The sequence below is a fragment of the Salinicola sp. JS01 genome (assembly GCF_030284585.1).
Taxonomy (GTDB): domain Bacteria; phylum Pseudomonadota; class Gammaproteobacteria; order Pseudomonadales; family Halomonadaceae; genus Salinicola.
In genome coordinates this window covers 2,693,624-2,750,744 of record NZ_CP127244.1, presented here as the reverse complement: position 1 = coordinate 2,750,744, position 57,121 = coordinate 2,693,624, and the positions used below count along the sequence as shown (strand labels likewise).

Here is a 57,121-nt window from a genome sequence, read left to right as displayed (position 1 = left end):
ACGGTGATGGTCACCGCGGCGCCGGACATATTGATCGTCGCGCCCAGCGGGATCGACACCGAGTAGGTGTCGGCGTGCAGGTCGAGGCGCTTGCACAGCTCCATGTTGACCGGGATGTTGGCAGCGCTGCTGCGGGTGAAGAAGGCGGTGATGGCACTGCCGCGCAGGCAGGTGAAGACCAGCGGATAGGGGTTCTGGCGGGTATACAGGAACACGATCAGCGGGTTGGTCACCAGCGCCACGAACAGCATGCAGCCGATGATCAGCCCGAGCAGATGGGCGTAGTCCGCCAGCGCGCTCATGCCGGTGGTGGCGAAGGTGTTGGCGACCAGCCCGAAGATGCCCAGCGGAGCCAGCCGGATCACCCAGCGCACCAGTCCAGAGACGGCATCGGAGAGATCGGCGAGGCCGCGCCGGGTGGTGTCGTTGGCGCGCCGCAGCAGCAGGCCCAGACCTACCGCCCAGGCCAGGATGCCGATGAAGTTGGCGTTGGTGAGCGCTGCCACGGGGTTGTCCATCGCGCTCAGCAGCAGATTGCGCAGAATCTCGGCGATCCCCGAGGGCGGGGTACCGTCGGCCTGGGGGGCGTCGATGATCAGCGTGGTCGGGAACAGGAAGCTCGCGCTCACCGCCACCAGCGCCGCCACCAGGGTGCCGATCAGATAGAGCGCCAGCACGCCGCGAATCTGGGTCGGCTGGCCGCGCTCGTGGCTGGCGATGGCGGCCATCACCAGCACGAACACCAGAATCGGCGCGATCGCCTTGAGCGCGCTGATGAATATCTGGCCCAGGATCTCGAACGACTGTGCCAGTGCCGGCGCCAGTTGGGCGACCAGCAGGCCGAGGAGGATACCGATGACGATCTGGGGAATCAGACCCAGCCGCAGGAACGACGGGGCGGAAGAGCGGCGTTGCGAATTGACGGACATGACTCTCTCGTGATGCGAAAGGTAGGGGACGGCACTACCGCTGCCTCGTGAGCCTCTTGGCGGCGCCGGAAAGCCGCGCATTCTATCATTGGCGACCCCCGGGCTTCCCCCCTGGCGATAGCGCGCTCGTTATCCTTTAGTGGAAGGCGGCTGCGGATAGTGGTGGCAGCCGTGGATAGTGGAAGGCTGCCGCGAACAGCGGGACGCCGCGCTCAGCGGCGCCAGAACGCCGGTGTGAACAGCACCAGCACGGTGAAGATCTCCAGGCGCCCGAGCATCATCGCCAGCACCAGAATCCACTTGGCCAGATCGGGGATATCGCCGTAGTCGGTGGAGACCGCACCCAGCCCCGGGCCCAGGTTGTTGAGCGCCGAGCCCACCGCCGACCACGCGGTGACCTGGTCGAGCCCGGTGGCCGAGAGCGCCAGCAGCATCAGCACGAACAGCATCAGATAGACCGAGAAGAAGCCCCACACCGCTTCGGCCACGCCTTCGGAGATGCGCATCTTGCCCACCTTGACCGCGAACACCGCATTGGGGTGGATCAGCCGGTGAATCTCACGGATGCCCTGCTTGAGGATCAGCAGGATACGGATCACCTTCATCCCGCCGCCGGCGGAGCCAGAGCAGGCGCCGACGAAGGCCGCCATGAACAGCATGATCGGCAGTACCCCGGGCCACAGGGTGAAGTCGGCGACGCTGAAGCCGGAGGTGGTGGCCACCGAGACCGCCTCGAACAGCCCGTGACGCAAACCGGTGGCATCGTGGTAGGTGCCGGTGGCGAACAGAGTGACCACGGTGATCAGCACCAGCAGGCCGAGGAAGGAGACGAAGAAGCAGAACTCCGGGTCGCGGATGTACTGCAGCAGGCGCTTTTCGCGCCATACCGCGAAGTGCAGCCCGAAGCTGATCGACGAGACGATCATGAACAGCACGCAGATCAGCTCGATGGTGGCGCTGTCGAAGTAGGCCATGCTGGCGTCGTGGGTGGAGAAGCCACCCACCGCGATGGTCGAGAAGCTGTGGCCGATGGCGTCGAACCAGTCCATGCCGGCGAGCCAGTAGGCCAGCGCGCAGACCACCGTGAGGATCACATAGATGTACCATAGCGCCTTGGCGGTCTCGGTGATCCGCGGGGTCAGCTTGGAGTCCTTCAGCGGCCCGGGAATCTCGGTGCGGTAGAGCTGCATGCCACCGATGCCCAGGGTGGGCAGGATCGCCACCGCCAGCACAACGATCCCCATGCCACCGAGCCACTGCAGCTGCTGGCGGTAGAAGCGGATCGACGCGGGTAGCTGGTCGATGCCGTGGAGCACCGTGGCGCCGGTGGTGGTGAGCCCGGAGAAGGATTCGAACACCGCGTCGGTGAAGCTCATCGCCGGCGCCTCGGAGACCATGAAAGGCACGGTACCGAACAGTCCCAGTACGCCCCAGAACAGCACCGTGATAATGAACCCATCGCGGGTGCGCAACTCACGCCGGGCGCGCCGGTTGGGCCAGTAGAGCAGGGCGCCGGTGACGACCGAGATCGCCATGCCGATGCCGAAGGCGTGCCAGTTGCCGTCGTGGAAGATCCGCGCGATCACCATCGGCGGCACCATGGTCAGGCTGAACAGCATCAGCAGCAGCCCGACGATGCGCAGGGTCACGAACAGATTCATGCGCACACGCTCGCGAACGGCATTGAGATAAACGACATCGGGACGAACAGCATCAGAAGAACGTGAGCCCGACCTGGAACAGCCGTTCGACGTCGCGGATGCGGCGCTTGTCGATCACAAACAGGATCAGGTGATCGCCGCTCTCGATCAGCACGTCATCGTGGGCGATCAACACCTCCTTGCCGCGCACGATGGCACCGATGCTGGTGCCGCTGGGCAGATCGACCTCGCCGATGGTGCGCCCGACCACCCGGGAAGAGCGCTTATCGCCATGGGCGATCGCCTCGATCGCCTCGGCGGCACCGCGACGCAGCGAGTGCACGTTGACGATGTCGCCGCGGCGCACGTGGGTCAGCAGGCTGCCGATGGTGGTCTGCTGCGGCGAGATGGCGATATCGATCTCGCCGCCCTGGACCAGATCCACATAGGCGGCGTTGTTGATCAGCGTCAGCACCTTCTTGGCGCCCAGGCGCTTGGCCAGCATCGAGGACATGATGTTGACCTCGTCGTCGTTGGTCAGCGCGCAGTAGATATCGCAGTCCTCGATGTTCTCCTCGAGCATCAGCCGCTTGCTGGTGGCGCTGCCGTGCAGCACCACGGTGCGGTCGAGCTTCTCGGAGAGCGTGCCGCAGCGGCTCAGATCGTGCTCGATGATCTTGACCTGGTGCTTGTGCTCGAGGGTCTCGGCCAAACGCTCACCGATGTTGCCGCCGCCGGCGATCACCACGCGGCGGAAGTCGCGGTCGACCTTGCGCAGCTCGCCCATCACGGTGCGGATATCCTTGCGCGCGGCGATGAAGAAGACCTCGTCATCGGCCTCGATCACGGTGTCGCCGGAAGGGATGATCGGACGGTCACGGCGGTAGATCGCGGCCACGCGGGTGTCGATATCCGGCATGTGGCGGCGCAGAAAGCCCAGCTCCTGGCCCACCAGCGGCCCGCCGTAATAGGCCTTGACCGCCACCAGTTGAGCCAGGCCACCGGCGAAGTCGAGCACCTGCAGCGCCCCGGGGTACTCGATCAGGCGGCGGATATGGTCGGTGACCACCTGCTCCGGGCTGATCAGCACGTCGACCGGAATGGCGTCGTTGGAGAACAGGCTTTTGCGCGTGAGATAAGCGGTCGAACGCACCCGGCCGATCTTGGTCGGTGTGCGGAACAGCGAGTGCGCGACCTGGCACGCGATCATGTTGATCTCGTCGGAGCTGGTCACCGCGATCAGCATGTCGGCGTCTTCGCCGCCGGCCTGACGCAGGATGTTGGGGTAGGACGCGGTGCCCACGACCGTGCGGATATCCAGGCGGTTCTGCAGCTCGCGCAGACGCACTTCACTGATATCCACGACGGTGATGTCGTTCTCTTCGTTGGCCAGATGTTCGGCCAGCGTGCCGCCCACCTGGCCGGCCCCTAGAATGATGATTTTCATGCCAAACCGTCAGGGAAGCACTGAGTAAAAAAGCGCGGGAGAGAAATGCCCGTTCACCATCTGGGGTCGGGCGCGCCTCGATCAGCGCGTAGCATAACGACCCTGGACGGCGAATGACACCACCCCGCACGTGGGCGGTGCGTGACGCCGGGAAGCCAGAGAAAAACAAACACCGGCGCGGGTGGCGACACTGTCGCTGCCCGCGCCGGTCGGGCAACGATCAGTCGAGGGAGATACCCACCTTCACCGTTACCTGCCAGTGGGCGATGCGCTCGTTCTCGATATGCCCGCGGGTCTCAGTGACCTCGAACCAGCGCATGCCGTGCAGCGACTCGCTGGCCTTGGCGATGGCGTTCTGCACCGCGGCTTCGATGCCGTCGGGGGAAGAACCGGTGATCTCGACCTGCTTGTAGACGTGATTGCTCATGCATTGGCTCCTGCTGGAAGTGAAGGTCTTCAGGGTGACGCTCTATTGGCGACGGCTGGCTATCGACCGGCTGCCAGCGATCGGCAACCGATAGCTCTCGATAACCCTAGGCCTCGATCACCGTGATCTCCAGCGCCGCCAGCCGTTCGAGCACGTCGGCGTCGGTGTCGAAGGTGACGGGGCGGGTCAGCGGCCATAGAAAATGGGTACGGAAACCGGCGGCCACGGCGTCCTCGGCGGTCCACAGCACGCACACGTCGCGGGCCAGGCCACAGACATAGACATCGCTCACGCCGCGGTCGCGCAGCCAGCCGGCCAGCCCGGTGGCGGGGCGATGGCCGTCGGGGCCAATGTTGTTGCGAAAGGCGCTGTAGGAGTCGGTGCGCGGATCGGTGCCCTTGCGGATGATCACGTCGCACGGCGACCAGTCGATGGCCGGATGCAGCGCCGCACCCTCGCTGCGCTGGACACAATGGTCCGGCCACAGGGTCTGGCTGTGGCCGTAGAGCTCGATCGCCTCGAACGGCTGGTGCGGCGGATGGCATGAAGCGAAGGAGACGTGGCGCGCGGGGTGCCAATCCTGGGTCGCCACCACATGGCCGAAGGCGTGCTGCGCCAGCAGCCAGGCAATACCCGGGAGAATCGCATCGCCCTCGGCGCAGGCCAGGGCACCGCCCGGCATGAAGTCGGGCTGTACGTCGACGATCACCAGCGCGCTGTTCTCGGCGATACCGTCGAGGGACGCCAAGGCCAGCTGGGTCTGGGTGTGGGGTGTGAACGCGGTCTCGCTCTGGGGCTCGGGTTCGCTGGCGGCCACCGCACAGGTCGTGTCGGTGGTGGTGGCTGACACGCGGGAATCTGACACGCTCTTGGCGGGCACGGGCGGCCTCCCTGATCCGGTATCCACCCTCAGTATCGAAGCGCGCCCGCCAGGGCGCAAGTCGGCGGGGAGATCAGGCTCCCCGCCGCTGCGGTCCACCCGTTACGGCGTCGCCTTCTCCAGCCGGGCGTAGAAGAAGCCGTCGTGGCCGTTCTGCGCGGTCAGGAGCTGGCGGCCTTGACCGGCGGGCTGGCCCCAGGCGAGGTCGTCGGGGGTGGTGGCGCGGGCATCCGGGGTGCGCGCCAGGAAGGCGGCGATCTGCTCGGCGTTCTCGGCCGGCAGCACCGAGCAGGTGGCGTAGAGCAGGGTGCCGCCGGGGGCGAGCTGGCGCCACAGGTTGTCGAGCAGACGCGCCTGCAGCGCGGCGAGGTCGCCGATGTCGCTGGCGCGGCGGGTCAGCTTGATGTCCGGGTGGCGGCGGATCACCCCGGTACCCGAGCAGGGGGCGTCGAGCAGGATGGCATCGAAGCCCGCGCTCGGCGCCGCGGCATCGGTATTCTCCGGGGTCTGGCCCAGCGTCTCGGCGAGCGTGGCGCTGCTGGCATCGAGGGCGCTCAGGCGGGCGTCGAGACCCAGCCGCTCCAGGGTGGCACCGACCCGCGCCAGCCGGCCGGGGTCGATATCGCTGGCGGCGAGGTCGAGGGTGAAACGCTCCAGCAAATGCGCGCTCTTGCCGCCGGGGGCGGCGCAGGCGTCGAACACCCGGGCGCCATCGCGGCCGTCGAGCGCTGGCGCCAGCAGGTCGGCGCAGAGCTGGGCCGATTCGTCCTGCACGCTGACGTCGCCCTCGGCGAAGCCCGGCAGCTGGTGCACGTCCACCGCCGCGGCGAGCTGGATGCCGTCGGCGGCGAACTGGCAGGCGCTGGCCTCGATGCCGGCGGCAGTGAGGCGTTCGAGGTAGGCCTCGCGCGTGCTCCGGCGGCGATTGACGCGCAGGGTCATGGGCCCGGCCTCGTTGTTGGCCGCGCACAGCGTCTGCCAGGCATCGGGCCAGGCCTGGCGCAGCGCCTTGAGCAGCCAGGCGGGGTGCCACAGCGCCACCGGCGGGTCACGGTCGACCTTGGCCTGGAGTGCCACCGATTCGCGCTGGAAGCGGCGCAGGCAGCCGTTGAGCACGCGGGTGGCCCAGGCCTTGCCCAGGCCACGGGCGGCACCGGCGGTCTCGCTGACGGCGGCGTGCGCCGGCACGCGCATGTGCAGGAGCTGGTAGAGACCCAGCAGCAGCAGCGCCTGCACGTCGCTGTCGCGCTTCTTGAACGGCTGGCGCAGCAGCTCCGCGGCCAATGCATCTAGGCGCGGATAAGCGCGGCAGACACCGAAGCAGAGCGCCTTGACGAAGCCGCGGTCGCGCTCGGCCACCGCGTGGGCGGCGATCTCGCCGTCGAGTGAGGCAAGCGAGCCTTCGCCGTTGATCACCGGCACCAGCAGCTTGGCGGCCACGGCCCGTGCACTGATTGCGCTCATGCGTCGGCTCCTGTCGACTCTTCTGACTGGCCCTGGTCTGGCTGGCCCAGGCGCTGCCCTGCGCCGAGCCGTGACGCCTTGGCGTTGAGCAGGTCGCGTGCTGCCAGCGGCTTGCCGCCCGGCAGCTGCAGCCGGGTGACCCGCAGTACCTCGCGCCCCTCGCTGCCGCAGGCGATGCGCAGGGCATCGTCCGCCGGGGCTAGCAGGGTGCCGGGGGGCGTGGCGGTCTGGGCGGTGTCCGTCTCGGCCTCGGCCAGCCACAGGCGTACGCTGTCGCCGTCGAGCCGTGTCCAGGCCACCGGCCACGGGTTGAAGGCGCGCACCCGGCGCGCCAGCGCCGCGGCGGGCTGGCGGAAGTCGAGTTCGGCCTCGGCCTTGGAGAGCTTGCTGGCGTAGGTGACCCCGTCGTCAGGCTGCGGCGTCGGTGTCAGGCCGCTCTCGCTCAGCGCGTCGAGGCCGGCGATCAGGGTTTCTCCACCGAGGGCGGCCAGAGTGTCGTGGAGTGTGCCACCGGTGGTGCTGGCGTCGATCGGCGTGCGCCGCACCAGCAGCATGTCGCCGGTATCCAGGCCGGCATCCATCTGCATCAGGGTGATGCCGCTCTCGCTATCGCCGGCCTCGATGGCGCGCTGGATCGGCGCCGCACCGCGCCAGCGCGGCAGCAGCGAGGCGTGCACGTTGAGACACCCCAGCCGCGGCAGGTCGAGCACCGCCTGCGGCAGCAGCAGACCGTAGGCGACTACCACCATGACATCGGCCGCGAAGTCGGCCAGCGTCTGCTGTGCCTCGGGCGTCTTGAGCGAAGTCGGCTGACACACCGGCAGGGCGTGATCCAGCGCCAGCTGCTTGACCGGGCTCGGCGTCAGCTTGCGCCCGCGACCGGCGGGGCGGTCAGGCTGGGTGTAGACGGCGACGACCTGATGGCGCGAGTCGAGCAGCGCCTGCAGGCTCTCGGCGGCGAAGTCGGGCGTACCGGCGAAGACGATGCGTAGCGCGCGGCCGTCGGTGCTGTGGCTCATGCGGCGGGGTTCCTCTCGAAGCACGAAAGGCCGGCGTCGCGGTGACGGCCGGCCTCGAACGAAGACTGACGTGGGCGAATCCGGATCAGGCGTCCTGATCCTGCTTGTGGCGCTTCTGCATCTTCTTGAGCACACGGTCGCGCTTGAGCGGCGACAGGTAGTCGACGAACAGCACGCCTTCGAGGTGATCGCACTCGTGCTGGATGCAGTGGGCGAGCAGACCGTCGGCGTCGAGCTCGTAGGTCTTGCCGTCACGGTCGGTCGCCTTCAGGTGAACGCGCAGGGCGCGCGGCACTTCGGCGTAGTAGTCGGGGATCGACAGGCAGCCTTCCTGCAGCGGCTGACGCTCGTCATCCAGCGGCGTGTAGCTCGGGTTGATCAGCACCAGCGGCGAGCTGCGGTCGTCGCTGACGTCCATGACGATCACGCGCTGGTGCACGTCGATCTGGGTCGCCGCCAGACCGATGCCCGAGGCGTCGTACATGGTCTCGATCATGTCGTCGACCAGGGCGCGGATCTCGTCGTCGACCTGCGCCACCGGGGCGGCCTTGGTGCGCAGGCGGGGATCGGGATATTCGAGGATGGTTCTGATGGCCATAGCGTTCTGGGTGCCCGTCGGCATGGTTGACGTAATCCTCTATTGTAGAGCCGCGGCGGTGCGTTCTCAAAATCCCGCGACGCGATTGCACTCTGTGAAGGCGCATTCAAGTCCCGTCGGCACGGGCCGATCTACTCCTGACAGGCGCGGCGCCGCCGCGCGACCGATATTCAGCGTCAGGAACAAAGCGATGGCGAACGGCCTGCGGCTCCCACCCACTCGGTTCTTTCGCCGCCTGGCGTCATCCGCACTCGGCTGTGCGCTCTTGATGTTCACGCTGGCCGGGCCGGGTGTGACACCGGCGCTGGCCTACACCCTCAAGCCCGATGCCCCGAGTCGCTACCAGGTGCGCCCTGGCGACACCCTGTGGGGCGTGGCGGCGCGCTTTCTCGAAGATCCCTGGTCCTGGCGCGAGCTTTTGCGGCACAACCCCGGCGTGGCCGGGCCCGAGCAGCTCTACCCCGGCGATGTGCTGGTGCTCGACCCTGGCGCCGGTGGGCCCGCGCTGCGTGTCGAGCGCGGGCGTGGTGAGACGGTCAGGCTCTCGCCCCAGGTGCGACGGGCGCCGGTGCGAGAGGCGCTGCCCAGCCTGCCGCTGGAGCGGGTACGGGTCTTCCTGAAGGCTTACCGGATCGTCGACCCCGCCCTGCTGGATTCGGCGCCGCGGGTGGTGGCGGGGCAGGGTGGGCGCCTGCTCAGCGGTGCCGGGGATCGGCTTTACGCCCAGGGGCGGCTGCCAGCGGTAGGCACGCGGCTGGGCATCTACCGCGCCGGAGACGACTATCGTGCCCCTGCCGACGGCGCTCCCCTGGGGCGTGAGCTGCAGCGCCTGGGCGAGGCACGGGTGGTTGAGCGCCAGCCTGACGTGAGCGAGCTGGAAGTGCTCGATGCCGAGCGCGAGATCCGCGCCGGAGACGTCCTGCTGACGCTGGACGATGGCGGCATCACCACCGAGTTCTTGCCGCGGGCGCCGGCCTCGCCGATCACCGCGACCCTGCTCGCGGTGCCTGGCGGGGTGCGCTTCATCGGCCGTGACGACGTGGTAGCGATCGATCGCGGGCGTGCCGACGGGCTGGCGCCGGGGCACGTGCTGCAGGTGATGCGCCAGGGCGAGCGGGTGCGCGCCGCCGACGGCGATGACATGATCATCCTGCCGCCACACGAGGCGGGCGCGGTGATGGTGTTCCGAGTCTTCGACCATCTCGCCTATGCGCTGGTGATGCGGGCCTCCGAGGCGCTGGCGGTGGGCGATCGGCTGACCACGCCCCAGGCACTTGGCGCCACGCTGGCGCGCGCGGAGGCGCCGTGAGCTCGGCGGGGCCGACACTGCGCGACTGGCTGGCGCTGGCCGCACTGCCTGGGCTCGGCCCCGCGCGGCTGTCGCCGCTGCTGCAGCGCTGGCGCGAGCCCGAGTCGCTAGCCTGGCCCCAGGGCTGGCTGGCGGTACTACCGGCTCGGCTGGCCCAGCCGCTGAGGCTGTGGCTCGATCACCCCACGAATAGCCCGCTCGAGGCTTCGGTCGAGGCGGCGCTGGCATGGCAGGCCGAGAACCCGCGCCACCATTTGCTGCATCCGGGGCATGCTGCTTGGCCCGTGCTGCTCGATCAGCTCCCCGACCCGCCGCTGGTGCTGTGGGCCAAGGGCGATCTGAGCGCATTGGCGACGCCGGCGATCGCCATCGTCGGCACGCGCAAGCCGACCCGAGAGGGGCGCGACAACGCCGCGGCCTTCGCACGCAATCTGATCGCGCGCGGCTTCGGCATAGTCAGCGGCATGGCGCTGGGTATCGATGGCATCGCCCAGCACACCGCGCTGCAGGTCGGCGGCGCTACTGTCGGCGTGCTCGGCTGTGGCGTCGACGTGGTCTATCCGCCGCGCCACGCCGGGTTGTACCGCGATCTGCTGGCGGGGTGTGGGCTGCTGCTGTCGGAGCATCCGGCCGACACCGCCGCGCATCCGCGCTTCTTTCCGCGCCGCAATCGGCTGATCACAGGGTTGTCTCAGGGCGTGCTGGTGGTGGAAGCCGCGGAGAAGAGCGGCTCGCTGGTCAGCGCGCGCCTGGGTCTCGAACAGGGGCGCGAGGTGTTCGCCCTGCCGGGCACGATCCACAACCCCCAGGCCAGCGGCTGCCTGCGGCTGATCCAGCGCGGCGAGGCGGCGCTGGTGCGCAACGTCGACGACATACTCGCCGAACTGGGCCACTGGACACCCACAACGGCTGGCGAGCAGCTGGACACGGCGCCATCCGAGGCCGCCACGCCACCGGTCACGAATCCGGAGGCGTCGGTGGGGCCGCACGCCGGGGTATTGGCGCAATTGAGCGATACCCCGACGCCGATCGACGTACTGGTGGCAGCGTGCGGCGAGTCGGTCGCCACGCTGCAACTGGCGCTGCTCGAACTCGAGCTGGAAGGGCAAGCGGCGCAGACCGCGGGCGGCTGGGTACGCCGCCGCGGTTGAATGTCGGCTAGACAGGATCTGTGCTCGGCCTCCGGACGTGGTTCGTCTCGGAGGTCGAATACGTTGGGTGATTTGCAAACCAATCGCGCGGTTTAGGGCGTCTCCGGGCCGCCCCACTGCTGCAGATGGTTGCGCCGGGCACTGGCTTTCTGCGCGTCGTCCAGGCTCCAGTCATTGTGATAGAGCGCGCCCTCCCAGGCGCCATAAGCGGGGTTGGGCAGCACGATGTAGCGGCTGCCGAAGGCGTCCGGCTGGGCCTCGACGGCAGCGCGCCGGGCCTCGGCGCTGGCACGCTCGAAGCCCGCCGAAAAGTCGCCCAGATTGTCTCCCATCAGCAGGATCACCCAGTGCGACTGCGCCACCCGCTGGCGGCGTGCGGTCTTGTCGCTGCTCTCGATGCGCGGTAGGAAGTGCGCCTCGTCGGCATCTGGGAAGCCGACCTGGCGCAGGTTGCGCAGCGTGGACTGGGTCTCGTCGGCGCGCCTATTGGTGATGTAGAAAACCGCCACCCCGCGCGAGGCGGCGTAGTCGAGAAACGCCTTGGCTCCGGGCATCGCCCGAGCGCTGGCCTTGTCCACCCACTGGTGCCAGGTATCGCTCTGATAGTTCTCGCCGCTGGCGATCAGCCACGCTTCGTAGGGGCTGTTGTCGAGCACCGTTTCGTCGACATCGACCACGATCGCCGGGGGCCGCTGCTGCCCGTCGGCGGCGGCCAGCGCGCGGTCGAGGTTACGCCGCGCGAGATTGAACGCCTGATGGCTCAGCGCGGCGTACTCACCGGAGGTCTGCATCCACAGCGTCGCCATCACCAGCTGATCGGAGAGCGCGGGTGCCGGCGGCTGGCTCGTCTGCTGGGCCGGCTGCTGGGCGCAGGCGCTGAGGCCGCCGGCGCAGACCAGGCCGAGCAGCGCGAGGGATAGAGGCGATCGTTTCATCTTGGGCTCCTGAGACAAGGTGAGAGTCGGGGTGACGCCTGGCACGTTTCGGTACGCTGCCACTCGTTTCACTATGGCCGGCCCACGCCGCGGGCGCCATCTTCGCTGGCCGCAGTCCGATGCCTGGCGCCCAAGGTCTGATCTTGGGTGCGCCTTGCGTCAGGGTGCGACGCTCGGGCGCGGAGGCGAGCCTGAGGCGGCGTGTTACCATCGCCGCAGCTTGAACAAGGCAACTCGAGGAAGCGGAGATGTCAGAGTGGGCCGCCGCGATTGCGGCGCTGAAACAGGGGGGCGTGATCGCCTATCCCACCGAGGGGGTCTGGGGGTTGGGCTGTGACCCGGACGACGCCGATGCGCTGGCGCGAGTGATCGCGCTCAAGGGGCGCGCCAGCGATAAGGGCTTGATTCTGATCGCCGGCAGTCTGGAGCAACTGGAGCCGTGGCTCGCCGGGCTCGACGCCGAGCAGCGCGGGCGCCTGGCGGCGAGCTGGCCCGGCCCCAATACCTGGCTGATCCCCGACAACGGGCGCGCCCAGCCACTGCTGCGCGGCGATCACACCACGTTGGCGGTGCGGGTCAGCGACCACCCGCTGGTGCAGCAACTGTGTGCTGCCTGGGGCGGGCCGCTGGTCTCGACCTCGGCCAACCGTGCCGGCGAGGCACCGGCGATGAGCGCGCAGGCAGTGCGCGAGACCTTCGGCGACGCCGTGGCGGCGATCGTCGATGGCCCGCTGGGAGGACGCGATCGCCCCAGCACGATCCGTGACCTGCTCAGCGACCGCGTACTGCGCCCCTGAGCCGGAGGAGGCTGTCACGCGCTGCGCCCGCCTGACAGCCAGCATGCGACTCTTGTCAGCCGGCGCCCCATTTCCCGTACCGCGTAGAAGGACATCGACCATGGCACATTCGCACCTCGACAGCGTCAAGACCTATCTGCTCTCGCTGCAGGACTCCCTGTGCGACTCGCTCGCGGCACTGGATGGCGCCAAGAGCTTTGCCGAGGACAGCTGGGAGCGCGCCGAAGGCGGCGGGGGCGCAGCCGGGTGATCGAGGAGGGCGCGCTGTTCGAGAAGGGTGGGGTCAACTTCTCCCATGTGTACGGCGCCGAGCTGCCCGCTTCGGCCACCGCCGCTCGCCCCGAGCTGGCCGGGCGCAGCTTCCATGCGGTGGGGGTCTCCTGGGTGCTGCATCCGCGCAACCCGCACATCCCCACCGCCCACGGCAACGTGCGTTTCTTCATCGCTGACAAGCCCGGCGAGGCGCCCGTGTGGTGGTTCGGCGGCGGCTTCGACCTGACCCCCTACTACCCTTACCTCGAAGATGCCCAGCACTGGCACCAGGTAGCGCAGCGCGCCTGCGAGCCATTCGGCGAGTCGGTCTATCCGCGCTTCAAGGCGTGGTGCGACGACTACTTCTTCCTCAAGCACCGCAACGAGACACGCGGCGTCGGTGGGCTCTTCTTCGACGATCTCAACGAGTGGCCGTTCGAGCAGTGCTTCGCCTTCCAGCGCGCGGTCGGCGACAGCTTTCTCGACGCCTATCTGCCGATCGCCGAGCGCCGCCGCGAGACTCCGTTCGGCGAGCGTGAACGCGACTATCAGGCGTTCCGCCGCGGGCGCTACGTCGAGTTCAATCTGGTCTGGGACCGGGGTACCCTGTTCGGGCTGCAGAGCGGTGGGCGTACCGAATCGATCCTGATGTCGATGCCGCCGCTCGCGCGCTGGCAGTACCAGTGGACCCCGGAGCCGGGCACTCCGGAAGCGCGCCTGCTCGCCTATCTCAAACCGCACGACTGGCTGAACGCCACCCAGGAGCCGCAACCCGCATGAGCGATCGTTACGCTGTCTTCGGCAACCCTATCGGCCACTCGAAATCGCCGCGCATCCATACCGCCTTCGCCGCGCAGACCGGCGAAGCGCTGGTGTATGAGGCGATCGAAGCACCCAGCGACGATTTCGCCGGCGCCTGGCGTGCCTTCGTCGCCGACGGTGGGCGCGGGGCCAACGTGACCGTACCGTTCAAGCAGGAGGCCTTTGCCCTGGCCGAGGTGCATACCCCGCGTGCGCACCTCGCCGGTGCGGTGAACACCCTGTGGCTGGACGCTGACGGCCGGGTCCACGGTGATACCACCGATGGCGTGGGGCTGGTGCGCGACCTGCAGACGCACGCCGCCCCGCTGGCGGGCGCGCGGGTGCTGCTACTGGGGGCGGGTGGCGCCTCTCGCGGGGTGATTCAGCCGCTGCTCGAGGCCGGCGTGGAGAGCCTGCGCGTGGCCAACCGCACCCCGGCCAAGGCGCAGGCGCTGGCGGCGCTGTTCGCCGGCAGCGGGCAGGTCGTGGGCTGCGGCTTCGAGGCGCTGGAAGGGGGCTTCGACCTGGTGATCAACGCCACCAGCGCGAGCCTCGCCGGTGAGCTTCCGCCGCTTCCGGAGACACTCTTCGCCCCCGAGGCGCTGGCCTACGACATGATGTACGGCGCCGAGCCGACGGTCTTCCTGCGCTGGGCCGCAGCGCACGGTGCGCGCACGGTGGATGGCCTGGGCATGCTGATCGAGCAGGCGGCGGAGTCGTTCTGGCTGTGGCGTCAGGTACGCCCGGAGACGGCGGCGCTACTCGAGAGTCTGCGCGCCGAGCTTTGAGGGAAACACTGCATAAATGCCTGCACGCGCGAATGGCTGCGTTACGCGGTACTCGAAAGCTCGCCTAACCCCAAGTTATGTCTCGCTTTCTGCGTTCCGGGCGCCTGGCCCTTCATCTCGTTCGGCGATTTATTCAGCTTTCCCTAAGACCGCGCGTTGCTCGTCGCGCTCGGTCAACCGTTTGCGATCGCAGCCCTTGGTGCACTCGCCGAATGTAGAGCGCGGGCTAAAGACCAGCCGCAAAAACCCGTCGTAAGGCACATATGGCAGACGGCCGCCGCCGGAGGGTTCCGGCGGCGGCCGTCGTCGTTGCGGGCCAGGATGTCCTCGGCTCACGCCTTGCAGTTGGGCCGCCGCCCCGCCGCCTTGGCCTGTTCGTAGCGCGGCACCGCTTCGTCGAGGCGGTTCTTCAGCCCGCTCATGCGCTGGTCGTTGCTGGGGTGGGTCGACATCCACGCCGGCGGCTCGCCCTGGCTGTTGGCGGCCATGTTCTGCCACAGATCGAGGCTGGCGCGGGGGTCGAACCCGGCGTCCGCCATCAGATCCAGACCCACCAGATCGGCTTCCGACTCCTGCTTGCGCGAGAACGGCAGGATCACGCCGTACTGCGCCCCGGCGCCCAGCAGCCCCATCACCTGTTCGCCGCCCGCGCCCTGCAGCCCTGCGGCGCTCTGCAGCACCGAGAGTCCGGTCTGGGTGGCGGCTTGGGTGGAGACCCGCTCGTTGGCATGGTGCGCCAGCACGTGGCCGACTTCGTGGCCGATCACTGCGGCGAGCTGGTCCTGGTTGGTGGCGACCTTGAGCAGCCCAGTGTTGACACCGATATAGCCGCCGGGCAGGGCGAAGGCGTTGGCGGTGTCATCCTTGAACAGCTTCACCTGCCACTTGTCGATACCGGCGCTGGCCGGCACCTGGGCGGTGATGGCGTCGGCCACGCACTGCACGTAGCTCGCCTGGGCGCCGCCCACCGTGGGCAGTTGCTGCTCGTACTGGCTGAAACTCTGCTTGCCCATCTGGGCCAGCTCGTCATCGGAGTAGAAGGCGAGCTGGTTGCGCCCCAGAGGTGAGGTGCTACAGGCGCTGAGTAGCGCCGCGACGCCGAGAGCGCCCAGGGCGCGGCGCGAGAGGGTGAGTGACATGCGGGTCTCCGAATACGAGTCTGGCGTTATCGTTGCTGTCTTGGCTGACGTCGAGGGCGAGCCGGCAGGGCGGTGCCCGATCCGGCCCGTCGCGGCGCGTCAGCCCGTCCAAGATACCCGGCCTGCCCGAGCGGTCAACCGATGCGCATCGGGGCCGCCGGCACTACTCGGCCGAAGGGGTATCGTCAGCGCGGGAGGCCTCGCCGACATCGAAGGCCAGGGTCGGGGCCGAGACCATCCGTGCCAGCGCCGGCGGCAGTGCCGGGGTCAGGCTGAGGTGGCTGCCCGGCGGCAGCTCGCCGCTGGCGCTGAGGCGGCGTGCCAGATCGAGCAGTGAGGCGACCTTCTGCTCGTGGCTGGCCAGGGCGTCGATGCCGTGCGGTTCCAGCGCCGCCGGCAGCGTCACCGTGGTGGTCTCACCCGCGTGCAGCGGTACCGGCTGATCGAACTCGCCAGCGACCGGCTCGGCCCCGGGCACCTGGAGTTCCCAGGCAAAGCCCTGGAGTTCGAGCGACGGCGCGTTGGCGGGCAGCGAGAGCGCCAGCGGCAGATCGATATTCACCGGCAGCCCGGCCAGGGCCAGCCCCGAGTTCAATAGGGTTTGCTCGTCGATGCCCGCGAGGCCGGGGGCGAAGTGGTAGTTGCCGATACGTACGTTATCGACGCCGAGCGAGGAGAGCGCGATACGCCCGAGCAGGACGCCGAGTTGGGGCAGGGCGAGGCAACCGCCGAGCAGGGAGACCAGCAGCAGAGCGCAGGCAAGGCGGGCACGAGACGTCATCGTCTCTCCTCGGAGGGAGTCAGGGGAAAACGAGCCCGGACTCGACTGGACCCGGCGGCGCGCGCGGCACAAGATACGCTCATCGTGGCGATTGGCAATCCCCCGCCAGCGCCGGACGTGAGATATCGACCCGAGGAGACCCGAGAGATGGATGGAGAGCTGGCCCAACGGCTGAGCCGACTGCTGGAACGTGTCGAGGCGTGGCTACCCGAGCAGCCCCCGGCGGTGGACTGGACCCGCGACGTGGCCGCGCTGTGGCAGTCGCATCCGCTGGGCGGCCAGCTGGTACCGGTGGCACCGCGGGATGCGGTGGGGCTCGACGACCTGATCGGCGTGGAACGCCAGAAGCTGGCGCTGGTCGACAACACCCGCGCCTTCCTGCAGGGGCGCCCGGCCAACCACGCGCTGCTGTGGGGCGCACGCGGCAGCGGCAAGTCGTCGATGGTGCGTGCGCTGCTCAACAGCCTGGCCGGAGAGGGGCTGCGCCTGATCCAGGTCGACCGCCACGATCTGGTCGCGCTGCCGGTGCTGGTCCAGCGCCTGCGCGATCACCAGCACCGCTTCGTGGTCTACTGCGACGATCTCTCCTTCGAGGGCAACGATGACGCCTACAAGGCGCTCAAGAGCGTGCTCGACGGCACCCTGACCGGGCCGCCGGAGAATGTGCTGCTCTACGCCACTTCCAACCGTCGTCATCTGCTGCCGGAGTCGATGGCCGACAATCAGCAGACCCAACTGGTCGACGGCGAGCTGCATCACGGTGATGCGGTGGAAGAGAAAATCTCGCTCTCCGACCGCTTCGGGCTATGGCTGGCGTTTCACCCCTTCGACCAGCAGGCCTATCTCGAGGCATGCCGCCACTGGGTCGAGTATCTCGGTGGCGCCGAGAGTTGGGGCGAGGCGGCGCAAGCGGAGGCTAAGCGCTACGCCACCCTGCGCGGGGTGCGCAGCGGACGTGCGGCGTGGCAATTCGCCTGTCAGTGGGTAGGAACGCAGGCTATTCGGCCCATGCAATATCAATAGAATACGATATCCTTCTCGAGGAGCGCTCCTCTGGTCAAAAGGTATGAGGTTCGCGCTCATACCTTTGCTGCTCGAGAGGATTCGCGTGAAAGTCCTACGTCTGCCCCTGCTGCTCATTTTCCTGGGTAGCCTACTGCTGGCGCTGTTCTTCGGCTGGATGCTGGTCCAGGCACTGCATAACGACCGTGAGGCGTTCCGGCGCGATCTGGCGTTCCAGTCGAAGGAGCAGGGCATCACCGTGAGTGCCGCCCGCGCCGGGCTCGAGCGCCGCGTGCAAGTGCTCGCCAATACTCTGGCCGCCGATCCGGTGATCCGCAACCTGCTGCTGCAGGCCGCGCGCGAGATGCCGACCTCGCCGGCGCGCAATGCGATGTTGCGCGATCGCCTGCGGGCCAATCTTCAGCCCTACTGGGAGGCGCTGCGCGAGAGCGGGGCGCTGGAGCTCAATCTGTTCCTCCCCGATGCCAACGACATCGACCCGCTGGTGAGCATGGATCCACCCGACACGCACGAGCAGCATACGGGTGACAGCGACTATCTACTAAGCCGGGCGCAGCACTTGCGCACGGTGGTCTTCGGCATCGAGTTCGACGGCCAGCGCGCCACCACAGGTGGGGTAGCTCCCGTGCTGCATCCTGACGAAGGGCGTGACGGGCCGCTGGTCGGTCTGCTCGAGGTGGAGTTCGGCGTCGTGCCCAACGTCGAAGCCTTGTCGCACCAGTTGGAAAGCGGGGTCGCCATTCTCCTTCGCGCCGGTGGCGACGATGCCACGCCACGCTGGCGCGTAAGCGAGAGTTCCGCTGGGCCGATCGCGCAGTGGCTGGACCAGCAGCAGGCGCCTCGCGTTGCGACGCAGAGCGCCTGGCGCGTGGTCGAGGGCGACGACGGCCACGGCTATCTGCTCACGCTGGTGCCGTTGAGTCAGGCCGGCGACGTCATGCAGCGCCCGGTCACCGCAGTGGCGATCTGGAAGGATATCTCACTGCAGCTTAAGCAGCGCGACGAACTGATCATGGCCACCTGGCTGCGCTGGGGGCTGGCCTGGCTGATCGCCGAGGCGTGTCTGCTACTGTTGCTGTGGGGCACGCGTCGGGTCACGCGTGAGACCATGCTCGCCCACCAGCAGCGCCTGGAGCAGCAGAAGCGCTCGCTGGTCGGGCTCAACCAGAGCCTCGAGGCGCAGAAGGAGGCGCTGCAGACGCTCAACGATATCGCTGCGCTGCAGGAGACGTCGTTCCCGCTGCTGGTGGAGCGCGCACTCCAGGCGGGGGCGGCGCATCTCGACATGCCCTACGCGATCGCCAATCGGATCGATGGTGAGGAATACATCATCCAGGCCGCCTATTCGCCGGACGACCGCTTCGCGCGCGGACAGACGCTCAAGACCAGCGATACGTTCTGCAGCGCAGTGGTGGCGCGCAGCGACGTGGTGGCGTTCACCGATGCCGACGCCGAGGGTTGGAACGACCACCGCTGCCGCGTGCTGTTCGGTCTCAAGAGTTATATCGGTGCGCCGATCTGGGTCCACGGCCAGCGCTTCGGCGCGCTCGCTTTCAGCAGCGAGCAAATCCGCGGTCGGCCGTTCGACGAGGCCGACCGCGAGTTCGTGCGCCTGCTGGCGCGCTGGGTCGGGGCGACTCTGATGCGCTGGCAGGAGGTCGAAGCGCGCGACGAAATGGCCGGGCGCCTGGCCAAGATCGCTTCCCAGACACCGGGCATGATCTATCAGTACCGTGTCGATAACGCAGGCAACGGTACCTTCCCGTATGCCAGCGAGGCGATTCGTACCTTCTACGGCATCAGCCCGGAGCAGGCGGCGCAGGATGCCTCGATGGTGATCGAGGCGATCGTGGAAGAGGATCGCGGCAAGGTGATCGAGTCGATTCGTGAATCGCGCGAGAACCTGACGCCCTGGCACTGCGAATACCGCATACAGCATCCCGATGGGCACGTGCTGTGGCTGGCGGGGCAGTCGATTCCCGAGCGCGAGCCGGATGGCGCCACGCTATGGCACGGCTTCGTCCACGATGTCACCGAGCGCAAGCGCAGCGAACGCCTGAAGACCGAGTTCATCTCCACCGTCAGCCACGAGCTGCGCACGCCCTTGACCTCGATCTCCGGCTCGCTGGGGCTGATCCAGGGTGGGGCGCTGGGCACGCCGCCGGAGAGCATGCGCGCGATGCTGAGCGTGGCCCACAGCAACGCCCAGCGCCTGATCATGCTGATCAACGACCTGCTCGACATGGAGAAGCTGGTCGCCGGCAAGATGACGTTCCAGATGCAGGAGCAACCGCTTATGCCGTTGATCGATCAGGCGATCGAGGCCAATCAGGCCTACGCCGATCAGTTCAAGGTGCACTATGTGGTCACCGAGCGTCTGGACGAGGTCGAGGTCAACATCGATGCCATGCGGCTGCAGCAGGTGCTGAGCAACCTGCTCTCCAACGCCGCCAAGTTCTCGCCCCCCGACATGCAGGTCGAAGTGCGCGTGGAGGCGATCGGTGAACGTGTGCGGGTCAGTGTGATCGACCACGGCCCGGGCATCCCCGAGGCGTTCCACGAGCGTATTTTCCAGAAGTTCTCCCAGGCCGACGGTTCGAGCACGCGCAAGCAGGGCGGTACCGGGCTGGGCCTGGCGATCACTCGCGAGCTGGTCGAGCGCATGCGCGGCTCGATCAGCTTCTTCTCCGAGGAGGGCCAGGGGGCCTGCTTCTTCTTCGAGCTGCCGCGCCTGGTGCGCCCGGATGCCGCCGAGCGTGCGGCGTTGACCGAGCGCCTGGCGGGGCAGACGGAGGAGGCAGGTGTCGCCCCCGGCGTGCGCCTGCTGATCGTCGAGGACGATCCGGATACCGCGTTGCTGCTGGCGATCCTGATCCGGCGCTGGGGCTATCAGGCCGAGGTCGCGCACACCCTGGAGGAGGCGCTAGGCTGGATCGAGCGGCGCAGCTTCGATGCCATCACCCTCGATCTGATGCTGCCCGATGGCAGTGGCCTGACCCTGTTGCGCCAGCTACGCGAGCAGCCCGAGACGCGCGATCTGCCGGTGCTGGTGGTGTCGGCGATCGCCGGCGAAGGGCAGTTGGAGATCGGTGGCCAGCTCAACGCCGTCGACTGGCTGGCTAAACCCTTCGACGAACGGCGTCTGGCGCATGCGCTCAAGGGCTCGCTGAAGGGGCGTCCGCAGCGCGAGCGCATCATGCATGTGGAGAGCGATGCCGAGCTGACCCGCCGCGTGGCCGGTCAGGTCGCGGCGAGCATGACGCTGGACGTGGCGCGCTCGGTGGCCGAGGCGCGTTATCTGCTCGACAGCAATGACTACGGCCTGATTTCGCTCGACCTGACCGCCCCCCAGGGCCCGGGCTGGGAGATCATTCCGCTGCTCAGCCAGCTGCCGCGCCACCCGGCGGTGATCATTCTTTCCGAGCAGGCCTTGGCGCCGAACCTGCTCGGCCGGGTCGATACCGCGATCGCGCGTCCTGGGCTCTCCGCAGAGGAGCTGCGCGAAGCCTTCGACCGTCAGCTGCAGGGCCGCCGCCGAGATGATGATAAAGACACACAAGGAGACAGCTGACATGCAAGCGTTACATCGGGTTCTTCACGTCGAGGACGACCCGTCGATTCAGGAGGTGGCGCGGATTGCGCTGGAGGTGGTCGGCGGCATGGAGGTCGCCAGCTGTGACAATGGCCAGGCGGCGCTGGGCAAGGCCGCCGAATGGCAGCCGGATCTGATTCTGCTGGACGTGATGATGCCCGGCATCGATGGGCCCACCACCCTGGCGCGGCTGCGTGAGCAGGACGCCACGCGGGAGATCCCGGTGATCTTCATGACCGCCAAGGTGCAGGCCAACGAGATCGAGCACTACCGCAGCATCGGCGGGCTGGACGTGGTGATCAAGCCGTTCGATCCGATGACGCTGGCGAGCCAACTGCGCGAGATATGGGAGCGCATGGATGAGCGGTGAGGACGTTCAGGCGCGCCTGGCAGCACTGCGTGTGCAGTACGCCGAGCGCCTGGGCAACGACCTGCAGACGCTGATGGCCCAGGCGCGCGAACTCGCCGCGCGTCAGCGCGCGATCGAACCCCAGGCGCTGGAGACGCTGCGTCTGGGGCTCCACCGCATCGCCGGTTCCGCCGGCACCTTCGGCCACCCGGCGCTGGGCCAGGAAGCGCGCGAGATGGAGCTGTGGGTGCAGACCGTGCTGGAGACGGCAGTGGCGCCGACCGCGCCCATGCTCAGCGCGCTCAGCGACCGTCTCTGCGACAGCTATCGACTATTGGCCGATGCCCAGACGCCGGCGCTGGCCGAGTCGCGCACCGGCGACGCCGAGTCAGCGGAAGAGCGCCCGGTGCGGGTGGGGGTGATGAGCCTGGATGCCAGTGAAGCGCTGGAGCAGGCGCTGAGCGGCTTCGGCTACGCCTGCCGACGCTTGGCGGCGCCGAATGAATGGCGTGAGTGGCAGCCCGACGTGGCGGTGATCGATACCGCCTCGCTGAGCGCAGCGAGCTGGCAGGCATGCACCGCGGTGGTGCCCGGTACCCGGCGTATCCTGCTCAGCGCCGATGGCGGCTTCGACGCCCGGCTGCAGGCGGTGCGCGACGGCGCCGACGGTTTCTTCACCCATCCGGTGGATGTGCCCACGCTGGAGCGGCGCCTGCGCCACCTGATCAACATGCCGCAGCAGGACCCCTATCGGGTGCTGATCGTCGACGACGACACCGAGCTGGCCGAGCACTTCCGCCTGACGCTGAAGATCGCCGGCATCGAGTCGCGGGTGATCGAACACCCGCGTGACGTGCTGCGTGGCCTGCGTGAATTCGTCCCCGACCTGGTGCTGATCGACATCAACATGCCGGGCTGTTCGGGCCCGGAACTGGCGCGTCTGATCCGCTTCGACGACGACTGGCTGCGCATTCCCCTGATCTATCTCTCGGCCGAGTCCGATGCCCAGCGCCAGGCCCAGGCACTGGCCCAGGCGGGTGATGACTTCCTGGTCAAGCCGATCTCCGACGTGGCGCTGACCGCGGCGGTGACCGCACGCGCCCAGCGCTCGCGCCAGCTGAGCCAGGCGCTGGCCCGTGACGGCCTGACCGGGCTGATCAAGCACCCGGCGATCAAGGAGCTGATCGAGATCGAGCAGTCACGCACCCAGCGCAGCGGCGCCGAGGCGTGCGTGGTGATGATCGATATCGACCGCTTCAAGACGATCAACGACACCTATGGTCACGGCACCGGCGACTACGTGATCCGCCTGCTCGCCAACCTGCTGCGCCAGCGCCTGCGTCGGGTCGACCATATCGGCCGCTATGGGGGGAGGAGTTCGTGGCGGTGCTGCCGGCGTGCTCGCTGGATAACGCGCGCGAAGCGATCGAACGTATCCGCGAGAGTTTCGCTCAGCTCGAGTGTGTGGCGGGGCAGGCGGTGTTTCATGCCACCTTCAGCGCCGGCGTGGCCAGCACCCTTGACTGGACCGACGCCGGCGCGCTGCTGGAGGCCGCCGATCGCGCCATGTACGACGCCAAGCAGGGCGGGCGCAATCAGGTGCGGGTGGCGCGGGACGCCACACCAAAGACCTGATCACGCCGCCGTTGGGTGCCCTGCCTCCAGGGTACTTCAGCGGCGGTTCTTGCGCGCTTCCTTGGTCCGGCTCAGCTGACGCGCGCGCGCCTTCTCGCGATCGTTGGCGTCAGCGTGCTTGTCGTAGGGGTTGTCGCCGGAGCGGAACTCAAAGCGGATCGGCGTACCCCGCACCTTGAGCACCTTGCGGAAGGTATTGGTGAGATAGCGCTTGTAGGCTTCCGGCAGCGCCGACGTCTGGTTGCCATGGACGACGATGATCGGCGGGTTGCTGCCACCCTGGTGGGCCATGCGCAGCTTGATCCGACGACCATTGATCAGCGGCGGCTGGTGCTCGCTGACCGCGTCCTGCAGCAGGGTGGTCAGGCGGTTGGTCGACCAGTGGCTGTTGGCGCTGGCGAAGGCCTTGTCGACCGACTTGTAGAGATCGCCCACGCCGGTGCCGTGCAGCGCCGAGATGAAGTGCAGATCGGCGTAGTCGGCGAAGCCGAGGCGGCGCTTGATGTCCGCACGCATCTTCTCGCGCGCTTCCTGCTCCAGACCATCCCACTTGTTCACCGCCAGCACCAGCGCGCGGCCGCTCGACAACACGTAGTCGAGCAGATGCAAATCCTGCTCGACCAGGCCGCTGCGGGCGTCGAGCACCATGATCGCGACATGGCACTCCTTGATCGCCTCGAGGGTCTTGACGATCGAGAACTTCTCGGCGGTGAGGGTGACGTTCTTGCGTCGCCGGATACCCGCGGTATCGACCAGCACGTAGGGCTTGCCGCGGCGCTCGAAGGGGATCTCGATGGCATCGCGGGTGGTGCCGGCCTCGTCGAACACCACCACGCGGTCTTCGCCCAGCATGCGGTTGACCAGGGTCGACTTGCCCACGTTGGGGCGGCCGATCACGCCGATGTGCACTCCGGGATGGCCACCCTGCGGGCCGGCCAGCGGATCGCGGGCGGGGAAGGGCTCGAGCACTTCGTCGATCAGCGTGGTGACATTGCGCCCGTGGGAGGCGGCGATCGGCCGCGGGTCGCCGAGGCCCAGACCCCAGAAGTCGGCCATGCCGATCTGTTCGTCGAGGCCGTCGGTCTTGTTGACCACCAGCCAGGTCTTCTTCTGGTTCACCCGCAGGTGATTGGCGATGGCCTGATCCGCCGGCATCAGCCCGGCGCGGGCGTCGACCAGGAACAGCACGATATCGGCTTCGTCGATGGCGGTGAGCGACTGCTCCGCCATGGCGGCGTCGATGCCTTGCTCATCGCCACTGATACCACCGGTATCGATGACGGTGTAGGCCTTGTCGCCGAGCTGGCCGTTACCGTACTTGCGGTCGCGGGTGAGGCCGGGGAAATCGGCCACCAGGGCGTCGCGCGAGCGCGTCAGGCGATTGAACAGCGTCGACTTGCCGACATTGGGGCGGCCAACCAGGGCGATAACGGGGGTCATGGCGATTCGCAAACGAGCAGCGGGAGTATGGCGCCGACGCGGGAAGAGCGCCGACGACGTCAGGGTATGGGCGAGGATGAAAGCGTACCGGCCTCGCGTTCTGGCGCGATTCTAGCATACACCGCCGCCGGGCACAGACCACGATCCTTCTGCGGCGTGTGCCGGGTCTCGCCAGGCCCCAGACGACGACGGCCCCGCCTAGGCGGGGCCGTCGTCAAGACGCAGAGGACGCGTCTCAGGGCTTGACGGTCTTGAGGTCGTAGGCGACCAGACGGCCGTCGTTGGCGTAGACGTAGAGACGCTTGTCGCCGGTCAGCAGCGGCAGGGTGATGCCGCTGCCGCTGACATGGACGCGCCCGCTCATCTCGCCGGTGGTGGCATCGAGCAGGTGCACGTAGCCCTCGTAGTCGCCCACGGCGATATTGCCGTCGACGAAGGCGGGCGAGGTCAGCCAGCGTCCTTCGAGGGTGTCGGCGTCCCACATCACGCGGCCGGAGTCGGCTTCGATGGCGAGCACGTGGCTGGCGGCATTGACCGTGAACAGGTAGTTGCCCACCACCAGCGGGGTCAGGTAGCTCGACTCCTTGCGCTCCCACAGCACCTTGCCGGAGGTCGCTTCGAGGGCCACCAGACGGCCGTTGTAGCTGGTCACGAACAGGCGCCCGTCGCGGGTCAGCACCGGCTGGCCGTCTAGGTCCACCAGCTGGTCGACTTCGGTACGGCCCTGGGGCACGGCGACACGCATGTCCCACAGCGGCTGGCCGCTACGGTTGTCGAGGGTGACCAGGCGACCGTTGGCGAAGCCGGCGAAGGTGACCGGCTCGATGGTTCGCGGCGTGCCGGTGCCGCGCAGAGTCAGCGCAGGGATCGCGCTGGAGTAGACCCACTTTTCCTGACCATCGGCTCGGTCGAGGGCGGTCACCGCGCCGTCGACGCTCTGCGCGATCACCAGCTGACTGTTGACCTGGGGCGGTGCCAGCACTTCGCTGGAGACCCGCGAACGCCAGGCGATGCTGCCGTCGGTGCGATCCACCGCCAGCACTTCGCCGTTGCGGGTGCCCAGATAGAGACGGCCGGGGTCGGCGCCGATCCCGCTGGAGATCGGCGTGCCGAGCTCCACCTCCCACTGGGTGTCACCGCTGTCGGTGTCGATCGCGCGCAGATCGCCGGTCTGGTCGACGGCGTAGATCGTGCCGCCATCGACCAGCGGGGTCAGCGGGTACTGGGCGCGGCCCAGACCTTCGCCGATGTCCTGGCTCCAGCGCTCGTCGAGTTCGACGGTGGCGGGGAAGTCCTTGAGCTCCTTGGGCGGATACTGGGGTTCGACGCTACCGGCGCAGCCGGCCAGCAGGGTCGCGGTCAGCCCCAGGGGCAGCAGTAGGCGGGTCAGTTTCATGGGGTAGCGTCCTTTGCACCGAGGTCGTCGAGCTTGAGCTGAAGGCCGTAGAGCGTCTGGTCCGACGCCTGCGCCAGGTTCTGCGCTTCCTGATACGCCTGGCTGGCGTCGTCGTTGCGGTCGAGGGCGACGAAGGCATCACCGCGTACCGCCTGGCGCTGCGCCTCGAGCGCTTCGGGGAAGCTGCCGTCGAGGGTCTTCAAGGCGCTGTCGGCATCCTTGGCGGCGATCTGCAGGCGCGCCAGTTCGATCTTGGCCAGCCCCTGCATGTAGGGGCGGTCGCTGTCGGCGATCAGCGGTTCGAGCGCCTTCCGGGCGCGGGCGTCGTCGTTGGCGCCCACCGCCAGCTTGGCCTCGATCAGGCCAGCGAGATCGGCATAGAGCGTGCCGCTGTGATCGCTCTCGAGCTTGTCGGCCAGCTCGAAGGCCTGGGTGCGCGCCTTGTCATCGATGCTATCGCTGGCGGCGATGGCGATGAGCTGCTGATAGGTCACCGAGGCCTCGGCGGACTGGTTCTCCTGATGGCGCTGCCAGGCGTGCCAGCCCAGCACCAGCGCTGCGGCGACGACGATGCCGACCAGCAGCGCGGTGCCGTTGGACTTCCACCACTCCTTGATCGCATCCAGCTGTTCTTCTTCGCTTCTCAGCTCCGCCACGGGCGGTCTCCTTACACTGTGTGACTCGGCGCCCGCTCAATCAGGCGCGCTATCGATGCCGTCTGGGCTTTTCCTGGCATCACGCCTCGCCGACGATGTGCTCGGCGAGCCAGGCGATGGCCGCGTCCTGGTCCAGGGTCCGCTGCTCGCCGTCATCGCGCAGCGGCTTGAGGGTCAGACGGCCGTTGGCGATCTCGTCCTCGCCCAGGATCAGCGCGACCCGGGCGCCGCTGCGGTCGGCGCGCCGGATCTGGCTCTTGAAGCTGCCGCCGCCGCAGTGTACCTGAAGGCGCAGCCCCGGCAGAGTGTCGCGCAGGCGCTCGCCCAGCAGCAGCGCCTGGCGCTCGGCGCCGTCGCCCATCGCCAGCAGGTAGGCGTCGACACCGCCCATGGCTTCGTCGGGGATCAGGTCAAGGGTCTCCAGCAGCAGCATCAGGCGTTCGAGCCCGATGGCGAAGCCCACCGCCGGCACGGCCTTGCCGCCGAGCTGCTCGACCAATCCATCGTAGCGGCCGCCGCCACACACCGTGCCCTGGCTGCCCAGCGCCGTGGTGGTCCACTCGAACACGGTGCGCGAGTAGTAGTCGAGCCCGCGCACCAGGCGCGGATTGAGACGGTAGCCGATACCGGCGGCGTCCAGGGTCGCCTTGAGCTGCTCGAAGTGCTCGCGCGACTCGTCGTCGAGATGATCGAAGAGCTGCGGGGCACCGGCGAGCATCTCGGCCATGTCCGGGTTCTTGGAGTCGAGAATGCGCAGCGGGTTGCTGGTCAGGCGCCGCTGCGAGTCTTCGTCGAGCACCTCGCGATGGGCCTCGAAGTAGGCCACCAGGGCCTCGCGGTAGCGCGCCCGGGCCTCGGGCGAGCCCAGCGAGTTGAGTTCGAGGGTGACGTGCTCGGACATGCCCAGCTGGCGCCACAGACGCGCCGAGAGCAGGATGATCTCGGCGTCGATATCCGGCCCGGTCATGCCGTAGGCTTCGATACCGATCTGGTGGAACTGGCGATAGCGCCCCTTCTGCGGCCGCTCGTAGCGGAACATCGGGCCCATGTACCAGAGCCGCTGGGTCTGGTTGTGCAGAAGGCCGTGCTCCATCGCCGCGCGCACCACCGCCGCGGTGTTCTCCGGGCGCAGGGTCAGGCTCTCGCCGTTGCGGTCGTCGAAGGTGTACATCTCCTTCTCGACCACGTCGGTGGCTTCGCCGATCGAGCGCGCGAACAGACCGGTCTGCTCGACGATCGGGGTACGAATCTCGCGGTAGTCGTAACGCGCCACCAGCGCGCGCAACTGGCGTTCCAGGTACTGCCACGCGGGCGACTGATCCGGCAGTAGATCGTTCATGCCGCGGATGGCTTGTATCTTGTTGCTCAACTGACACTCCTGCCTAAAGCAAAGCGCCGCGGACTCCCGGCCCGCCGGCGCTGGATGGTTCTTCGAGAGAAAGGGTTCAGGCCCCGCGGGCGATCACGGCCTCGTCGCGCGCTTCCTTCTCCTTGGCCTTGGCCCGGATCAGCGCTTCGAGATCGTCGACCAGATGGTCGTTGCGCAGCTTGCTCGCCGGCTTGCCGTCGATGTAGACCAGGTTGGCGGGGCTGCCGCCGGTGAGCCCGATATCGCTCTCCTTGGCCTCGCCCGGGCCGTTGACCACGCAGCCGATCACCGAGACGTCGAGCGGGGTCATGATGTCATCGAGGCGCTCCTCGAGGGCATTCATGGTGCCGATCACGTCGAAGTTCTGGCGCGAGCAGCTGGGGCAGGCGATGAAGTTGATGCCCTTGGAGCGCAGCCGCAGGCTCTTGAGCATGTCGTAGCCTACCTTGATCTCCTCCACCGGATCGGCGGCCAGCGAGACCCGGATGGTGTCGCCGATGCCATCCATCAGCAGCATGCCCAGGCCGATCGAGGACTTGACCGTGCCCGAGCGCAGCCCGCCCGCCTCGGTGATACCCAGGTGCAGCGGCTGCTCGATCTGAGTCGCCAACTGGCGGTAGGCGGCCACCGCCATGAACACGTCGCTGGCCTTGACGCTGACCTTGAAGTCGGGGAAGTCGAGCCGGTCGAGGTGATCGATATGGCGCATGGCGGATTCGACCAGCGCTTCCGGCGTCGGTTCGCCGTACTTCTTCTGCAGGTCTTTCTCCAGCGAGCCGGCGTTGACGCCGATACGGATCGGGATGCCGTGATGGCGGGCGGCATCGACCACCGCGCGCACCCGTTCCTCGCGGCCGATGTTGCCGGGGTTGATGCGCAGACAGTCGACGCCCAGCTCGGCCACGCGCAGGGCGATCTTGTAATCGAAGTGGATGTCGGCGACCAGCGGCACGCTGACCCGACGCTTGATCTTGCCGAACGCCTCGGCGGCGTCCATGTCCGGTACCGAGACGCGCACGATATCGGCGCCGGCCACCTGCAGGCGCTCGATCTGTGCGACCGTGGCATCGACATCGAGGGTGTCGGTGTTGGTCATGCTCTGCACGGAGATGGGGGCGCCGCCGCCGACGGCGACGTTGCCGACATGGATCTGACGCGAGAGGCGGCGGGTGATCGGAGAGTGCATGTGCATGGTGCTTCTCAGTCTCCCAGCGTGAAGCGGGCGACGTTGTTGCCGCCGGTGTATTGGCCAAGGTCGACCGTCTGGCCGCGGTAGCGCAGCGAGACACCGCTGGCGTTGCCGATGGTCAGACGGAAGGGCGGTTTGCCGCTGGCAGTCGCCTGACTGCCGGCGGACTGCAGACCGCTGAAGATACGCTTGTCGGTGGCGTCGTAGATCTCGGTCCAAGACTGCTCGTTGAAGGTCAGCGAGAGCGTGTTGACGTCGGCGCTGGGCGTACTCTGGGCGCTCTCGTCACTGGACGCCGCGGCGGTCTCTGCACTCTGGCCCGCAGCGTCTTGATCGCTAGCGCCCTGGGTGTCCGTGCCTCGGGTGTCCGTGCTCTGGGCCTCTGAGCCGGTGCTCGCGCCAGCGGTCTGGGCGCTGGCGGCGACCGACTGCGCCTCACGCTCGTCGGCTGCCGGCGGCGTGCCGTCGCTGGTCGGCGCGGCGCCGGTGTCAGCAGCGGCCGGGGTATCGGCGGCCGTGGGCATCGGCGGCAGCGCGGTATCGCTGTTGGGCGTGAGCTGGGACCCGGCATCGGCGGCCGGCGCAGCGTCACTCGTGCCGTCGAGGGAGTCGACCGCGATCGGGGCGTCGTCGCTGCCACCACCGAACAGATCGTTGCCTTCGCGGCTCTGCCACCACAGCAGGGTGAGCCCGATCAGCCCGACGATCACCAGCAGGGTGAACAGCCTGAAGATCCAGGCGCCGACCCGTGACGGTGGCCGTGTGGTGTTCACCGGCGAGAGTTTGCGCTCGATGTCGGACTGGCCGTGGGCGGCGTTGTAGGCGCTCACCACCTGGCGCTCGTTCATGCCCAGCAGGCGCGCGTAGGCTCGCACGTAGCCGCGGCGATAGGCGGCAATGGGCACCTGCTCGAAGTTGTCCTGCTCTAGCCCTTCGACCACGCTGGGTCGCAGGTTGAGCTGCAGCGCCACCTCGTCGAGGCTGAGTCTCTGGCGTTCACGTTCTGCCCGCAGCATCTCGCCGGCGGACTCGGCGTGGGTGCTGCGCTCGCTCTCTTGCTGCTGTTCGTCGATGGCGCTCATGCGCGAAAATCCTTCTGAATTCTAGGGTCCATGCGCCTCAGGAACCGCCCAGCTGTTGACGGTAGAAGGCCGCCCGCGCCGAATCGCCTTGGGCGCTGGCGATGTCGCTCGCCAGGCGCAGGCTCTCGGGGCTGGTGCCGGCCACGGTGAAGTAACGCTGCAAGCGTTCCCAGGCGCGTTCGTTATTACCCTGCGTATGATCGATGCGTGCCAGGGCGAGCAGGCTGCGCGCGTTGCGCGGATCGATGTCCAGCGCGCGACGATAGCTCGCCTGCGCCGCCTGGGCATCGCCCGTCATGTCCTGACACTGGCCCAGATTCGCGAACAGCTGGGCGCGTTTGGTATAGGTGATGTCGCGGCTGGCCAGCGTCAGCTGCTGGCACGCCTGCGCGTAGCGCTCGCGCTGATAGAGCAGCGCGGCGTAGTTGTTGCGGATACGAGTGGCATCGGGCGCCGCTGCCAGCGCGCGCTCGAAGAAACGCGCGGCGAGGTCGAACTCACGCTGGCGCTGATAGAGCAGTGCCAGACCTTCCAGCGCCTCGGCGTCACGCGCATCAAGAGTGAGCGCGTGTTCCAGCGCCTGCTGGGCGCGTGGCAGATTGTCTTCGGCCAGGTACGCCTTGCCCAGACGGGTGTAGGCGGCGGCCGCGTCGCTCTTGCTCTCGGCGCGCGGCGCATTGGAGGCCACCGGCGTGGCGCAGCCGTTGATCAGGCACGCCAGGCCCACGGCGATAGCGACAGCGCGTACCGGTGGTGGACAGAATTGGCGGCTCATTGACGGCTCTCCCGCAGCTCGGACACGCGTTGCGTGCTGGCCTTGTTCCGAACGGCTGAAAACAAAGCGGTTTTGGGGCTCCCATCAAAGCGCCGCACCGGATCGAAGTCAAGGCGGCGAGGGTGCGATCGGCACCGGATGGGAGCGCAGCGGAACCGATTCAGTCGGCGTCGAGCTGGATCGACTGAATATAGCGTTCGTGGCGCTTGGTCCGATCCTTGACCCGACCGACCAGCTGGCCGCAGGCGGCGTCGATGTCGTCACCACGGGTCGAGCGTACCGGCGCGGTATAGCCCAGGTCGTAGAGCCAGCGCTGGAAGCGCATGACCTGATTGCGCGACGGGGTCTCGTAGCCTGAGTGCGGGAACGGATTGAACGGAATCAGGTTGATCTTGCACGGCAGCTCGTCGAGCAGCTTGGCCAGCTGTTCGGCGTGTGCCTGCTGGTCGTTGACGTCCTTGATCAAGGTGTACTCGATGGTGATGTGGCGGGTGTCGCCGCACTTGTCGAGGTAACGCTTGCAGGCGTCGAGCAGCTTGCGAATGTTGTACTTGCGGTTGAGCGGTACCAGCTCGTTGCGCAGCTCGTCGTTGGCTGCGTGCAGCGAGATCGCCAGGCTCACGTCGAGTTCGTCACCGAGCTTGTCGATCATCGGTACCACGCCGGAGGTGGAGAGCGTGACCCGGCGCTTGGAAAGACCGTAGGCGTTGTCGTCGAGCATCAGCTTCATCGACGGCACTACGTTGTCGTAGTTGAGCAGCGGTTCGCCCATGCCCATCATCACCACGTTGGTGATCGCGCGACGACCGTCGGCAGCGCTCATGCGCCCGCCGGCACGCTGCTGGGCGACCCACACCTGGCCAATGATCTCGGCGCTGGTGAGGTTGCGCTGGAAGCCCTGCTTGCCGGTGGAACAGAAGCTGCAGTCGAGCGAGCAGCCCACCTGGGACGAGACGCATAGGGTGCGGCGCGTGCCGTTGTCGGCGGGGATCAGCACGGTCTCGACGTAGCTGCCGTCCTCGACCTCGAGCACCCATTTGCGGGTGCCATCGCTGGAGGTGCCTTCATAGACCACACCCGGGCCGCGGATCTCGGCGTGTTCGGCCAGGCGTGCACGCAGCGGCTTCGACAGATTGGTCATCGACTCGAAATCGTCGCAGCCTTCCTGGTGGATCCATTTCATGACCTGGGCGGCGCGAAACTTCTTCTCGCCCAGCGAGACGAAGAAGGCTTCCATCTGTTCGCGGGAGAGACCCAGAAGATTGGTACGCGGGGTATCGGTGGCAGCGCTCATGGCAACGGGACCGGCTCGAGAATGGCGGGGTGTCCAGGGGACGTGGGCGACGACCGGCCGCAGCGGCCGGTCGTCTGGCGAATCAGCCGCGCGGGCAGATTTCGCTCTCTTCGAAGAAGTAGCTGATTTCGCGCGCGGCGGATTCGGCGGCGTCGGAGCCGTGCACCGCGTTGGCGTCGATGGAGGTGGCGAAGTCGGCGCGGATGGTGCCCGGCTCGGCTTCTTTCGGGTTGGTGGCACCCATCAGCTCGCGGTTCTTGGCCACGGCGCCTTCACCTTCGAGGACCTGGACCATGACCGGACCGGAAGTCATGAACGCGACCAGGTCGGCGAAGAAACCGCGCTCTTTGTGCTCGGCGTAGAAGCCTTCCGCCTGCGCCTGGGAGAGGTGCAGCATCTTGGCTGCGACGATGCGCAGGCCGGCTTTCTCGAAACGGCTGTAGATGTCGCCGATCGCGTTCTTGGCAACGGCATCGGGCTTGATGATGGACAGCGTGCGCTCGGTAGCCATGAGTTTGGTCTCCTGATCAGTAGAGAAAGGTGGAACCGGCCGCGATGGCGGCCGGGTATCCGGTTGGGATAGATGAAACGACGCGCCACCGGAGTGGCGCGTCGTCGAAAACGGTTTCGGCCAGGCGCTTTCTACCTCGACACGCTGGACTCTGGGAGAAGGGGCCGAAAAATCGCGCCATTGTAGCCTAAGCATCCGGGGGACGCACCCCGACCGCTCTGCGCGATCAGACGCTGAAGCTTTCGTTCACACGCTGAAGCTCTCGCCGCAACCACACTCGTCGGTGACGTTGGGGTTGTTGAAGCGAAAGAAGCGGTTGAGCCCTTCGTTGACGTAGTCGACCTCGGTGCCGTCGAGGATCGCCAGCGCCTCGCGGTCGACCAGCACCTTGACCCCGCGTTCCTCGAAGGCGATCTCGTCGTCGCGCGCTTCGTCGGCGATATCGAGAACGTAGCTGTAGCCGGAGCAGCCGCTCGGCTTGACCGCCACCCGCAGCCCCAGGCCGCTGCCGCGCTCGGCGAGCACGTGGCGGATCTGGTTGGCGGCGGCTTCACTGATGCTGATGCTTTGCATGGCTGTCTCTCCCTGCTCGTGGCGAGTCAATGGCTCGCCTCGCGTTGATGCATGGCGGCACTGGCCGGTCGGCGCAGGCCGTCTAGCGCGCGGCGGATCTCCGCCACGGCGCTGTCTATGTCGTCGGCGCGAGTGAAGCGGCCGAAGCTGAAGCGGATCGATGCCAGCGCCTGGGCGTGGGGCACGCCGATCCCCTTGAGTACATAGGAGGGATCGACGCTGGCCGAGTTGCAGGCCGAGCCGGTGGAGACCGCAAGCCCGCGCAGCGCCATCAGCAGCGACTCGCCGTCGACCCCGTCGAAGGCGAGATTGACGATGTTGGGCACGCTGTGCGCCGCCGGCGAATGGTTGTGGATGCCCGAACAGGGCGCGAGCCCGTCGAGAAAGCGCTGGCGCAGCTCGCGCAGGCGGGCGTCGTCCTGCTCGCGCTCGTCGAGCGCCAGCGCAAAGGCGCTGCCCATGCCCACGATCTGGTGGGTGGGCAGGGTGCCGGAGCGCATGCCGCGCTCATGCCCACCGCCGTGGATCAGTGCCTCCACGCGCAGATTCGGGTCGCGGCGTACGTAGAGCGCGCCGATCCCCTTGGGGCCGTAGGCCTTGTGCGCCGACAGCGACATCAGGTCGACCCCCATGGCGGTGACGTCGAGCGCCAGGCGCCCCGCGGCCTGGGCCGCATCGCTGTGGAAGAAGGCGCCGTGGGCATGGGCGACTTCGGCCAGGGCGGCGATATCGTTAATGCTACCGAGCTCGTTGTTGACCGCCATCAGTGACACCAGCACGGTGTCGTCGCGCATCGCCTCGCGCAGCGCCTGCGGGGTGATCAGGCCCTCGCGGGTCGGGGTCAGCCAGGTGACCTCGAAGCCTTCGGCCTCCAGCGCCTTGGCCGTGTCGACCACCGCCTTGTGCTCGATGGTCGAGGTGATCAGATGGCGGCCGCGGGCGCGGTTGGCGCGCATCAGGCCGGTCAGGGCCAGGTTGTCGGCCTCGGTGGCGCCGGAGGTCCAGACGATCTCGCGCGGGTCGGCGCCGATCAGGTCGGCGACCTGACGGCGGGCCTGTTCCACCGCCTGCTCCGCCAGCCAGCCCGGCATATGGCTGCGCGAAGCGGGGTTGGCATAGACGCCATCGAGCGTCAGATGACGCATCATCTGCTCGACCACGCGGGGGTCGGCAGGGGTGGTGGCGGCATAGTCGAGATAGATAGGAGCGCTCATGGCACGGCGAATCTCTAGGGTCGGTCGAGGGGCGCGACGTTTTTTCACATCGACGCCTGTCTAAAGCAAGGTGCCTCTAAACATAAAGGTGCCTCTAAAACATCATAGCCGCTCAGTGCGACGATACCGTGATCGTCGCCGGATCGTCCTGGCGCGAGGCCGGCGTCTGCCGCTGGCGCTCGGCGATCACCCGCACCTCCTCGCGGCGCACCAGCTCCTGCAGCGTGATGTCGCTGAGAAAGCGCTGGATCTCGTCGGAGAGATCGCACCAGAGATGGTGGGTGATGCACTTGCTGCCCTGCTGGCAGTCGGCCTGGCCGTGGCAGCGGGTGGCGTCCACCGACTCGTTGACGGCGTCGATCACCCCGGCGACCGAGATCGCCTCGGAGGCACGCGCCAGCCGATAGCCGCCGCCCGGGCCGCGCACGCTGGTCACCAGCTGCGCCCGGCGCAGGCGTGCGAACAGCTGCTCGAGATAGGAGAGCGAAATGCCCTGGCGCTTGGAGATGTCGGCCAGACATACCGGTCCCTGATCGGCGTTGAGTGCCAGATCGAGCATGGCGGTGACGGCGTAGCGGCCCTTGGTGGTCAAACGCATCGGCGGAGTCGGCGGTCGCTGCAAAGATGCCGGCATTATGGAAAACCCGAGTAGAACGGTCAACCATTCCCCGCGGCGCCGCATCGCCCCGGCATCTATCGTGTTGAGGCCGCCGGCCTGCTCATTCGCTGTCGCGATTTGGAGATGGCGCGATCTCGCGCAAGCGCTTGTCCATGGTGCCGAGGATGCCGCGCAGGATGTTCATCTCCATGCTGTCGAGATGCGCGCGCAGGAACAGCCGGCGCAGGCGGGCCATGAGCTGGCGCGGGTTGTCCGGGTCGTGGAACTCCAGCGTGGTCAGGGTGCGCTCCAGATGGGCGAAGAAGCGCTCCATGTCGGCGTGGCTGGCCGGCGGGTTGTCCCAGGCCACGCCGAACGGCTGGGCGCTTTCGTCATCCGCGTCCGGGGCCGGCTCGCTGGCGCTGAGCCACGCCTGGCGGCACTCGTAGGCCAGTACCTGCACCGCCGCGGCGAGGTTGAGCGAGCTGAAGTCAGGGTTGGTGGGGATGTGCACGTGGCGATGGCAGCGCTGCAGTTCGGCATTGGTGAGCCCGGTATCCTCGCGGCCGAACACCAGCGCGACCCGGCTCTGGCGCGGGGCCAGCGCCGTGGGCAGGCTCTCCGCCAGGGCGCGCGGGCCGATCAGCGGCCAGGGGAGATGGCGTGAGCGCGCGCTGGCGCCCACCACCAGGGTGCAGTCGGCGACCGCCTCCTCGAGCTGGTCATGGACGCGGGCACTTTCCACCAGCGCGTTGGCGCCGGAGGCGCGGGAGTAGGCCTCGCGATCCTGGGGGTCGCAGCGCGGCGCCACCAGCGCCAGGTCGTCGAGCCCCATGTTGCGCATGGCGCGGGCGGCCCCGCCGATATTGCCGGGGTGGCTGGTGCCGATCAAAACGATACGAATACGGTCGAGCATGCTGGAGGTATCGAACGTTGGTGTGTCGAACATGGGTGTGTCGGACATGGGTCTGTCGAGCCTGGGGGTGTCGAGTAGCGGGAGACCGAGCCCAGGGCTGGCGAGCATGAGCGCGTCGGCCATCGGGCGCAAAACGGGAAAACGCGTAGTCTATCATGCCCGTGCTCTGTTAGACTCTGCCGCGCTCTTTAACAGCTTTCGATCCCGCTCTCGATACCGTTCTCGATAGATACCAAGGCCAGATCCATGCATCCGATGGTTCAATTCGCGCTGCGTGCCGCACGTAGCGCCGCTGAACAGTTCGTTCGCATCCGCGACCGTCTCGAAGTCAGCCACGATGAGCAGGCCACCTCCGGTCTGCTGCAAGACACCGCGCGTAACGCCGAAACGCTGATCGTGCATCAGCTCTCCCGCGGTTATCCCAAACACGGCGTGTCCGGACGCTTCACCCCTTACCGCGAAGGCAAGGGCGAGGAGCGCGACACCGTATGGCACATCGAGCCCTTTCACGGCGAGTCCAATCTCGGCGTGGGCAGCCGCCAGTTCGCGATCTCGATGGTGTGTCTGGTCAAGGGTCGCCCCGAGCATGCGGTGATCGTTGCGCCGTTCAGCGATGACGAGTTCCTGATCAGCCGCGGTCGCGGTGCCCAGGGCAACGGCAAGCGCCTGCGCGTCTCCAAGACGGTCGGCGTGCCCGGGGCGCGTCTCGCGCTCTCCTGGCCCAGTGAAGAGTACCGCTCGCGCTGGCTGCCCCAGTATCTGACCGTAGTCGAGCGTCTCGGGCCGCAGATCGATACGCTGATCGGCAGCGGCTGTGCGCTGCTCGACCTGCTCGAGTTCGCCGCCGGACGTACCGATGCGGCCTTCGTGCTCGGTCTCGAGGAGCAGGATCACTGGGTCGGCTCGCTGCTGCTCAAGGAAGCCGGGGCGCTCTCCGGTGCCATCGACGGCTCGCCCAGCGTGGAAGTGGGCGGCACCCTGATGGCTGCCGGCCCGCGCCTCTACAAGGCGCTGGCCCAGCAGCTGAAAGCGAGCGTCTGACGCCTCGGGCGTCACGCCCACAGCGAGTCAAGCGCTGCTGAAACAAAGACACCCCGCCGGTTTCGCCGGCGGGGTGTCTTTGTTTGTAGCTCGTGTTTATGGCTTGGGCTGCTGAAGGGCGGCCTGCGCCGTGCGGGAACGGGGCGCCGGAGAGAGCGCCCCGGCGCTCAGATACGCTTGCCCAGATTCACGAACAGCGTGCTGGTGCGCGCATTGTCGGGATCGACGCTGGCACCGACCTGGGTATCGACGCCCCAGAGCGTGGCACGCGCACCGAGGTTGACCTCGACATAGTCACGATCGAAGGTGAGCTTGGGCACGTGATACTCGCCCAACTGCGGCAGGCTCTGCAGGCTCGCCGCGACCCCTTCGCTCTTTTCGAACTCGTGGTTGTAGGTGAGCTGCAGGTAGGGGTTGAGCGTCGGCCCGTGGCGGCGGATCTGCCAGCCGACCCGGCCCACCAGCGAGTCGATGTCCTGATCGGGATAGCTCAGCGAGGTCGACGCCTGGCCCTCTTCGTCATAGCCATCGAGCTTGACCCGCTGCCAGGTCACCCCGGCGATCGGCCCGGTGCGCACGTCGCCCTCGGGAATCGCGAAGGCGCGGAACTCGTAACCGGCGTTGAGCGCGGCACTCAGATTGCTGCCGTCCGGCGAGCCGCGGTGGTGGCGGGTCGCGCTGCCCAGCTGCACTTCGCGGTCGATGTCGTAGTCGAGCCAGCTGTAGCTCAACTGGGCGTTGACCCAGGCGTTCTCGGCATACCAGCCGGAGAAGAGACCGAGGGTGGTGTCCTTGCGCTGGAAGTCGCCGCGGCCGTCGCCGAAGTCGGCATCCTGATCGCCATAGCCGACGAACCCGCCGAGTACCAGCCCGTCTTGATACCAGTCCATCCCGAACAGCCCCGCCGGCATGCTGGCGTCATACAGATCGCCGGAGTCGAGCTGCTGATGCTCGGCGCGCAGATCGCCCCACCAGCGCAGGCCGTTGGCTAGCGGCACCGCATTAAGATGCTCGGCGACCCGGTTGGCCCGCGAGCGCCCGCTGAGCACCGCCGAGTGGGTCAGCAACTGCTGCTGCTGCGGGGCTTCGAGCAGCGAGATCACGTACTCGCCGATGATCCGATGAGTGGCGGTGGTGGGGTGAACGTCGTCGGCGAACACATAGGTTTCGTCGGCGCCGGGCGCGACCAGGGTATTGGGCGTGCACAGCGGCAGCGTCTGGGTACAGGCGCGGTCGGTGACATTGGTGAAGCCGTAGGCGCTGGGCTCGGCGACCACCTCCTGCAGCAGACTGAAGGTATCCACCGGGATCACCTCGGCGCCACTGGCGGCCACCGCGGCGTAGAGCGCGCTGTTGTACTGGCTCGCCAATGCGGTGGCAGTCGCGCTGGTGACGGGGTCGCCGTTGAAGCGCGGCGTCAGGCCGAAGTCGGGAATGTTGAACAGCAGCACATGGCGCGCGCCGGCGCCTTCCAGCGTGGCGAGAATGCCGGCGGTGCCGGTGACCGCCGTGGTGATGGTGCTCTGGGCGTCGGCGCCGCCGGCCACCGCGAACAGATCGTTGGCGCCGCCCCAGACGGCGTAGAGGGCATCGCCATCGGCCACGCCGCCGGTGCTGGCCAGATAGGTCGCGACCTGCTCGCTGAGGGCGGGTGCGGCGCCGAACGGGGTCGCGGCCGGCGTGGTCACCCGGGCGCCGCCGACGGCATAGTCGTTGCCGCCGACATTGCTGGGCTGAGCGTTGCTGGCGTAGTGGCCGGCGACCCTCTCGGCCCACACCGGCCCGGGGTTGGTGGTGAAACGGCCGATGAACGCCTGCTGGCTCGGCGTCAGCGAGAGCGCGCTGCCGATGGCGCCACGGTAGTAGCCGCTGTCGCTCAGGCTGTCGCCGAAGAAGACGGTATCGTCGAAGGTGTCATGGAAGCTGGAGACGGCCAGCGCCGGGAGCGGCAGGGCGCTAGCCCCGACGATCACCCCCAGCGCCAGTTGCCGAGAGCGCGGCATTGGCATGGTGTCGATCCCTTGTGAGCTGTTGTCATGGCTCGTCGGGTTACCTGCTGGCCGTGGCAAACGGGGCAACGAGCGGTCCTCAAACGAGCGTTTACGTTATGACACAGCGCCGCCGCCGCGGCTGTAAGAGAAAGGTCGCATGTCCGTTGGCCGACGCTCACGCCGGGCCGATCAGATGCTTGATTTCCAGGTATCCAGACAGCCCCCATGGCCCTAGCTCGCGGCCGATGCCGCTGCGCCCGAAGCCGCCCCAGCCGGCCTCGGGCAGCACCAGCTGCTCGCTGTTGAACCACACGCTGCCGGCGCGCAGCGCCCGGCCGACCCGCCGGGCGCGCTCGGCGTCGCCACTGATCACCGTGGCGGCAAGGCCGAACTCGCAGGCGTTGGCCAGGGCGATCGCTTCGGCGTCGTCGGCCACGCTGCGTGCGCACAGCACCGGGCCGAAGATCTCCTCGCGCCACAGCCGGCTGGTCAGCGGCACATCGCGATACAGGGTCGGGGCGACGAACTCGCCCTGGGCCGGCAGCTCGCGATGGCGTGCGTCACGCACCGCGTCGAGCCCTTCCGCTTTGGCGATGGCGAGATAGCCCTCGACGGCGTCGCGCTGGCGGGCGCTGGTCATCGGCCCCATGTCGGTGTCCTCGGCCAGTGGGTCGCCCAGGCGGATGGCGTCGATGCGCCGGGCGAGGGCGGCGTAGAGCGCCTCGGCCAGGCTGTGATGCACCAGCAGGCGCGAGGTCGCCGAGCAGATCTGGCCACTGTTGAAGAAGATCCCCGCCATCACCCAGTCGGCGGCGCTGTCGATATCGGCGTCGTCGAGCACCAGGATCGGTGACTTGCCGCCGAGCTCCAGCGAGACCCCGCGGCTGCCGCTGGCGGCGGCGCGCATCACCGCTTCGCCCACCGCGTTGCTGCCGGTGAAGGAGAGCTTGTCGACCCCGGGGTGCGCGCTCAGCGGTGCGCCGATGCCCGCGCCATCGCCGAGCAGCAGATTGAACACCCCGGCGGGCAGGCCGATTTCGACGGCGATCTCTGCCAGTGCCAGCTCCGGCAGCGGCACGACTTCGGAGGGCTTGAACACCAGCGTGCAGCCGGCGGCGAGCGCCGGCGCGATCTTCCAGGCGCTGGTCACCAGGGGGAAGTTCCAGGGGGTGATCAGGCCCGCCACGCCGGCGGGGTCTTCGTAGATGCGCGCCTCGATGCCGTCCAGGGCGTGCTCGACGCATCGGCCCTGACGGCTTTCCAGGGCGCGGGCCTGATCGGCGTAGTAGCGATAGCAGGCGATGGCGTCGTCCATGTCGATATCGGTCTCCGCCAGCGCCTTGCCGTTGTTGGTGGCGGACAGGCGCATCAGCGTCTCGCGACGTCGCTCGAGGGCGTCGGCGAAGGCCTCCAGATAGCCGGCGCGGCGTTCACCCCCGAGAGCCTGCCAGGCGGGCAGCGCGCGGCGTGCCGCGGCCACTGCCGCGTCGACGTCGCTGGCATCCCCGGCGGTTATTTCGGCGAGCCGTGTCTGGCGATAAGGATCGATGACCGGCAGGCGCCGTTCGCCCTGCGAGGCGACCCAGCGGTTGTCGATGAACTGATGGTCGAGTCTTTGCATGGTCGTCCTCAACGGTCGTGGTCGCGTAGCCAGGCATCGATCAGGGCGTGGCAGCGCTGCCCCGAGAAGCTAGGAAAGTGGCCGCCGTGGACACTGCGTACCGGCAGTGCACGCAGCCGTCGCAGGCTGGCGGCGTAGTCGTCGAGATCGCTGTGGTAGGCGTCCTCGATCAGCTCGCCGTCGTAGAGGATGTCGCCGGCGATCAGGGTCGCGCTGGCCGCCTCCCACAGCGCGATCCCCCCGGGCGAGTGGCCGGGGGTGTGGATCACCTCGAAGCGGCGGTCGCCGAGATCGATCATGTCGCCATCCTCGAGGGTCCGGAGCGCCGGCGGCGCCGGGATGCGGTAGCCGCTGTGGGCATAGGGCAGCGGTGGCAGGGTGTCGAACATGGCGTCGTCGAGAAAGCGCGCGGCCAGCGTGCGCGCGTTGTCCGGGTCGGAGAGGATATCGGCCTCGGCGGCGTGCACGTGGCAGCAGTCGAACTCGTGGGCGCTGCCGATATGGTCGAAATGGGTGTGGCTGGCCACGGCGACGATATCGCGCTCGCTGAGCAGGGCGACCCGCTCGCGCAGCGGCACCGCGCCCAGGCCGAAGTCGACCACCAGATCGCGGTCGCGACCGCGTACGTGCCAGATGTTGCAGCGGTAGAACGGTTTGATGCCGGGCTCGTCGATCAGCGTGATGGCATCGGCGAGGGGCTGCAGCCGATACCAGCTCGCGGCATCGCCGCGGGGCAGGGAAAAACCGCTCATGACGCGGACTCCTCGACGGCGGCCTGCGAGCGCGGCCGGGTCAGCAGCAGCGCGCCCAACCAGTAGAGCGCGCCGGTGATCACGAACACCGGCAGCGAGGCGCCGAACGCCAGCGGCGAGACCAGCGACCAGTAGGCGGCGAGGGCGGCGCCGATCAGATAGGCGCCGATCGCTACCGCCGCGGTGGGCCGCCCCAGCTGGTGTTTGGCGGTCAGCAACTCGCGGCCGTAGCCGTCGCGCCCGACCAGGTAGTAGTCGACGATCATCACCGAGAAGGCGGGGATGAACAGCGCGCCGATCAGCAGCAGGAAGTTCTGGAACTGGTCCAGAATGCCCGGAATCAGCGCGCCGAACACCGTCACCACGCCGATCACCAGCGCCGGCTTCCAGAACGCCATGCCGGGGGCGACGTTCATGCACGAAAGTGTGGCGCTGTAGACCGCCATGACGTTGGTGGTCATCACCGAGAAGAAGATCACCAGCGCCGCGGGCAGCCCGAAGCCGAAGCCGGAGAGCAGCCGCGTCGGATCGTAGGTCTGGGTCATGCCGTTGAGCACCGAGAGCCCGGACACCGCGGCACCCAGCCCCATCGCCAGCAGCGCCGCCAGCACGTAGCCGACATAGGTGCCCCACACCGCAATGGCGCCGCTCTTGCAGTTGCGGTTGTAGTCCGCCGAGGAGGAGATCCAGGAGAAGGCGGTGGCAATCACGATATCGAAGGCGATGCCGAGGGTGATGCCGTTGCGCGCCTCGACCGGCATCGTCAGCAGCGCGCCGATGTCGTAGTGGCGGTTGAGTTGGTAAAGCACCACCGCCGCCAGCCCGACCATGGCCACCGCCGCCCAGCGTTCGACCCGCTCGATGCCCAGATGGCCGCGCAGCACGATCAGTACCACCACGCTTTCGCACAGGATGGTCATCAGCGCCAGGTTGGAGTAGCCGGTGGTTGCCTGGATCGCGTAGTCCAGACTCATCCCGGCGAGCAGCGCCTGGATCCAGCTCCAGGCGATCAGCACGCCCATGTTGACCAGCGAGATCAGCCGGCTGCCCAGCGGGCCATAGGCGCGCCGGGTCAGCGCCATCGATGGCAGCCCGGTGCGCTGGCCCATCAGCCCCACCAGCAACAGCGGCACGGCGCCGATCAGCGAGCCCACCAGCACGCTGCCCATGGCGGTGGTGAAGGGTAGATCCGGCACCAGCAGCATGCCGGTGAGAATGGTGGTGACGACGACGTTGGCACCCAGCCACAGGGCGACGGTGCCAAAGGCGCCGAGACTCTTGTGCTGATGCTCGTCGAGCGTGTCCTGCCCGAGCAGGCGGTCGAAGAAAGCCATGTTGAGATCCTCGGTCGTTGTCTTTGTCTTTGTCTTTGTCTTTGTCTTCGTGTCGTTGGGGCTTGCCTGTATGCCTTACCTGTCTTGCTCGTATGTCCGGCGCGCTCCGGCCTCAGCCGCAGGCCGCCGCCCAGGCCGTGGCATCGATCTCGATCAGCCGTGGTCCCGTGCAGGGTGCGGCCAGGGCCTCTGCCAGTGCCGCCGGGCTCGACACGCGCTCGGATTCGCAGCCGAAGGCCTTAGCCAGCGGCACGAACGCCGGCGCCGCCGGGTCGACCCCGAGTGGCGCGATACCGGCATGGGTCATGGCCTGGCGGATCTCCGCGTAGCCGGCGTTGTGCCACAGCAGCAGGGTGAGCGGCAGCGCCAGCTCCACCGCGGTGGCCAGTTCGGCGAGGCTGAACATCACGCCGCCGTCGCCGACCAGTGCCACCACCGGGCGCTGAGGGCAGGCCAGCGCCGCGCCGATGGCTGCCGGCAGGCCGTAGCCGAGCGTGCCGTAGCCGGTGGAGGCGTTGAACCAGCAGCGCGGCGCGTCGCGCTGGGCCAGATGGTTGCCGGCGTAGACCGGTGCGGTGGAGTCGCCGACCAGCACGGCGTCGCGGCGGTGGCGGTCCAGGGCGTCGAACAGCGGTACGAAAGGGGCGAAATCAGCCCGGGTGGCCAGCGCCAGTGACGCCTTGAGCTCAGCCACGCGCGCGGCCGCGTCGTGCGAACCCGATGCCAGCCGGGGCAGCAGCGCGCGCATCGCCGCCCCGGCCTCGGCCACGATACCCAGCGCCGGCAGATGGTTGCCGCACAGCTGGCGCGGGTCGATATCGATGCGGATCAAGCGCTCGGGGAGCCTGAAGCCGCCATCGAAGGTGACGTCGTAGTCGGTCTCGCCCAGCTCGGTGCCGATCGCCAGCACCACGTCGGCCTCTGCAACCAGCGCGCGCACCTCGGGCCAGGTGGCATTGGCGCCGAGATCGAGCGGGTGCGAGCGCCCCAGCACGCCACGGGCGTTGATGGTGGTCAGGGTGGGCGCATCCAGGCGCTCGGCCAGCTCGCGTGCCGCCGCCGGGTCGGCGATCGCCCCGCCGCCCAGCAGCAGCAGCGGGCGCCGGGCGGCGTCGAGCCACGCCGCTGCCTGATCGAGTGCCGCCGTCGCGGCCTGCGGCGGGTGGCAGCGCCCCGACACTGGCAGTTCGGCGTCCAGCGGGGCGTCGAGCAGGTCGCGCGGTATCTCGATGTGCACCGGCCCCGGCCGCGCGGTGTGCAGCAGCGTCCAGGCCCGCGCCAGCACCCGTGGCAGGTTGGCCGGGTCGAGCAGGGTATGGCTGAACAGGCTGACCCCGCTCAGGGTCTGCTGCTGCGACGGCAGCTCGTGCAGCCGGCCTTCGCCCATGCCCAGCTCGGCGCGCCGGTTGACGCTGGAGATCACCAGCATGGGCACGCTGTCGGCGAGCGCCTGACCCATCGCCGTGGCGATATTGGTCATCCCCGGGCCGGTGATGATGAAGCAGGCCGCCGGGCGCCCGCTGGCGCGGGCGTAGCCGTCGGCCATGAAGCCCGCACCCTGCTCGTGGCGTGGGGTGACATGGCGCAGCCGGCTGCCCTCGAGCCCGCGATAGAGCTCGATGGTGTGGACACCCGGAATGCCGAAGACGGTATCGATGCCGAGCGCTTCCAGCGCCCGCACCAGCCAGCGTGCCACGCTCATGCGTGCGGCTCCGGCTGTGCCTCGGTGGCCACGGGACGGCTGTGATCCGGACGCAGCAGGCTGACCACGACGAAGCTCACCAGGCTCGCCACCAGGCCGGCGTAGATCGGCGAGTTGGCCAGCAGGCCATCCTTGAGCATGAACGCCACCACCCCCAGCGAGCCGGCGGCCATCGCCGCGATGGCGCCGCCGTTGGAGGCTCGGCGCCAGTAGAGCGCGCCCAGGATCGGTACCAGCATGCCGCCGACCAGCAGGTTGTAGGCGATGGTCAGGGCGCCGATCACGTCATCCACCATTAGCGCGATGACGATGGTGACCAGTCCCATCAGCAGCGTCCACAGGCGGTAGCTCGAGACCCGCTCGCTCTGCCGGCCGCCGCGCAGCGCCGGCAGCAGATCGCGGGTCATCAGGGTCGAGGCGGCCAGCATGCCGGCGCTGGCGGTGGACATCATCGCGGCCATGGCGGCGGCGATGATCAGCCCGCGCAGGCCGTCCGGCAGCGCCAGCTGGGCGACCGCGGCGAAGGCGTTGTTGGCATCGGCGAGATCGGGCAGCAGCACGCTGGCGGCCACGCCGACCAGCGCCCCGATGGCGCCATAGATCAGGCAGTAGATCCCCGCGGCGGTGCCGGCGAAACGGGCCACCCGGGTCGAGCGCGCGGTGAACACCCGCTGCCAGATGTCCTGGCCGATCAGAATGCCCAGGAAGTAGATGACGAAGTAGGTGACGATGGTCGACCAGCCGATCCCGGTGAGCGAGAAGTGCCCCGGCGCGGCGCTGGCGACCAGCGTGTCCCAGCCGCCGGCATAGTGCACCGTCAGCGGCAGCATCAGGCCGAGCATGCCCACGGTCATGATCACGAACTGGACGATGTCGGTGAGTGTCAGCGACCACATGCCGCCGAGGGTGGAGTAGACCACCACAATGGTGCCGCCGATCACCACCCCGACCCAGGAGGGCAGCGCGAACAGCACCGTCACCAGGGTGCCGATGGCGATGGTCGAGGTGACCGCGATCATCAGATCGTAGGCGAGCATCACCGCTGAGCTGACGGTCTTGGCCGCCGGCGTGTAGCGGCGTTCCAGCAGTTGGGTAATGGTGTAGAGCTTGAGCTTGGCCAGCGGCTTGGCCAGCACCAGGCTGAGCACGATCAGCCCCAGGCCCAGGGCGCCGCACAGCCACAGCCCGGAGAGACCGTAGACGTAGCCCAGCTTGACCGTGCCCACGGTGGAGGCGCCGCCGAGCACCACCGCCGAGAGCGTGCCCAGATAGAGTCCCGGGCCCAGGCGCCGGCCCGCCACCAGGTAGTCGTCGCTGCTGCGGGCGCGTTTCATGCCCCAGCAGCCGAGAAGCAGCATGCCCGCCGCGTAGAGCGCGACGACGAGAAGATCCAGCATCATGAGGTGTCATCCTGCCGCCGTGCCGGCGGCGATTGTTGTTGTGAATCCAGACGTGAACGGCCGGCGCGGCGTCAGCGGCGCTTCACGCCGGGCAGCACACAGAGCATCTCGAACAGCAGATTGGCGGCGACCACCGCGGTCTGGCCGTGGGCATCGTAGGGCGGCGAGACCTCGACCAGATCGCAGCCGACCAGATCCAGGCCGTGGCAGCCGCGGATGATCTCCAGCGCCTGGGGAATGGTCAGCCCGCCGATCTCGACCGTGCCGGTGCCCGGGGCGTAGGCGGGGTCGAGGCTGTCGATGTCGAAGCTCAGATAGACCGGCCCGCCGCCGACCTTTTCGCGAATCTCCGCCATCAGCGGTGTCAGGCTTTGGTGCCAGCACGCCTCCGCCGGCACCACCCTGAAGCCTTGGTCGCGGCCCCAGTCGAACTCGTCGGCGGCGTAGCCGGTGCCGCGCAGACCGATCTGCGCCACTCGGTTCGTATCCAGCAGCCCCTCTTCCACGGCGCGGCGGAAGGGGGTGCCGTGGGCGATCTGCTCGCCGAACATCTGGTCGTTGATGTCGGCATGGGCATCGACATGGATCAGCCCCACCGGCCCGTGCTTGGCGGCCATGGCGCGCAGGATCGGCAGGGCGATGGTGTGATCGCCGCCCAGGGTCAGCGGGATGACGTCGTGGCCGAGCATCTCGTGGTAGAAGCGCTCGATGATGCCGACGCTCTTCTTGAGATCGAAGGTATTGATCGGGACGTCGCCGATATCCGCCACCTGCAGGCTCTCGAAGGGCGCGGCGCGGGTCGCCATGTTGAACGGCCGCAGCATGCGCGATTCGTCACGGATCTGGCGTGGCCCGAAGCGGGTGCCGGGGCGGTTGGAGGTGCCGATATCCAGCGGGATACCGATGAAGCAGGCGTCGAGCCCGGCGGCGCTGTGCTGGGTCGGCAGGCGCATCATGGTCGCCGGGCCGCCGAAGCGGGGCATCTCGTTACCGCCCAGCGGCTGGTTGAGCGGGGTGCGATCCTCGGGCTGGTGGGACATACCGTCTCCTGGATTGTGATTGTCTAAGGGTCACTGATCACCACGCATAAAGCGTGCCAACCGTAACTGGTTGATTTTGGGCGGTCGCTAGCGAGGCGTGATGCGTTTTTGTATCGATGGCTTGCAGCTTTTGATTCAAATACGTATCAATGATGCAAAATCGAATCGGAGACGACGATGACCGAGGCCCAAGCGGACCTTGCCACCCTGAAGGCGATGGTCGAGACCGCCCAGGATCATTTGTTCGTGGTCGATGCCGAGGGACGCATCCTCGATGTCAGCCCCGGCGCCGCGACGGTCTACGGCATGCCGCGGGAGACGCTGTGCGCGACCACCGTGCAGGCGCTGCAGGCCAGCGGCGTGCTCTCGCCCTCGGTGTCGCTGGAAGTGATCCGCAGCGGCCAGCCGGCGCAGCTGATGCAGCGCACCGGCACCGGCCGCCAGGTGATCGCCGAGGCGCATCCGGTGTATGTCGGCGGACGCCTGGTGCGGGTGATCAGTCGCTCGCGGGATCTCACCGATCTGCGCCTGCTGCAGGACGAGTACGCGCTGCTGCAGCAGCGCTTCACCGAGCATCTCAAGCGCCATCACGAGGCGCCGGGAGAGCTTCCGGGCGAGGCCGGCGAGCTGGTGGTCAAGAGCCGCGTGATGCGTGAGATCACCCAGCTGCTCAAGCGCAGCGCGCCGACCGACGCCACGGTGCTGATGCTGGGGGAATCGGGGGTGGGCAAGACCGCCTTTGCGCGTCAGCTGCACCGCTGGAGCCGCCGCCGCGACGGCGCCTTCGTCGACGTCAACTGCGCGGCGATCCCCGAGTCGCTGTTCGAGTCGGAGATGTTCGGCTACCAGCCCGGCGCCTTCAGCGGGGCGGCGCGGCAGGGGAAGGCGGGGCTGCTGGAGCAGGCGCACAATGGCACCCTGTTCCTCGACGAGATCGGCGAGCTGCCGCTGACCATGCAGTCCAAGCTGCTCAAGGTGATCCAGGATGGCTCGCTCACCCGGCTCGGCGATACCCGCTCGCGGCGGGTCGACTTCCGCCTGGTGGTGGCGACCAATCGCGACCTGGCGCGGCAGGTGGAGGAGGGCGCCTTCCGGCTCGATCTCTACTATCGGCTCAACGTCATCCCGGTGACGCTGCCGCCGCTGCGCGAGCGCCGCGAAGAGATTCGCGGGCTGGCGGAGCGCCATCTGGAGCGGCTCAACCGCCGCTACGGCGATGACAAGATGCTCCACCCGCGGGCCTGGGCCGAGCTGATGAGCGCCGAGTGGCCGGGCAACGTACGCGAGCTGGAGAACTGGCTGGAGCGCGCCTGGCTGGCGGCGGAGAGCAGTGTGATCGGCGGCCCGGCGGGTAGCGAGCCGGGCACCGCCGGGGTGCCGCCGTCGTGGCATCCGACGGACCCGGCGGACGCCGCGCTACTGGCCGAGGGCGAGGGGTTGAAAGCGGCGCTGGCGGCCCACGAGCGGCGTATCCTGGCCCAGCTCGCCGAGACCCACGGCTCTACCTATGCGCTGGCCGAGCGCCTGGGTATCAGCCAGCCCAGCGTGGTGCGCAAGCTGAAGCGCTACGCCATCGCCCTGGGGCGCGATCAGTCCGGCCGCTGACCGGTATAGCGGGCGATCAGCCGCGGATTGCCGTAGCCCCAGCGCTCCGCCTCGCTGGGGGCGTCCGGGGCCTCGTCGTCGTGCAGCCACTCGCGCCAGCTGGCAACCAGCAGAGCCATCAGTACCGGCCCCACGAACAGCCCCACCAGCCCCATGGTCTTCACCCCGCCGACCAGCCCGAAGAAGGTGGGCAGGAAGGGCAGCTTGATCGGCCCGCCGACCAGCCGTGGGCGCAGCGTCTTGTCGACGATGAACAGCTCGATCGCCCCCCACAGGAACAGCCCGATGCCGTTGGGCAGATGCCCGGTGGCGATCAGATAGAGCGACACCAGGGTGAAGGTGAGCGGGGCGCCGCCGGGGACCAGCGCCATGAAGGCGGTGATTACGCCGAGGACCACCGGTGACTGCACCCCGGCGATCCAGTAGGCGGTGCCCAGCACCAACCCCTCGCCGAGGGCGATCAGGCCCATGCCGACCACGGTGGAGCTGATGGTCGCCGGTACCACCCGCGAGAAGCGCTGCCAGCGCGCCGGCAGGATGCGCTCGCCGACGATATCCAACTGGCGCGCCATGCCCACCCCGTCGCGGTAGAGAAAGAACAGTGTGATCAGCATGAACAGCAGGGTGAGGGCGAGATGCACCGCATTGCTGCCGAGCGCCAGCACCCAGCGCGAGATATTGCCGATGTGCTCGCCACCCACCAACTGAAGATAGGACTCCAGCGCATGTGGTTCGGCCAGGTAGGTCTGCCACTGCTCGCGCACCCAGCTACCGACTCCGGGTAACTGGGCGGCCCAGGCCGGCACCGGAATGCCGTGCTGGTTGGCGGCCAGCAGCCAGCCGATCCAGCCCTTGAGCTCCTGGAAGGCGTAGGTGCAGGCCATCACGATGGGGATCACCAGACACAGGATGATCAGCACCAGGGCGATGCTCGCGGCCAGGGTGCGGCGCTGGCCGCAGTGCGCCAGCAGCCAGCGGTAGAGCGGCCAGCTGGCGACGCAGATGATCAGCGCGGCGAGCACCGGAATCAGGAAGTCGATGAAGAAGTAGACGCCGGCGATCATCACCAGCACCAGCAGCCAGCGGGCGACGCTGGAATCGGCAAAGATAGGAGCCATGGATCTCCCTGATGGCAAGCGTGGAGGGCGACTCATCATACCCCAGCTCGGCGCGCCGGCGTCGAGTTCCGAGCGCCCTGGCGCGGTCTCAGGAGCGTCGCAGTGGAATGAGGCCGCCGGGGGCGGGAAGGCAGCCACGAAAAAGGCCTCTCCGGGGAGAGGCCTTGGGTCAAGCAGCGGTCACGGCGCGGCTCAGGGCAGCTCTTCTTCGCCTTCGACGTTCTCCTTCTTCGCCGGGATCAGATCCTGGCGCTCGAGCTTGAACACCAGCAGCAGCGCTGCGGCGACATAGACCGAAGAGAAGGTACCGGCGACGATTCCCAGAATCAGCGAGATCGAGAAGTTGTGGATCATGTCACCGCCGAGGAAGAACAGCGCAAACAGCACCAGCAAGGTGGTGCCCGAGGTCGCCAGGGTACGGGACAGGGTCTGGTTGATCGCTTCGTTGAAGATCTGCGCCATGTCGTCGCTGCGCGAGAGCCGGATGTTCTCGCGGATACGGTCGTAGACGATGATGGTGTCGTTCAGCGAGTAGCCGATGACCGCCATGATCCCGGCCAGCACGGTGAGGTCGAACTCCCACTGGAACAGCGCGAACAGCCCCAGCACGATCACCACGTCGTGGGCCAGCGAGATCAGCGCGCACAGGGCGAACTTGTACTGGAAGCGGAAGGCGACGTAGACCGCGACACCGGCCATGGCCACCAGCATGCCCAGACCGCTCTGGTCACGCAGCTGGTCGCCGACCTGGGCGCCGACGAACTCGGCCCGGACCAGCTCGATCGAAGCGCCGTTGGCGTCGAGCGCGGCGACCACCTGATTGCCGACATCGTTGTTGAAGGTCTGCTGCAGGCGCACCAGCACTTCGTTGGCGGCGCCGAAGGTCTGCACCTGGAAGTTCTCGAAGCCGTGGCTGGCGAGCAGGGCGCGCACATCGTCGAGCGACGGCGTGGCGGCGTAGTGCAGCTCGACCACGGTGCCGCCGGTGAAGTCCAGACCCAGATTGAGGTTGAGCAGCACGAGCGCACCGACCGAGACGATCGTGAGGACGATCGAGACGATGAAGGCGATGCGGCGTTTGCCCATGAAATCGAATTGGCGCATGGCTCGCGTCTCCTAGATCCAGAGTTTCTTCAACGGCTTGCCGCCGATGGAGAGATTGACGAGGGCACGCGACACCATGATGCCGGTGAACATCGAGGTCAGGATGCCGATCGACAGCGTCACCGCGAAGCCCTTGACCGGGCCGGTGCCGATGGAGAAAAGCACCACCGCCACCAGCAGCGTGGTCAGGTTGGCGTCGACGATCGAGGTGAAGGCGCGCCCGTAGCCGGCGTGAATCGCCTGCTGTGCCGGCGTCTTGCGTCTGAGTTCCTCACGTATGCGCTCGTAGATCAGGACGTTGGCATCCACCGCCATGCCCAGGGTGAGCACGATACCGGCGATGCCGGGCAGCGTGAGGGTGGCATTGAGCAGTGACATGATCGCGATCAGCAGGGTGAGGTTGACCGCCAGGGCGACGTTGGCGATGACGCCGAACGCCTTGTAGCGGATCAGCATGAACGCCACCACCAGCAGCCCGCCGACGATCACCGAGAAGATCCCGCGCTCGATGTTCTGTGCGCCCAGGCTTGGCCCGATGGTGCTCTCCTGCACGAAGTAGATCGGCGCGGCGAGCGAGCCGGAACGCAGCAGCAGGGCCAGCTCACGCGCTTCGGTCGGGGAGTCCAGACCGGTGATGCGGAAGCGGTTGCTCAGCGCGCTCTGGATGGTCGCTAGGCTGATGATGCTGCGCTCGGTGGAGGGGATGTGCTCCACCACCGGCTTGCCGTCCTTCATCACCGTGCGCGTGTCGGTCTTGTGCTCGATATAGAGCACCGCCATGCTGCGGCCGATGTTGGTGCGGGTGGCCTGGTTCATCAGCGAACCGCCGGTGCCATCCAGGTTGATGTTGACCTGGGGGCGGCCGTTCTGGTCGAAGCCCTGGCTGGCGCTGGAGACGCGGTCACCGGTGATGATCACGTCACGCGACAGGGTCGCGGTGCGCTGCGGGTTGTTGCGGAACGGGAAGGTCTCGGTCTCGGAGGCCGGCGCATCTGGGCGCGCCTCGAGGCGGAATTCCAGGTTGGCGGTGGCACCGACGATACGCTTGGCCTCGGCGGTGTCCTGCACCCCCGGCAGCTCGACCACGATACGGTTGGGGCCCTGACGCTGGACCAGCGGCTCGGAGACGCCCAGCTCGTTGACGCGGTTGCGGATCGTGGTCAGGTTCTGCTCGACGGCGTAGTCCTGAATGTCCTTGATCGACTGCTCGGTGAGCGACATGTCGAGGAAGGCGCGGCGGCCCTCTTCGCGGCTCTGCAGCTGGAACTCGCGGAAACTCTGCCGGATCTGGTCGCGAGCGGCGTTGCGATCCTCGACGTTGGCGAACTCGAGATGCAGGGCGTTGCCGTCGATCTCGGTGCCGCGGTAGCGGATGTGCTGGTCGCGCAGGTCGGCGCGGATGGCGCTGGCGGTGGCTTCCAGGCGCTGCTTGACCGCGGCCTGCATGTCCACTTCGAGCAGGAAGTGCACGCCGCCGCGCAGGTCGAGGCCGAGTTTCATCGGGGTCGCGCCCAGGCTGGTCAGCCACTCGGGGGTGGAGTCGGCCAGGTTGAGCGCCACGGTGTAGTTGTCGTCGAGCGCCTTGTCGATCGCGTCGCGCGCGGGTAACTGCTGTTCGGCGTTGTCGAGACGAATGAGGGCGGTCGAGTTGCCGGTCATGCTGGCCGACTTGACCGCGATGCCGTCGTCGGCGAGAACTTGGGTCACACGCTCGAGCTGCTGGCTGTCCAGGGTGCCATTGGTCGTGCTGATCTGAACGGCGGGGTCCTGCGGATAAAGATTGGGTAACGCGTAGATGACACCGACGACGAAGACGATGAGTATCAGCAGATACTTCCACAGGGGGTAACGATTGAGCATGGAAGCCCTGTCCTTTCATTCAATGACGATCGGGGGGATCGTCGTGCGAAGACTGTCGCGGAAATGAGGCGGGCCACCGGCGACGATGCCGGTGGCCCGAAGGATTACAGCGACTTCAGGGTACCCTTGGGCAGCACGGAGGCCACGGCGTTCTTCTGCACGTTGACCACGGTGCCTTCGGCGATTTCCATGCTGATGAAGTCGTCGGTCACCTCGGTGATGCGGCCCATCAGCCCGCCGCCGATGACGATTTCGTCACCTTTGGAGAGGTTGGAGATCAACTGCTTGTGCTGCTTGGCACGCTTGGACTGCGGGCGCCACAGCAGGAAATAGAAGATCAGCACGAAGCCGACCAGCATGATGATCTGGGCAATGCCACCACCGCCAGGTGCGGCTGCATCCTGGGCGTGGGCCGCAGGGATGAAAAAGTCCAGCATGGATGGTTCTCCGAAGTTGCGCGATGGAAGTCGCGAGAGTTGCGATGTGAACGGGTGATACGTTACGAGACTTATCCGGCCCGCCGGCGTCGCCACCGGCCAGCGCGTCTCTTGTCAGTCGACCCCGGGCGGTACGGGAAGCCCCCGCCGCCGATAGAATTGTGCTACGAAGTCGGCCAATGTACCCGCTTCGATAGCCCCGCGCAAACCGGCCATCAGGCGCTGGTAGTAGCGCAGATTGTGGATGGTGTTGAGCATCGAGCCGAGCATTTCGCCGCACCGATCGAGGTGGTGTAGATAGCCGCGCGAGAAGTGCTGGCAGGTATAGCAGTCGCAGTCCGATTCCAGCGGCCGGGTGTCGTGGCGGTGGGTGGCGTTACGAATCTTGACCGTGCCCTCGGCGGTGAACAGGTGGCCGTTGCGCGCGTTGCGGGTCGGCATCACGCAGTCGAACATGTCGACCCCGCGGCGCACGCCCTCGACCAGATCCTCCGGCTTGCCCACGCCCATCAGATAGCGCGGCTGCTCTTCCGGCATCCACTGGGGTAGATAGTCGAGCACGCCGATCATCTCCTCCTTGGGCTCGCCCACCGAGAGACCGCCGATCGCCAGGCCATCGAAGCCGATCTCGAGCAGCCCTTCCAGCGAGCGCTTGCGCAGCTCCGGGTACATGCCGCCCTGGACGATGCCGAACAGCGCCGAGGGCGAGTCGCCGTGGGCCTCGCGCGAGCGCTTGGCCCAGCGCAGCGAGAGCTCCATCGACTTCTGCGCTTCCTGCTCGGTGGCGGGGTAGGGGGTGCACTCGTCGAAGATCATCACGATGTCCGAGCCCAGCGAGCGCTGGACCGCCATCGACTCCTCCGGCCCCATGAACACCTTGGCGCCATCCACCGGTGAGCGGAAGTGCACGCCCTGCTCGGTGATCTTGCGCATGGCACCCAGCGAGAAGACCTGGAAGCCGCCGGAGTCGGTGAGGATCGGCCCCTGCCACTGGGAGAAGTCGTGCAGGTCGCCGTGGGCCTCGATCACCTCGGTGCCCGGGCGCAGCCACAGATGAAAGGTATTGCCGAGGATGATCTCGGCGCCGATCGCCTCGACGTCACGCGGGGTCATCCCCTTGACCGTGCCGTAGGTCCCCACCGGCATGAAGGCGGGGGTCTCCACCGTGCCGCGGGGGAAGGTCAGGCGGCCACGCCGGGCGCGGCCATCCTGACCCAGGCGTTCGAACTTCATGAAGCACTCTTGTCGCATAGGATTCTCTGTCTCTCGGCGCGTCGGCAATCGCACGCCACGCTCGGGCCCCTTAGGGCCGCTGGATGTCTTTCTTGCTATTTCTCTACGCTCGGCGACCTGGCCATCTCGTTAGCGCTCGGCGAGCCAGCGATCGGCTCTCTATTGCTCAGGTCGCCGGCACTTGCGCGATACGTGCCCGGGCGATCACGCGTCGCGGCGGGTGAGGAACATGGCATCGCCATAGCTGAAGAAGCGGTACTCCTCTTCCACCGCAGCGGCATAGGCGCGCATCACGCTTTCATAGCCGGCAAAGGCGGAGACCAGCATCAATAGCGTCGACTCCGGCAGGTGGAAGTTGGTGACCAGGGCATCCACGCAGCGCCAGCGATAGCCGGGATAGATGAAGATATCGGTCTCGCCGCGGTGGGGCGCCAGGCGACCATCTTCCTGGCTGGCACTCTCCAGGCAGCGCACGCTGGTGGTGCCGATGGCGACGACCCGCTTGCCCGCCTCCCGCGCGCGATTGACGCTGGCGCAGACCTGCTCGTCCACCTCCAGCCACTCGCTGTGCATATGGTGCTCGCGGATATCGTCGACGCGCACCGGCTGAAAGGTACCCGCGCCTACGTGCAGGGTGACGAAGGCGATCTCGACCCCCTTGGCCCGCAGCGCCGCCATCATCGCCTCGTCGAAGTGCAGGCCGGCGGTGGGCGCGGCGACCGCGCCCTCGCGGCGGGCGTAGACGGTCTGGTAACGCTCACGGTCGGCGAGTTCATCCTCGCGGGTGATATAGGGCGGCAGCGGCATATGGCCGTGCTGTTCGAGCAGCGCGATCAGCGGCGTCTCGCCGAGGAAGCGCAGCTCGAACAGTGCATCCTGCCGGCCTTCCACCACGGCGTGAATGCCGCCCTCGAAGATCAGCTCGGTGCCCGGCTTGGGCGACTTGCTGGCGCGCAGATGGGCCAGGCCGCGATGGGCATCCAGCGGGCGCTCCAGCAGCATCTCCACCTTGCCGCCGCTCGCCTTCTGGCCGAACAGGCGGGCCGGGATCACCCGCGTGTCGTTGAACACCACCACGTCGCCGGGTTCGAGATGCCCGAGCAGATCGGGGAAGCGTTCATGCGCCAGCGCCCCGGAAGGGCCATCGACGCATAGCAGGCGGCAATCGGTGCGCTGCTCGGAAGGGTAGCGAGCGATCAACTCGTCGGGGAGATCGAAATGGAAGTCGGCGCGCTGCATGGCACTCATGAATCGGCGAAAAGGGATGACGTGACCGCAGCCTGGCGCGGCCACTCGAGGCGAGCCGCTGCCGCGGCATCGAAGGCCGCCGGGCGACCCAAGCGAGGGCGCCATGATAAAGCAGGCGGGGAGCGAAGTCAGCGCAGCGATTGACGCAAAGGCCGGGGTCCGTATAATGCCACTCCGCTGCCGGCGTGGCGGAATTGGTAGACGCAGCGGATTCAAAATCCGCCGCTGGAAACAGTGTGTCGGTTCGAGTCCGACCGCCGGCACCATGTGAAATCAAGCATTTAGCGTTCCCTTCCTCTCAGCTTGATTCTTCCCTTTTTTGGCACGTGTCCACTTTTTGTCCATACACCTTGGGCGCATATTTGATGGCGTCCGTCAGGTGATCGGGCGACAGGTGCGCGTAGCGCATCGTCATCGTAATGGTCTGGTGCCCCAGTATCTTTTGCAGCGTTAATACGTCCCCGCCATTCATCATGAAATGGCTGGCAAAGGTGTGGCGTAACACGTGCGTTCTCTGCCCCTTGGGGAGCTGAATTCCCGCCTCCTTGATCGCATCCGAAAACGGGTTATAGCCCGTGGTCGGGAAGAGTCTACCGATGCGCCGACCGTGCGCGACCAGCGTCTGATAAAGCTCCTGAGGCAGCGGGATGGTGCGGTTACGACCGTTCTTGGTGCCGGTGAAGGTGACACGACCGTCGCGGAGGTTTTCGGCGCGCAGGTATTGGGCTTCCGACCAGCGGGCACCGGTGGCGAGGCAGAGCCGGGTGATCAGGGCGGCATCCTTGTTGGTGCGGCCGTCCAGGATCGCGAGTAGGTCGTGTATCTGCGACTCGGTGAGGTAGCTCAACTCGGTTTCGTCGACCCTGATCGGCTGGATGCCGGCAAACGGGTTGGGGAGGTGCCACTGGCCGAGCTTGGCCACGCGATTGAACACGGCCCGTAGATGCGCCTGATCGTGGTTGGCTGTGGTCGGGGTGATGCCTTCCGCGAGTCGTAGCTGGCGAAACTGGGCGGCGTGCATCGGCGTGATGGTGCGTGCCAGTGGGTTACCCATCTTGCTGGCGAGTGCCAGAAGCTGATGATAGCGACGCTTACCGTCCTTCAGCGAGACGCCGTGGAAGTCGTACCACATCTGGATGAGATCAGAGAGACGGCGGTTGTCACGCTTGGTGGGCGTGTAGCGGCTGCCATCGGCGACCTGGGCCAGTATCTTGCCTTCGAAGCGTCTGGCTTCGGCCTGCGTCTTGAACGTCCGGCGTACCCGCTTGCCGTCGGCCCCGTTGGGGCGGATGTCGACCTTCCAGCCTTTCTCGGTCTTGCTGATCGCCATCAAGCCGCCTTCCCGAGTAACCGCCGCTCAACCAGCCGTTGTTCGATGAGCTGGCGTAGCTGTCCCGCATCCAATCCCCGTCGGCGGTAGTAGTTGGCGATGTCGTCCCAGGCCCCGCAGCGGGAGAGCCCTTGCATGGCTTGCTGGATGGTGAAGCCCTGGCGTGCGTAGAGGGAGATGAGGTTACCCACGACCAGGGCGACGTTCTTTTCGTTGCCGAGTCCCGGGGCCTTGCGCGCTCGCTTGTAGAACAGGTGGGGTTCGTGATCGTAGAAGCGGGCATCTTCCTGCAGGAGCTGCCATGTGCTGTCGATCAGGTCTCGCGAGTGGTCGAGC

The 57,121-nt window shown here is 67.6% G+C and carries 48 protein-coding genes, 1 tRNA gene and 2 pseudogenes (2 of these 51 cut by a window edge); 12 read left to right on the top strand and 39 right to left on the bottom strand.

The features are described 5' to 3' along the window. The 8 genes from sstT to def all read right to left on the bottom strand — a co-directional run. Positions 1-929, bottom strand: the 5' portion of a protein-coding gene (gene sstT / locus QO259_RS12590; protein WP_285950218.1) for a serine/threonine transporter SstT. 334 nt of this gene lie to the left of the window's left edge; only the first 929 of its 1,263 coding nucleotides appear in the window; its start codon is at positions 927-929; the stop codon falls past the left edge of the window. Positions 930-1,141: 212 nt separating this feature from the next. Beyond that, on the bottom strand, positions 1,142-2,590 hold the full coding sequence (locus QO259_RS12585; protein ID WP_285950217.1) for a TrkH family potassium uptake protein: 1,449 nt from the start codon (positions 2,588-2,590) through the stop codon (positions 1,142-1,144). 52 nt (positions 2,591-2,642) lie between these two features. Next, entirely contained in the window at positions 2,643-4,016 is a 1,374-nt protein-coding gene (trkA, locus tag QO259_RS12580; protein WP_035473960.1) for a Trk system potassium transporter TrkA, read from the bottom strand. Positions 4,017-4,236: 220 nt separating this feature from the next. Then, positions 4,237-4,443: a dodecin gene (locus tag QO259_RS12575; RefSeq protein ID WP_035473958.1), complete on the bottom strand. Its 207-nt coding sequence runs from the start codon at positions 4,441-4,443 to the stop codon at positions 4,237-4,239. Positions 4,444-4,549: 106 nt separating this feature from the next. Further along, positions 4,550-5,323, bottom strand: coding sequence for a nicotinamidase (locus QO259_RS12570; protein ID WP_285950216.1), 774 nt, complete (start codon positions 5,321-5,323; stop codon positions 4,550-4,552). A gap of 102 nt (positions 5,324-5,425) precedes the next feature. Continuing rightward, the gene (gene rsmB / locus QO259_RS12565; RefSeq protein WP_285950215.1) at positions 5,426-6,787 is read right to left on the bottom strand and encodes a 16S rRNA (cytosine(967)-C(5))-methyltransferase RsmB; all 1,362 of its coding nucleotides are present in this window, start codon (positions 6,785-6,787) and stop codon (positions 5,426-5,428) included. Next, positions 6,784-7,806 (bottom strand): methionyl-tRNA formyltransferase, encoded by a 1,023-nt coding sequence (fmt, locus tag QO259_RS12560; RefSeq protein ID WP_285950214.1) that lies wholly within the window; start codon positions 7,804-7,806, stop codon positions 6,784-6,786. The genes rsmB and fmt overlap by 4 nt, the downstream gene beginning before the upstream one ends. Positions 7,807-7,891: 85 nt before the next feature. Continuing rightward, positions 7,892-8,404 (bottom strand): peptide deformylase, encoded by a 513-nt coding sequence (gene def / locus QO259_RS12555; RefSeq protein WP_285952772.1) that lies wholly within the window; start codon positions 8,402-8,404, stop codon positions 7,892-7,894. A gap of 190 nt (positions 8,405-8,594) precedes the next feature. Here def and QO259_RS12550 point away from each other — a divergent pair, with 190 nt between their 5' ends. Both QO259_RS12550 and dprA read left to right on the top strand, forming a co-directional pair. After that, positions 8,595-9,713, top strand: coding sequence for a LysM peptidoglycan-binding domain-containing protein (locus tag QO259_RS12550; RefSeq protein WP_285950213.1), 1,119 nt, complete (start codon positions 8,595-8,597; stop codon positions 9,711-9,713). Continuing rightward, on the top strand, positions 9,710-10,864 hold the full coding sequence (dprA, locus tag QO259_RS12545; protein WP_285950212.1) for a DNA-processing protein DprA: 1,155 nt from the start codon (positions 9,710-9,712) through the stop codon (positions 10,862-10,864). Before QO259_RS12550 ends, dprA begins: the two co-directional genes overlap by 4 nt. Before the next feature lie 92 nt (positions 10,865-10,956). On the opposite strand, the gene QO259_RS12540 is transcribed toward dprA, so the two are convergent. Next, positions 10,957-11,799 carry a 5'-nucleotidase, lipoprotein e(P4) family gene (locus tag QO259_RS12540; RefSeq protein ID WP_285950211.1) on the bottom strand — a complete coding sequence of 281 codons (843 nt, stop codon included), beginning with the start codon at positions 11,797-11,799 and terminating at the stop codon, positions 10,957-10,959. 248 nt (positions 11,800-12,047) lie between these two features. Here QO259_RS12540 and tsaC point away from each other — a divergent pair, with 248 nt between their 5' ends. From tsaC to aroE, 3 genes and pseudogenes are all read left to right on the top strand, one after another. Further along, on the top strand, positions 12,048-12,596 hold the full coding sequence (gene tsaC, locus QO259_RS12535; protein ID WP_285950210.1) for an L-threonylcarbamoyladenylate synthase type 1 TsaC: 549 nt from the start codon (positions 12,048-12,050) through the stop codon (positions 12,594-12,596). A 100-nt stretch (positions 12,597-12,696) separates the two neighbouring features. Then, positions 12,697-13,628, top strand: a pseudogene (gene hemF / locus QO259_RS12530) (oxygen-dependent coproporphyrinogen oxidase). Continuing rightward, positions 13,625-14,437, top strand: coding sequence for a shikimate dehydrogenase (gene aroE / locus QO259_RS12525; RefSeq protein WP_285950209.1), 813 nt, complete (start codon positions 13,625-13,627; stop codon positions 14,435-14,437). The pseudogene hemF and the gene aroE overlap by 4 nt, the downstream one beginning before the upstream one ends. Positions 14,438-14,769: 332 nt before the next feature. On the opposite strand, the gene QO259_RS12520 is transcribed toward aroE, so the two are convergent. Then, positions 14,770-15,576 carry a M48 family metallopeptidase gene (locus QO259_RS12520; protein WP_285950208.1) on the bottom strand — a complete coding sequence of 269 codons (807 nt, stop codon included), beginning with the start codon at positions 15,574-15,576 and terminating at the stop codon, positions 14,770-14,772. A gap of 163 nt (positions 15,577-15,739) precedes the next feature. Next, the gene (locus QO259_RS12515) at positions 15,740-16,357 is read right to left on the bottom strand and encodes a hypothetical protein (RefSeq protein ID WP_285950207.1); all 618 of its coding nucleotides are present in this window, start codon (positions 16,355-16,357) and stop codon (positions 15,740-15,742) included. Between the two features lie 147 nt (positions 16,358-16,504). Here QO259_RS12515 and QO259_RS12510 point away from each other — a divergent pair, with 147 nt between their 5' ends. The 4 genes and pseudogenes from QO259_RS12510 to QO259_RS12495 all read left to right on the top strand — a co-directional run bounded on the left by QO259_RS12510 (position 16,505) and on the right by QO259_RS12495 (position 22,956). Next, positions 16,505-17,380: an ATP-binding protein gene (locus QO259_RS12510; protein ID WP_285950206.1), complete on the top strand. Its 876-nt coding sequence runs from the start codon at positions 16,505-16,507 to the stop codon at positions 17,378-17,380. Between the two features lie 85 nt (positions 17,381-17,465). Next, positions 17,466-20,951, top strand: a complete 3,486-nt coding sequence (locus QO259_RS12505) for an ATP-binding protein (RefSeq protein WP_285950205.1) — start codon at positions 17,466-17,468, stop codon at positions 20,949-20,951. A gap of 1 nt (position 20,952) precedes the next feature. Beyond that, positions 20,953-21,342, top strand: a complete 390-nt coding sequence (locus tag QO259_RS12500) for a response regulator (RefSeq protein ID WP_285950204.1) — start codon at positions 20,953-20,955, stop codon at positions 21,340-21,342. Next, positions 21,332-22,956: pseudogene (locus QO259_RS12495) on the top strand (diguanylate cyclase). Before QO259_RS12500 ends, QO259_RS12495 begins: the two are co-directional and overlap by 11 nt. A 36-nt stretch (positions 22,957-22,992) precedes the next feature. On the opposite strand, the gene der reads toward QO259_RS12495, so the two are convergent. The 13 genes from der to QO259_RS12430 all read right to left on the bottom strand — a co-directional run bounded on the left by der (position 22,993) and on the right by QO259_RS12430 (position 35,969). Continuing rightward, positions 22,993-24,396 (bottom strand): ribosome biogenesis GTPase Der, encoded by a 1,404-nt coding sequence (der, locus tag QO259_RS12490; protein ID WP_035469833.1) that lies wholly within the window; start codon positions 24,394-24,396, stop codon positions 22,993-22,995. Positions 24,397-24,631: 235 nt separating this feature from the next. After that, positions 24,632-25,792, bottom strand: a complete 1,161-nt coding sequence (bamB, locus tag QO259_RS12485; protein WP_207032054.1) for an outer membrane protein assembly factor BamB — start codon at positions 25,790-25,792, stop codon at positions 24,632-24,634. Next, positions 25,789-26,448 carry a YfgM family protein gene (locus QO259_RS12480; RefSeq protein WP_285950202.1) on the bottom strand — a complete coding sequence of 220 codons (660 nt, stop codon included), beginning with the start codon at positions 26,446-26,448 and terminating at the stop codon, positions 25,789-25,791. Before QO259_RS12480 ends, bamB begins: the two co-directional genes overlap by 4 nt. A 79-nt stretch (positions 26,449-26,527) precedes the next feature. Continuing rightward, positions 26,528-27,817 carry a histidine--tRNA ligase gene (gene hisS / locus QO259_RS12475; RefSeq protein WP_285950201.1) on the bottom strand — a complete coding sequence of 430 codons (1,290 nt, stop codon included), beginning with the start codon at positions 27,815-27,817 and terminating at the stop codon, positions 26,528-26,530. Between the two features lie 76 nt (positions 27,818-27,893). Then, the gene (ispG, locus tag QO259_RS12470; protein WP_106419729.1) at positions 27,894-29,009 is read right to left on the bottom strand and encodes a flavodoxin-dependent (E)-4-hydroxy-3-methylbut-2-enyl-diphosphate synthase; all 1,116 of its coding nucleotides are present in this window, start codon (positions 29,007-29,009) and stop codon (positions 27,894-27,896) included. A gap of 8 nt (positions 29,010-29,017) precedes the next feature. After that, on the bottom strand, positions 29,018-30,088 hold the full coding sequence (locus QO259_RS12465) for a RodZ domain-containing protein (protein WP_285950200.1): 1,071 nt from the start codon (positions 30,086-30,088) through the stop codon (positions 29,018-29,020). Positions 30,089-30,125: 37 nt separating this feature from the next. Next, positions 30,126-30,863: a type IV pilus biogenesis/stability protein PilW gene (pilW, locus tag QO259_RS12460; RefSeq protein WP_285950199.1), complete on the bottom strand. Its 738-nt coding sequence runs from the start codon at positions 30,861-30,863 to the stop codon at positions 30,126-30,128. A gap of 160 nt (positions 30,864-31,023) precedes the next feature. Further along, positions 31,024-32,157 (bottom strand): dual-specificity RNA methyltransferase RlmN, encoded by a 1,134-nt coding sequence (gene rlmN, locus QO259_RS12455; RefSeq protein WP_035469849.1) that lies wholly within the window; start codon positions 32,155-32,157, stop codon positions 31,024-31,026. Positions 32,158-32,239: 82 nt separating this feature from the next. Continuing rightward, entirely contained in the window at positions 32,240-32,668 is a 429-nt protein-coding gene (gene ndk, locus QO259_RS12450; RefSeq protein ID WP_035469851.1) for a nucleoside-diphosphate kinase, read from the bottom strand. 246 nt (positions 32,669-32,914) lie between these two features. Continuing rightward, positions 32,915-33,241, bottom strand: coding sequence for a HesB/IscA family protein (locus tag QO259_RS12445; RefSeq protein WP_035469853.1), 327 nt, complete (start codon positions 33,239-33,241; stop codon positions 32,915-32,917). Between the two features lie 26 nt (positions 33,242-33,267). After that, positions 33,268-34,455 (bottom strand): aminotransferase class V-fold PLP-dependent enzyme, encoded by a 1,188-nt coding sequence (locus QO259_RS12440; RefSeq protein ID WP_285950198.1) that lies wholly within the window; start codon positions 34,453-34,455, stop codon positions 33,268-33,270. A 112-nt stretch (positions 34,456-34,567) separates the two neighbouring features. After that, positions 34,568-35,053 (bottom strand): Fe-S cluster assembly transcriptional regulator IscR, encoded by a 486-nt coding sequence (gene iscR, locus QO259_RS12435; protein WP_051895539.1) that lies wholly within the window; start codon positions 35,051-35,053, stop codon positions 34,568-34,570. Between the two features lie 121 nt (positions 35,054-35,174). Continuing rightward, positions 35,175-35,969: an RNA methyltransferase gene (locus QO259_RS12430; RefSeq protein WP_285952771.1), complete on the bottom strand. Its 795-nt coding sequence runs from the start codon at positions 35,967-35,969 to the stop codon at positions 35,175-35,177. Between the two features lie 246 nt (positions 35,970-36,215). On the opposite strand from QO259_RS12430, the gene QO259_RS12425 reads away from it, so the two are divergent. Beyond that, the gene (locus QO259_RS12425) at positions 36,216-37,010 is read left to right on the top strand and encodes an inositol monophosphatase family protein (RefSeq protein ID WP_035469855.1); all 795 of its coding nucleotides are present in this window, start codon (positions 36,216-36,218) and stop codon (positions 37,008-37,010) included. A 167-nt stretch (positions 37,011-37,177) separates the two neighbouring features. On the opposite strand, the gene QO259_RS12420 is transcribed toward QO259_RS12425, so the two are convergent. The 7 genes from QO259_RS12420 to speB all read right to left on the bottom strand — a co-directional run bounded on the left by QO259_RS12420 (position 37,178) and on the right by speB (position 46,850). Next, positions 37,178-39,019: an autotransporter domain-containing protein gene (locus tag QO259_RS12420; RefSeq protein WP_285950197.1), complete on the bottom strand. Its 1,842-nt coding sequence runs from the start codon at positions 39,017-39,019 to the stop codon at positions 37,178-37,180. 157 nt (positions 39,020-39,176) lie between these two features. After that, entirely contained in the window at positions 39,177-40,622 is a 1,446-nt protein-coding gene (locus QO259_RS12415; protein ID WP_285950196.1) for an aldehyde dehydrogenase family protein, read from the bottom strand. Between the two features lie 8 nt (positions 40,623-40,630). Then, on the bottom strand, positions 40,631-41,374 hold the full coding sequence (locus tag QO259_RS12410) for an MBL fold metallo-hydrolase (protein ID WP_285950195.1): 744 nt from the start codon (positions 41,372-41,374) through the stop codon (positions 40,631-40,633). After that, positions 41,371-42,708 carry a purine-cytosine permease family protein gene (locus QO259_RS12405; protein ID WP_285950194.1) on the bottom strand — a complete coding sequence of 446 codons (1,338 nt, stop codon included), beginning with the start codon at positions 42,706-42,708 and terminating at the stop codon, positions 41,371-41,373. Before QO259_RS12405 ends, QO259_RS12410 begins: the two co-directional genes overlap by 4 nt. 112 nt (positions 42,709-42,820) lie before the next feature. Beyond that, positions 42,821-44,410: a 5-guanidino-2-oxopentanoate decarboxylase gene (locus tag QO259_RS12400; RefSeq protein ID WP_285950193.1), complete on the bottom strand. Its 1,590-nt coding sequence runs from the start codon at positions 44,408-44,410 to the stop codon at positions 42,821-42,823. Further along, positions 44,407-45,810, bottom strand: coding sequence for a sodium:solute symporter family protein (locus QO259_RS12395; RefSeq protein ID WP_285950192.1), 1,404 nt, complete (start codon positions 45,808-45,810; stop codon positions 44,407-44,409). The genes QO259_RS12400 and QO259_RS12395 overlap by 4 nt, the downstream gene beginning before the upstream one ends. Before the next feature lie 71 nt (positions 45,811-45,881). After that, entirely contained in the window at positions 45,882-46,850 is a 969-nt protein-coding gene (gene speB, locus QO259_RS12390) for an agmatinase (protein WP_285950191.1), read from the bottom strand. Positions 46,851-47,027: 177 nt separating this feature from the next. Here speB and QO259_RS12385 point away from each other — a divergent pair, with 177 nt between their 5' ends. Beyond that, entirely contained in the window at positions 47,028-48,455 is a 1,428-nt protein-coding gene (locus tag QO259_RS12385) for a sigma-54 interaction domain-containing protein (RefSeq protein WP_285950190.1), read from the top strand. On the opposite strand, the gene QO259_RS12380 is transcribed toward QO259_RS12385, so the two are convergent. The 6 genes from QO259_RS12380 to queA form a co-directional block, all read right to left on the bottom strand. Then, on the bottom strand, positions 48,440-49,573 hold the full coding sequence (locus tag QO259_RS12380; RefSeq protein WP_285950189.1) for an AI-2E family transporter: 1,134 nt from the start codon (positions 49,571-49,573) through the stop codon (positions 48,440-48,442). The two genes, QO259_RS12385 and QO259_RS12380, sit on opposite strands and share 16 nt — an antisense overlap. Positions 49,574-49,765: 192 nt before the next feature. Continuing rightward, positions 49,766-50,677, bottom strand: coding sequence for a protein translocase subunit SecF (gene secF, locus QO259_RS12375; RefSeq protein WP_285950188.1), 912 nt, complete (start codon positions 50,675-50,677; stop codon positions 49,766-49,768). A 12-nt stretch (positions 50,678-50,689) separates the two neighbouring features. Continuing rightward, positions 50,690-52,537, bottom strand: coding sequence for a protein translocase subunit SecD (gene secD, locus QO259_RS12370; RefSeq protein WP_285950187.1), 1,848 nt, complete (start codon positions 52,535-52,537; stop codon positions 50,690-50,692). Between the two features lie 104 nt (positions 52,538-52,641). Then, a complete protein-coding gene (gene yajC / locus QO259_RS12365; protein ID WP_035475913.1) occupies positions 52,642-52,974 on the bottom strand; it encodes a preprotein translocase subunit YajC in 333 nt (110 codons plus the stop codon). Positions 52,975-53,088: 114 nt separating this feature from the next. After that, positions 53,089-54,207: a tRNA guanosine(34) transglycosylase Tgt gene (tgt, locus tag QO259_RS12360; protein WP_035475916.1), complete on the bottom strand. Its 1,119-nt coding sequence runs from the start codon at positions 54,205-54,207 to the stop codon at positions 53,089-53,091. A gap of 204 nt (positions 54,208-54,411) precedes the next feature. Continuing rightward, positions 54,412-55,446 (bottom strand): tRNA preQ1(34) S-adenosylmethionine ribosyltransferase-isomerase QueA, encoded by a 1,035-nt coding sequence (queA, locus tag QO259_RS12355; protein ID WP_285950186.1) that lies wholly within the window; start codon positions 55,444-55,446, stop codon positions 54,412-54,414. A gap of 188 nt (positions 55,447-55,634) precedes the next feature. On the opposite strand from queA, the gene QO259_RS12350 reads away from it, so the two are divergent. Continuing rightward, positions 55,635-55,721, top strand: a tRNA-Leu gene (locus QO259_RS12350). Between the two features lie 32 nt (positions 55,722-55,753). On the opposite strand, the gene QO259_RS12345 is transcribed toward QO259_RS12350, so the two are convergent. Both QO259_RS12345 and QO259_RS12340 read right to left on the bottom strand, forming a co-directional pair. Next, positions 55,754-56,785, bottom strand: coding sequence for a phage integrase (locus QO259_RS12345; RefSeq protein ID WP_285950185.1), 1,032 nt, complete (start codon positions 56,783-56,785; stop codon positions 55,754-55,756). After that, on the bottom strand, positions 56,785-57,121 hold the 3' end of the coding sequence (locus tag QO259_RS12340) for a phage replication initiation factor (RefSeq protein ID WP_285950184.1). Its footprint extends 959 nt past the window's final position; only the last 337 of its 1,296 coding nucleotides appear in the window; the start codon falls outside the window, past its right edge; the stop codon is at positions 56,785-56,787. Before QO259_RS12340 ends, QO259_RS12345 begins: the two co-directional genes overlap by 1 nt.

Excerpts from the sequence above, each read along its gene's own strand:
- QO259_RS12410 (WP_285950195.1), bottom strand. The coding sequence starts at position 41,374 with ATGAGCGGTTTTTCCCTGCCCCGCGGCGATGCCGCGAGCTGGTATCGG.
- QO259_RS12395 (WP_285950192.1), bottom strand. The coding sequence starts at position 45,810 with ATGATGCTGGATCTTCTCGTCGTCGCGCTCTACGCGGCGGGCATGCTG.
- ispG (WP_106419729.1), bottom strand. The coding sequence starts at position 29,009 with ATGCACATGCACTCTCCGATCACCCGCCGCCTCTCGCGTCAGATCCAT.
- QO259_RS12405 (WP_285950194.1), bottom strand. The coding sequence starts at position 42,708 with ATGGCTTTCTTCGACCGCCTGCTCGGGCAGGACACGCTCGACGAGCAT.
- QO259_RS12500 (WP_285950204.1), top strand. The coding sequence starts at position 20,953 with ATGCAAGCGTTACATCGGGTTCTTCACGTCGAGGACGACCCGTCGATT.
- QO259_RS12380 (WP_285950189.1), bottom strand. The coding sequence starts at position 49,573 with ATGGCTCCTATCTTTGCCGATTCCAGCGTCGCCCGCTGGCTGCTGGTG.
- QO259_RS12575 (WP_035473958.1), bottom strand. The coding sequence starts at position 4,443 with ATGAGCAATCACGTCTACAAGCAGGTCGAGATCACCGGTTCTTCCCCC.
- QO259_RS12515 (WP_285950207.1), bottom strand. The coding sequence starts at position 16,357 with ATGACGTCTCGTGCCCGCCTTGCCTGCGCTCTGCTGCTGGTCTCCCTG.
- QO259_RS12385 (WP_285950190.1), top strand. The coding sequence starts at position 47,028 with ATGACCGAGGCCCAAGCGGACCTTGCCACCCTGAAGGCGATGGTCGAG.
- rlmN (WP_035469849.1), bottom strand. The coding sequence starts at position 32,157 with ATGAGCGCTGCCACCGATACCCCGCGTACCAATCTTCTGGGTCTCTCC.
- QO259_RS12345 (WP_285950185.1), bottom strand. The coding sequence starts at position 56,785 with ATGGCGATCAGCAAGACCGAGAAAGGCTGGAAGGTCGACATCCGCCCC.
- fmt (WP_285950214.1), bottom strand. The coding sequence starts at position 7,806 with ATGAGCCACAGCACCGACGGCCGCGCGCTACGCATCGTCTTCGCCGGT.
- QO259_RS12510 (WP_285950206.1), top strand. The coding sequence starts at position 16,505 with ATGGATGGAGAGCTGGCCCAACGGCTGAGCCGACTGCTGGAACGTGTC.
- secF (WP_285950188.1), bottom strand. The coding sequence starts at position 50,677 with ATGCGCCAATTCGATTTCATGGGCAAACGCCGCATCGCCTTCATCGTC.
- QO259_RS12425 (WP_035469855.1), top strand. The coding sequence starts at position 36,216 with ATGCATCCGATGGTTCAATTCGCGCTGCGTGCCGCACGTAGCGCCGCT.
- ndk (WP_035469851.1), bottom strand. The coding sequence starts at position 32,668 with ATGGCTACCGAGCGCACGCTGTCCATCATCAAGCCCGATGCCGTTGCC.
- pilW (WP_285950199.1), bottom strand. The coding sequence starts at position 30,863 with ATGAGCCGCCAATTCTGTCCACCACCGGTACGCGCTGTCGCTATCGCC.
- tgt (WP_035475916.1), bottom strand. The coding sequence starts at position 54,207 with ATGAAGTTCGAACGCCTGGGTCAGGATGGCCGCGCCCGGCGTGGCCGC.
- QO259_RS12420 (WP_285950197.1), bottom strand. The coding sequence starts at position 39,019 with ATGCCAATGCCGCGCTCTCGGCAACTGGCGCTGGGGGTGATCGTCGGG.
- yajC (WP_035475913.1), bottom strand. The coding sequence starts at position 52,974 with ATGCTGGACTTTTTCATCCCTGCGGCCCACGCCCAGGATGCAGCCGCA.
- der (WP_035469833.1), bottom strand. The coding sequence starts at position 24,396 with ATGACCCCCGTTATCGCCCTGGTTGGCCGCCCCAATGTCGGCAAGTCG.
- QO259_RS12520 (WP_285950208.1), bottom strand. The coding sequence starts at position 15,576 with ATGTCACTCACCCTCTCGCGCCGCGCCCTGGGCGCTCTCGGCGTCGCG.
- speB (WP_285950191.1), bottom strand. The coding sequence starts at position 46,850 with ATGTCCCACCAGCCCGAGGATCGCACCCCGCTCAACCAGCCGCTGGGC.
- queA (WP_285950186.1), bottom strand. The coding sequence starts at position 55,446 with ATGCAGCGCGCCGACTTCCATTTCGATCTCCCCGACGAGTTGATCGCT.
- secD (WP_285950187.1), bottom strand. The coding sequence starts at position 52,537 with ATGCTCAATCGTTACCCCCTGTGGAAGTATCTGCTGATACTCATCGTC.
- bamB (WP_207032054.1), bottom strand. The coding sequence starts at position 25,792 with ATGAAACTGACCCGCCTACTGCTGCCCCTGGGGCTGACCGCGACCCTG.
- QO259_RS12465 (WP_285950200.1), bottom strand. The coding sequence starts at position 30,088 with ATGAGCGCCATCGACGAACAGCAGCAAGAGAGCGAGCGCAGCACCCAC.
- QO259_RS12415 (WP_285950196.1), bottom strand. The coding sequence starts at position 40,622 with ATGCAAAGACTCGACCATCAGTTCATCGACAACCGCTGGGTCGCCTCG.
- QO259_RS12430 (WP_285952771.1), bottom strand. The coding sequence starts at position 35,969 with ATGCTCGACCGTATTCGTATCGTTTTGATCGGCACCAGCCACCCCGGC.
- QO259_RS12400 (WP_285950193.1), bottom strand. The coding sequence starts at position 44,410 with ATGAGCGTGGCACGCTGGCTGGTGCGGGCGCTGGAAGCGCTCGGCATC.
- QO259_RS12550 (WP_285950213.1), top strand. The coding sequence starts at position 8,595 with ATGGCGAACGGCCTGCGGCTCCCACCCACTCGGTTCTTTCGCCGCCTG.
- aroE (WP_285950209.1), top strand. The coding sequence starts at position 13,625 with ATGAGCGATCGTTACGCTGTCTTCGGCAACCCTATCGGCCACTCGAAA.
- trkA (WP_035473960.1), bottom strand. The coding sequence starts at position 4,016 with ATGAAAATCATCATTCTAGGGGCCGGCCAGGTGGGCGGCACGCTGGCC.
- QO259_RS12440 (WP_285950198.1), bottom strand. The coding sequence starts at position 34,455 with ATGAGCGCTCCTATCTATCTCGACTATGCCGCCACCACCCCTGCCGAC.
- iscR (WP_051895539.1), bottom strand. The coding sequence starts at position 35,053 with ATGCGTTTGACCACCAAGGGCCGCTACGCCGTCACCGCCATGCTCGAT.
- QO259_RS12585 (WP_285950217.1), bottom strand. The coding sequence starts at position 2,590 with ATGAATCTGTTCGTGACCCTGCGCATCGTCGGGCTGCTGCTGATGCTG.
- tsaC (WP_285950210.1), top strand. The coding sequence starts at position 12,048 with ATGTCAGAGTGGGCCGCCGCGATTGCGGCGCTGAAACAGGGGGGCGTG.
- rsmB (WP_285950215.1), bottom strand. The coding sequence starts at position 6,787 with ATGAGCGCAATCAGTGCACGGGCCGTGGCCGCCAAGCTGCTGGTGCCG.
- QO259_RS12445 (WP_035469853.1), bottom strand. The coding sequence starts at position 33,241 with ATGCAAAGCATCAGCATCAGTGAAGCCGCCGCCAACCAGATCCGCCAC.
- QO259_RS12540 (WP_285950211.1), bottom strand. The coding sequence starts at position 11,799 with ATGAAACGATCGCCTCTATCCCTCGCGCTGCTCGGCCTGGTCTGCGCC.
- def (WP_285952772.1), bottom strand. The coding sequence starts at position 8,404 with ATGGCCATCAGAACCATCCTCGAATATCCCGATCCCCGCCTGCGCACC.